Here is a 57,671-nt window from a genome sequence, read left to right as displayed (position 1 = left end):
GCGTTTACTCGAGACGTTAGAGGAGGTCGGCGAACTGGATAACACGTTGATCATATTCACAAGCGACAACGGCCTTCTCTACGGTGAGCATGGGTTTGCGTGGAAGCGCCACGCATGGGAGGAGTCTGCGAAGGTTCCATTCTATGTACGTTATCCGAAGCTCGCGAAAAAGGGTACGGAGAGCGATGCCCTTGTTTGTCTAGCGGATATCTTTTTCACTTGTTCGGAAGTCGCTGATGTCGAGTTTCCTGAGATCAAGGGGCAGCAGGGGCGTTCGATCGTTCCTCTACTCACTGGGGAGAAGGAGCAGGTGCGCGACGAAATGTTGTTTATTCAATACGAAATGCCTGATCGGGCTGCTCCGTGGTTTCCAGAACTCATGCTGCATGCGTCCTTGGTTCGTGCTGATGGCTGGAAGTTGACGCTCTACAATGAAGCTCCCGAGCAACGCCCTGAGTTGGCGTCTGCGCAAATGTTCAATCTGAGTCGCGACGGATTCGAAATGAACAACAAGGCGAACGACCCTGAGAGTTCTAAAATATTCAATACACTACGCCGAGACCTTAAATCGAGTCTCGAGCAAATCGATGCTGATGCGTCCTGGATAGAATAGTCGGTCATGTATAGTAAGATTCTTTTATTGTTGTTCATTTTTTGTGTTGGTCGTGCTGGGGCGGAACCGGTTGCGATGGTCGCTAATTTGCAAGGTTGGATTGATGCTCGAATTGCTGAAGGTCAAACCCAGCTGAAGGTGCCAACTGGAGTGTATCGATTGGCCCCGCAGGAAATCGCTCACTTGGAATTCTATGGGTTGAGAGGAATCGAGATCGATTTTCAAGACTCTGAAATTGTGTGCACTGATCGTACTCGTGCTATTCATTTGGAGGATTGTAAGGACATACGCATTACAAATCTAACCATTGACTACAATCCGCAACTGTATGCTCAGGGGCGACTCACGGAGTATACTTCCGAGTATTTCGAGATCGATGTATTCGATGGCTACCCTATCGACGATCTTTCAACGAGTAGTGTTGAGGTATATGACCCAGAAACGCACGAGCTGAAACCTGGCTTTCGAACCTTTCATGATTTGGAGAGTATCGAACGTCTTGAAGATCGATCCATACGTATCCATCGGAAAAGACATATGGAAGGAGTTGATGACTTCGTGGAAGTTGGTGATATCCTATTGGTCAAAACCAAGCGGGAACGAATCGATGGGAAAACCTTCGCCGCACATGGAGTATACGCTTACGAGTGTCAGAACCTATATTTCGAGGAGGTTACGATCTACGCGTCTAACTGTTTTAGTTTCTTGGGGGAGGCTTCTAGTAACTTGCACTATTTCAGATGTCGGGTCGACCGTCGATCTGATGATCCTAATGTCGGATACACTCGTATGCGTTCGAGCAATTGGGATGCGTTCCACAGTATTAACGCAGAGGTCGGACCTACTATCGAGGAGTGTCATGCCGCTTACATGGGTGATGACGCCGTAAACATTCGGGGAGACTATCACATCGTGGCTGAAGCGGATGGTAAAGAGCTTACCGTAGTCGGAAAGCGGGATGTTAATATTCAAGCTGGGGACCCAGTAGAGGTGCTTACGAGATCGGGGAAGCTGATTGCGAAGGCGATGGCTCGTGAAGTACGACCGTTCTCTGGTTACCCAAAAGAGAAGATAGACGAGGCAAAGGGGGCGTTTACTCTCATCAATCCACAAATCTGCCAAGATGTATGGATTGTGACGCTTGATCGTCCTATCGAGATTGAGGACGTTTCCGTTATCTGCGCCGTGAATCGGATCGGAAGCGGGTTCAAGGTTATCAATAACTTCTTTGGCCACAATCGTTCTCGAGGAGTGCTGACAAAAGGGAGTAACGGAATCATTTCTGGAAATGTAATCGAAGACACTGGATTGGAGTCGCTTAAGCTTTCTCCAAACATAGGAAACTGGTTGGAAGCTGCTTATTACGAGAACCTAGTCGTTGAGAACAACATTGTTCGTAACGGGAAGTTCGCTGCACATTTCGGCAAAAGGACTCCTGCTCAAATACTGGTTGACGGTTGTCGGAGCGGTTTGGTGTTCCGAGACAACACTATCGAGTACAGTCGCCCCACAGCTATGATCGTGAGTGGTCTAGACGGGGGAACTGTTACTAATAATACGTTCAAACGTATTGGTGACACAGAGACAAAAGAGGATCCGATCGACTTTGAGAATTGTTCGAACATCGAGCGATAGTCGGCGAACAGAAATTACTGAAATTATGAAAACTCAAGATGCTATTGTAGGCCTAGGTGAAGAGACTGTGACGATTAGAGAAAATGGGCTAAATCTCGTATTCGAAAAGGGGCCGGACGAGGCTGCCCGATTGCTGCATTTTTCAGCTTTGCCATTTGATGCGGAAACCGTTGTCGAAGAGGAGCGTTTGAGACGTCGATATACCTTGGTTGAAGTTCACTGCTCTGGTGAAAACCAGCATGACCACCATGGCGGTAAGCACACTGGTTCGAATTGTGGAGGAAACATCCCTCGATTTATCGATTACCACGATAATCGAAACGAGTCCGGTCGGAAAATCGAAATCGTGCAGGAGTCTGACCGTTTACGCATCGTAAGCCATATCCAATTTTTCGATGGGATTCCTGTCGCTAGATGCTGGACCGAGCTTTCGAATATTTGGGGCGAAGATGTAGGGCTGGAGTATGTGACTTCCTTTGCTTTGACTGGTCTGACAAAAGATCAAGGTCTTGATGTGAAAGAGGACGCGTATTTGCATACTGCTCACAACGCGTGGAAATCTGAATCTCAGTGGCGTCGTCAGTCTCTTGCCGAATTAGGGATTACTCCGATGAGTGAGAAGGAGTTCAGTTCCAAACGTATCGATTATAGCAATACGGGAACTTGGTCGTGTAAGGAGTTTCTCCCTATGGGGATGTTCGAATCGATCCGAACTGGGGAACTTTTGTTTTGGCAGATCGAGAGTCATGCGTCTTGGAGTTGGGAAGTGGGTGATATTGCCGGTCAATTATATCTCCATTTAAGCGGTCCGACGGAACGAGAGAACCAATGGTGGAAGAATCTGGCTCCTGGGGAGTCCTTTGTTTCTGTCCCTGTTGCGATAGGAGCGTGTATTGAAGGAGTGGATTCTGCATTCAGCTCACTTAATGACTACCGCAGGGCGATGCGTCGAAGTCACGTTGATAACGAGAAGCTTCCGGTTGTCTTCAATGACTACATGAATTGTCTTTTTGGAGATCCTACTACAGAGAAACTGTTGCCGTTGATTGATAAGGCCGAAGCTGCCGGAGCTGAGTACTTTGTTATCGACGCAGGTTGGTACGATTCGGGGCCATGGTTCGCCGGAGTCGGAGAATGGCTCCCTTCTTTGGAGCGTTTCCCTGGAGGGATTGAAGAGCCACTCAACTATATTCGAAAGAAAGGCATGATTCCTGGGTTATGGTTAGAGCTGGAGCGCATGGGGATAAATTGTCGCCTCGCTTCGACTTGGCCAGAGGAGTGTTTTTTCCAGCGGCACGGTAAGCGAGTCGTTGATCATGATTCCTACCAACTCGATTTCCGTCATCCAATCGTAGTGGAGCATGCGAATGCTGTCGTTAAGCGGGTGGTAGAAGAGTATGGCTGCGGCTTCATCAAGATGGACTACAACATCGAGATTGGTCCTGGTACTGAAGTGGATGCCGGTAGCTTTGGAGATGGTTTGTTAGGGCACCAGAGAGCGTACAGGGACTGGTTAGCTGCCATCTTTGAACGCTATCCTGATCTTGTCATAGAAAACTGTAGTTCCGGAGGTTTGCGCCTTACCTATGGTTTGATGGATCTGCATACGACCTCTTCGACTACGGACAATCAGAACTACCTGATGAATGCTCGGATATCCATCAACAGTGCAGCAGCAGTTTGTCCTGAGCAGGCTGGAGTGTGGGCTTACCCTTTGATGGAAGCGACTGAAGAGTCAGTCATCATGAACATGGTATCATCGATGAGTTGGCGGATTTATCTCAGCGGTCAGATGCAGGCGATGGACGGTGTGCGGCTCGACCTGATTAAAGAGGCGGTTGAGTGTTACAAGAGTTTCCGTGAGAGGATCCCAACTGGAACCCCAGTGTGGCCATTAGGCCTTACGAAGCACGATTGTGGCTGGGGAGCTTTCGGTTTGAAGTGGGGGGAGGAGATGTTGCTGTCCGTATGGCGTTTTGAAGGTAAGGACGATACCGTTAGCCTTCCGCTTGGTCAGTTCAAGGGCCTTGAGGCCAGGGTAGAGTGCATCTATCCATCTGCTCGTCCTGTGAACAATGTTTGGGATTTGGAGACAGGTACTTTGGAAGTTACAATGCCGGTCAAGAAAATGGCGCGTATTTTCAAGATACAATGCGTATGAGTCTGAATGATACGTTGCGAATTTACAGTGGGCGAATGCTCGCTGTTTTCGCCGGACTTTTGCTTATTGCAACAGGAATAGCCCGTGATAAACCAAATGTCGTCCTTATCATATGCGACGACCTAAATGACTATGTTAGTGGTTTTGGCGGTCACCCTCAGGTTCAGACACCAAATTTGGAGCGCTTTGCTAAAACTGGAGTTTCATTCAGTCGAGCCTACAGCAATTATCCCGTTTGCGCTCCATCACGTTCGAGTTTTCTAACAGGTATTCATGCTCGTACATCGGGTAACTTGCATTTCGACAAGTGGTATGAGAATCCAGTGCTCTCTAACTCGAAGACCTTGATGGAGCATTTCCGGGATAACGGTTACCATGTTGTTGGCTCGGGGAAAGTGATGCACCACTTCAAGCGAGATGTTTGGGACGAGTTTGAGAACGAGACAGACTATGGTCCGTTTGTCTACGACGGGAATGAGAGAGTCGCTCATCCTTCTGTTCCAAGTCCTTTCGCTGATATTCCAAACCGGATTGATGGTTCTTTCGCCCCTCTTGAGGACATTCCGTATGCGAATGATGATGATCCTACCAGTGGTTGGGTATATGGAGATGAAAGCGAAGGGCTCAAACCGTTCAATTATGCAAGCGACGGTAGTGGAAGCCAGACGCCTGACGAGATGAACGCTGACTGGGCTGCGAACAGGCTGGAGAAGTTTGCTCAGGAGGAGGGAGGCAAGCCGTTCTTTTTAGCTGTAGGCTTTATCAGACCGCACACGCCATTACACGTCGCTAAGAGGTATTTTGATCGCTTCCCGAAGGATACCCTGCAGTTGCCGGTAATGAAGCCGGGAGATAAGGATGACATCTCGCTAAATGAAGTGTTTGGTCGGGAGCAACTTGGTCGGAGGTATTATCGGGTCTTGACTGAATCGTATTCAACTCCTGAGGACGGTATTAGAGCGTTTACTCAGGCTTATCTTGCGAGTGTGGCTGCCGTGGACGAAAACGTGGGTCAAGTTATAGACGCTGTAGATCAGAGCAGGCTGAAGGACAATACTGTCGTTATTGTGATGAGTGATCATGGCTGGCAAATGGGAGAGAAGGATTACCTTTTCAAGAGTTCGCCTTATGAGGAATCCACCAGAATACCTTTCTTGGTACGCGCCCCTGGTGTTACCCCTGCGGGTGAAGTGGCAGATCAAGTGGTTTCTTTGATAGACCTCTATCCAACGTTGGTTGAATTGTGTGGTCTTGAAGGAGATACCAGAAAGAACGATAAAGGAGCCCCGCTTGAAGGTTCCAGTTTTGTCTCCCTTCTGAAGGACCCGATAGGTGGAAAGTGGAGCGGCCCCGAAGAGGCTGTTTCAATGATATGGGCGTGGCTGAAAGATGCGGAGGGGAGGAAGGATCCGGATCAGCAGCATTGGACGATTCGCAGTAAGCGTTGGCGCTATATTCGATACAGTAATGGTTCGGAAGAGCTCTACGATCATGATAGGGACCCATATGAGTGGGATAACCTATCATCTGACCCCGAGCATGCTCCGGCATTGAGTAGGCTGAGAGCGTCCCTTGAGAAACTTCAGGCGCGAAAGCGCATTGATTGAAGTGTATATCAATTTCAATCCGTAGAATCTAAGAAGACCTGTGTGCAGACTTTTGCAGTTTCATGTTTAAGGGAACGAAGGGAGTTCTCGTGACTGATATTGATAATCGAGTTCTTATCCCTCTGAGGGAGGACACGGATATAACTTACTACGGCTTGCCGAATCAGGATGAGGTGTCCAAGCCAATTGGGAGTATACGGACTGAGTGGTTTAATGCGTGTATAGATAACCTAAAAACCGCCTGCGACTTTGACTATGCCGGAAAAATGATCGAAACTTTGACGCTCGGTCTTGTTGCTCATAATGCAGGTAAGGAGTTGGTTTATGATGCGAGGAGTGGAATGGTAACCAATGACCCGGGGCTAATCGTTTTCTGGTTAAGGATTACCGTGAAGGTTGGATTTTGAATGGATAGTAAGGTGAGCGATAGCGTTTTTAGAAAACTGATATGTATCAGAAATGTAGTTACGATTGTTGGTGTGGCACTAGCTACGGCTTCTGGAGTGTGCCGTCCCAATGTGATCGTAATAATGGCGGATGATTTGGGATGGTCCGATATCGGTATTCAAAATGAAGAAGCGACTAAGGATGTCTTAACGCCGCATATTGATAACCTCTTCAATGAGGGGCTTCGTTTCAGCAACGGCTATGTAGCTAGCTCTACCTGCGGCCCATCTCGGGCGTCTTATTTGACGGGACGTACGTCGAGTCGATTCGCAATGGAAGACAATAACGAGTATTGTGTTCCGGCCAGCGAGGTCATGCTGCAAGAGGTTCTGGGCAGTGTCGGATACACTACCGGTTTGATGGGAAAATGGCACTTGGGAGATCGTCCAGAGCAACAGCCCCAGGCTAGAGGATTTGACGAGTTCGTTGGCTTTCTTGGCGGTGCGCAAGACTACTATAAAGGATCGCTCATTGATAACGGTGAGAAGATTGAACTCGAAGAATACATTACAGATCTAATAGCGAATGAAGCGGTAGATTTCATCGAGCGGAATCATGAGGATCCATTCTTTCTTTACGTCGCCTTCAATGCTCCGCACTCCCCGATGCAGGCGACACAACCGTTGATTGAGCGGGTTGTGGCGCACCAGCCTCGTTTCACCGAAGCTTACGAGAAGATAAAAGCCACAGAAGGTGAAAACGCCTTACCAAACTACTCGCTGGAGCCCTATCGAGGAAAGGACGTTGATGTCGATGTCATGCGACTCGTCTATAGTGCCATGGTAGCGGGCTTAGATGATGGAGTTGGGAAGATTGTGAATGCAGTTGAAGAGGCTGGAGTAAGGGAAAACACGCTCATCGTCTTTCTCGCAGATAATGGAGGGGCGTTGGCGTTGGGTCGCGGACGTGTTAATGATTTCGGAGCTGTCAACTTGCCACTCAGGCAGGGCAAAGGCACCGTTTTCGATGGTGGGTTGCGAGTCGTATTTGGAGCTTCGTGGCCAGGAGTTATCCCACAAGGTGGCGATTATGACGGAATCGTGAACTCGACCGACATTTTTACCACTGCTGTTACCCTTGCTGGAGCTGACTTACCGGGCGACCGGATCATCGATGGTGTTGACCTGATGCCATATCTTACAGGCAGAAAGGATGGGAATCCGCATGACCATTTCTTTTTCCGTCGCTTCGATAGGAATAGCTGGTCGATTCGCTCAGGGGACTTTAAGTGGATTAGAGATAACTTTTCAGGGATGCCTCCTGAGGGAGAATTGTATCGATTATCTGATGACGAAGGGGAGCTTATTGATGTGAGTAATCAATATCCCGAGAAGAAGAAGGAACTCGTTGAATTGTATCGTAAGCTTACTAAGGATTTGCCAGATCCGATCGCCAAGAGAAAGGAATGAGATGGGCGTGCCATCTAGTGTTTGCGAACCTCTGAATTCGAAGTGAAGATGCTTAGAAACGTTTTCATTCCTGCTCTCCTCGTTCTTACAACCTTGGTTGCGAGTCTTCAGGGAGGGGATGATGGCTCTTCGCCGAATATCGTACTGTTCCTTGTCGACGATATGGGTGTAATGGATACGTCCTTACCGTTTTTGGTCGACGAGGAAGGTAGACCTGTAAGGCATGCTTTAAATGATTGGTATCGAACTCCGAATATGGAGCGACTTGCTGAACAGGGAATTCGTTTTAGCGACTTCTCTGCCCATACGGTGTGTTCGCCTACACGAGCATCCATAATGAATGGTCAGAATTCGGCTCGGCATAAGACAACGAACTATATCAGGCCAGTCAGTAATAATGGGGGAGAGTATGGACCTCCAGATTGGGGCTGGACTGGCTTAGCTGAGGGAGACGTCACTCTGCCGCGTGTTCTAGGTGCTGTTGGCTACCGTTCGATCCATATAGGTAAGGGGCACTTTGGTCCTCTTGGCGTGCCAGGGGAGGATCCCGTTAGTCTGGGGTTTGATGTGAATGTTGCGGGACATTCTTCAGGAATTCCAGCGAGTTACTACGGTAAGAAGAACTTTGGGAAGGGAATTAATCACGTACCAGATTTGGAGAAATACCATGGTACTGACATTTTCCTTACGGAAGCTCTCACTCTAGAGGCGAAAGATGAAATCGATCGGTCGATTGAGTTGGGGAAGCCGTTCTTTTTGTATCTGTCGCACTACGCGGTTCATGCTCCATTTGATTCTGACCCTCGGTTTGCAGGAAACTATTCGGAATCGGACAAAAGCAAACCAGCACAGGCATTTGCTACACTCATCGAGGGGATGGACAAGTCCCTGGGGGGCATAGTGGACCACCTCCGCTACAGGGGAATTGCGGAGAACACACTGATTATCTTTCTTGGCGACAATGGAACCCATTCTCCAATTGGGAAAGACGGGGAGATTGCATCGAGCTCCCCATTCAGGGGGAGGAAGGGAAACCAGTGGGAAGGAGGAGTACGTGTCCCATTTATCGCTGCTTGGGGAGAGCATGATGCTGATAATCCTTGGCAGGAGCGGTTGCCGATCGCTCGCGGGGAAGTGCAAACTCAAATGGCTGCCTGTTTCGACATCTTTCCAACGCTCGTGGACTTGGTTTCGGCACCGGTGCCTGATGGGCATTTTGTGGACGGACAAAGCTTGAAAACACTGTTTAGCGGGGAGCGAGATACGAGGCGTCGAGATGTTTTCTTATCCCACTTTCCTCATCATCGAACAGATCACTATTTCACAGCCTACAGGGAAGGAAGCTGGAAGGTGGTTTATCACTACTTTCCCGAGTTGAACGATCTTGATAGTCACTACGAACTGTACGATCTAGATTCGGACGTAGGAGAATCTAATAATCTGTCGAATGTGTATCCAAGTAGGTTGGAAGAGATGATGGAGGGGTTGATAGAAAGTTTAGAGTCTCTAGGTGCCCTCTTCCCAGAGAAAGAGGGCGAGGAATATCGCCCAACGCTTCCCAGCGAATCTGCCTATTGAATTTTGCTGTCGTTGACAAGAGATCAGGATCGAGCGACAGGGTCGCAGCTCGCTTGCTGCTGTGGCATTCCAGGCGACCGCACGTTCGCCTCGAGCTTCCACGTGGCCTAAATAGACTTGGTGAGTTACGTAACTTTTTAACGACACCGTAAGCGGTTGCTCTAACCCGATGTATTTCATCTAATCCAGGCTCAAGCTACTAGAAGCATCTATTTGGCTCTTCTTAATTATAGGATGAATATCCATAATGAAAGGACGAGCGAACAAACTATATACCTTAACAACCTTACCCACCCCACATTTCTATGAAGAATATACCTTACGGAGTTCTAGGTATGAGGCTTGCTGTATCAGCGGCCGTACCTGTTTTTGCAGTTAACGTTTCCTCTCAAGATGCGGATGAAGACGTATTCGAGCTTTCTCCATTTGTTATAGAGGCGAATTCAGAAGTTGGTTACACGGCGACGCAGACCCTGTCAGGATCGAGAATGCGTAGTAAATTAAGCGATGTCGGAGCGTCGATAGACGTTTTGACAGATGAGCTTCTAGAGGATCTCGGCGCGTCGGACATGTATGATTCTTTGGATATGGTGGCGAGTGTGAGCACATGGCAAAACAGCGGCGGTCAAAGCGAGTTCGAAAATGAGTTTTGGTTTCAGACGCCTTATGTTTCTCGCGGTTTCGCGAGTAATCAAACGATGCTAGACTTTTTCGAGAGAATTCAAGTTCCGATAGATAGCTACAATACTACGAACTTCACAGTGGCGAGAGGCCCGAATTCAATATTATATGGGATTGGGTCTCCTGGTGGCGTTATTAATGCGACACTTAAAAAGCCAGTGTTCGGCGATCAACCGACTACCCTTCAGCTGCGTACCGATAGCAACGGTTCGTTTCGTACGTCATTGGACTTCAATAACGTTCTGGTTGAGGATAAGTTAGCAATGCGTGTTGCCTTGCTTAGCGACGATCGCGATGAGTTTCTCGATCCGGCAGGTCACGAGCGGGAGGCGATTTACGGAACTCTGACTTGGAAGCCGTTTGAGGGGACAAGCGTTAACACTACTATTGAGAATGGATCCGAAGATACGGTTTTTCGTTGGACGACAGCCAGTTACGATGCCGTGACGCCGTGGCTCAACGCCGGCAGTCCGACGTTAGCGGAGGCTAAAGATCCGATCAATCAGTCGCTTGGCAGTGGATTGGATCGACAGGCTAGCTACTACGTTAATGTTGCTGGAGGAACTCCTGTCCCAGCCATGAACTGGGTTGGCATGGGGAGAAGCGAGCAATTTGAAATTGCCGGGCATCCAAAGCAAAACGATATTCGCAAAACGTCTTTCACCGATGAAACTGCGATCTATGATATAGATGGAGTTCAATTAATGGGAGAAGCCCGTTCTCGGGAACTGGATTGGGAGAACTTCACCGTTTCTTTGGATCAAAAGATTCTCGATAATCTTCAGTTGCAGGTGGCCTATAACCATGCCGAGACTGAATATTACGCTCTTAATTCCTTCCCTGGCTTAGCGGTTCATATTGATCCCAACGAGCAGTTGCCAAATGGAGAGAGCAATCCGAATTTCCTTTCGCCTTACATCGAAATGTCGCGTCATGATTTCAACGCTAGCCTGACAAAGGCAGACACTTTCCGCAGCGTCGTATCCTATGATTTAGACTTGAACGAAAATAAGCTATTCGGCTTTGGACTTGGTAGATATAACCTCATGGGCATGTATGAGGACAGAAGCCAGAGGAATTTGTTTGGCCTGTTCGTTCGCGCCAATACCATCGGAAAAGCAGGAGGCGGAAACCTTAGCAACCCTGGCAACAGAATCAGAACTCGAGTTTACCTCGACACCGATATTACGCCAGATGGCGCGAACGCGTCTCCTTATTACACTGACACATGGAATCTGATCGACGATCCAGGTATAAGCAGTGGTTGGGTACGTAGAGGCACATCGCGAAATATCGTTGATACTCGTGATACCAAAGTCGCCGCGGTTCAGGGGTTCTTGTGGAAGTCCGAGAAGGGGTACGAACGTCTTATCCTTACAGCTGGACAACGTGAAGATGACACGACTTCGCAAGGCGTAGTCTATCCAAAAACCTCTCAAGGAATATTCGTCGGGGAGAATTTTCGTGGAAACCCCTTCGAAGCAGATAAATCTGTAGTTTGGGATGGAACGGTAAATTATGGTACGCTAGGCGCTGTTAACGCGACTGATAATACCACCAATACTTATTCGGCGGTCTTCAAGCCGACAATGAACATTGGCTTAACTTACAGTTATTCTGATGTGCTGATATCCGCGTCGTCACTGAACCCAGATATCTTCGACACGATATCTCCTCCAACCTTAGGCGAGACGGAAGACTTCGGCGTAAGAGCCAGTTTTCTAAAGGATAAGATCTCTACATCTCTGGTGCGGTACACAACGTCATCTAACAATGCGACCGAAAATAATCTACGAGGTCTCATCTCGCCTGAAGTTGACGCAATGTGGCAGGCAATTGATCCTAGTAGAGGCGAACTCCCTGCACGATACAATACGTTCAGAGATGACGAGTCTACTGGCTATGAATTTACGGCTACAGCAAACCTTACGGGCAATTGGCGTGCCCGCCTAGCTATTAACAAGGTTCAGACAACGATTTCATCCAGGTTGCCGCGCACGGATCTATATATCGCTGAAAATCTTTCGACATGGGAAGCAAATAGAAGCTTAGCTCTTGATCCAAGCGTTGCTTCTGAGGATTACCAGACGGTTGGTGACGCGTTGGATATATTGACTCAAAATATCGCTGACCTGCATGCTCTAGAAGGGACTGCTCCTTTGGCTCAGCGTGAATGGAAAGTTGTATTCAATACCGGATACAATGTAAAAGAAGGTCCTCTTAAGAACTTTGGTTTCGGTGGAGGTTTCATTTGGGAGGATAATGACGTAATCGGCTACGCGGTTGATGAGAACTCCATCGTTGACTCGAGCAGGCCGTTTGAGGGTGAGGAACTCTTCAATGTAAACGCCTTCGCCTCCTATAAAACTAAGGTATTCGATCGCGATTTGAAGTTGCAGCTCAATGTCAGAAATCTCCTCGACAAGGATGGGACCTTCCCGCGGCAAGCGATCGATGACTTGACTGGAAATCCGTACTATACCCGCCAGCAGATACGCGCACCGCGTACCTTTACTCTGACAGCAACGCTCGAGCTCTAAAGGCCGATTTACGAGAGTGGCCCGTCTATTTTCGACGGGCCATTTTTTTGCCGAGACACTCAACCTTAAGTCTGAGCGAGCGGCAGCCAAGGTGATAGAGAAATATCATTTGGCCTAATCTGAGGTCTGATGCTTTTGCCTGCCTGGCGGAGACTTTCCTATTTGCTCGAATAACCAAAAGTAAAATGAAGTTATATATAAAATCGATATTCTTATGTTTTTGTTCAGCAGTTTTCATGGCTTCGCTAAGCGCCCAGACGCTTCAGGAACAGATTGACACGGCTCTAATTGGGGCTACTCCAACTGCTGCCAATCCGCTTACGATAACACTCACTCCGGGAACGTATCAAGTGACTGACTCGCCTGCGATCTCTCTTTTCAATGTCGAGCACGTGGTACTGGACGGTACGGGAGTCTCGATCGTAATCGAGAAAGATCAGGATTGGACGAGCGCAATCCGTTTTGAGGAGTGTACGAACATCGAGTTGGAGGGGCCGGTCATCAACTACGATCCGCTTCCTTTTTTTGAAGGCACGATCACTTCGATCGCGACTGATCGGCTTAGCATGGTCGTAGATATGGTACCGAGTTCCGAACCCGTGCCCACAGGCGTTTTTGGTGACACCTATGATGGCGTTTTTTACCCTAAGAGAATCAGCCGTGGCATCGTTTCAAACTCCAGTGACGGCAACCTGAAACTGGGAAGCGGCACTCGCTACGTCACTGAAATTGCCGCCCTAGGAGGCAGCGATTACGAACTTACGTTCAAGAATGCGGCCAACGACACCATGGCGGTTGGGGATTTGTTCACTATGCCGGCGATGATTTCTGCAGGAGACTCGCATGCAATTGCTCTGGAGAAATGCAAGGACCTGTACCTACACGACATGACCATCCATTCCTCTCCAGGCTTGGCGATTCACGACCAGCGGTCTCCGGGAGGAAATTCATATGAGCGAATACAAATTGTGCCAGCTGGAACGAACGGCCGCTCTGTTAATGCGGGCGGCATCGTGGCCCGCCAATCGGAGGTTGGTCCCAGCATCAAGGACTGCACAATATCCCACCTTGGCGACGATGGCGTGGCTGTGCACGGAACGATTATCAAGGTGATCACCGGGGCACAGGCTAGTAACAAAGTGACCATCGAAACCCGTTTGCCGTTTCGCACGACCTATACGGCTGGTTCTTCCGTGAGAGTCTACAAGGTGGACGGCTCTACACCGCCTAAGGTAGGCTACTCGAACCCATTGACCTATACTCTTGCCGCAGATGCTCTAGAGACGGTTACAGGGCAGTTCAAGAACCCCTCTCAGGGCATTCTTACCGCTACTCCCTGGCAGTACGAGCTGACGTTTACGAGCAACGTAACCATACCCGCGGAAAGCTGGATTCAGGATCTCACGCATGCAGCCCCCTCGTTCTTTATCGAGAATTGTACGATTTCGAATACGCGTGCCAGGGGCATACTTGCTCGTGGCGATAATGGCACGATATTTAATAACACCATACATCATACGGCTATGGCGGGGATTATGTTGATCGCGGAGGCTGGCTCCGGTGTGGTTTTTTCTGGCGAGGGCTCGGTATCCGAAAACGTATTGATAAGCGATAATGACCTCTCTCAAGTACAATGGGGCCAGCCTCTAAACGGAGAGGATGCTGTTGGGGCTATCACGACGATTATCGCAGACCACGATTGGGGTTTTCGTGGGTACGATGGCATTACGATCACAGGGAATACGATTTCCGATTCAGTTGGTCCTTATATCCAGCTGCAAAGCAGTCGTAATGTGACGGTGCGTGACAACGACTTTTTCGACCATGGACAGCTCACCTCGACCAGAGGTTCAGACTATTCGATAAACAACATGGCCCTGATTTGGACGCGTAACGTGAGCTATGTCACCTTGGGCACTACCAATAATATCTATAACGCTGCGTCCGGATCCATCAACAGGGACGGTGACGGCCAGGCGGTCCAGATTACAACTGAATCGGGAGCCTTCGTCAGGCATTGAATTGTGTTGCTCTGCTCTGGTGGGTTGGGCGCTCTATTTGAGAGTACAGAGATTGGCATTGGAGGCGGTATGGGGTTTCCCGCTCGAAAATTGAAGGATCGATTTCCCCCAAGCTTATTGACTTCATGATGATAGTGCTGCTCCTTTTGTAGGAGCAGTACTTTGTTCTAAAGTGACCATAGGAGGCCAAGGAGTTCGCGAATGATGGGCCGACAGGTAGTCTATCTAAAGGTGCTATTCTGCGATCTGTTGAGAAAAAACACTGTTTTGCTCATCATCGAATTGAAGAGATCAAGTTTTGCGTAAAAGAAGCTAGTGATGCTCTAGGTTTTGGCGAAATCCCAGCGACTACAGCTGTTCCAGATAGATGCGTAAACCCAAGCAGGAATATCACCGGCGATTGCAGGGACGGTCGCTTCGGAGGAGTTGGAATGCTCGAATGCTTCCGCTGAGATGGCATGATGACCGCTGGGAATGGTCTGAGGCAGGACCTCTTAAGGCGAAGACCAAGAGTAAGAAGGCCGATCAGTAGGACTATCCGTCTCGAATCTCCGATCTTTTTCGGGAGGCCAAACGTTAGAAAACACGAATAGTTAGCGTTTTGTAGTTGCCGGGATTGGGGCCTGCGGAGTTCCGTTTAGAGAAACTGCGCCCGAGCCTGAACTTCATGATGTTCGAACCCATGTCTTGGATTACCTCAGCTGTTTCGACCAGCCGGGTCTTGTCAGTGAACTGGTAGTTCGAGCCAATTGAATGCGTACCAATCAGGTAATTGAAGCGATCTGGGTTCGCTTGAGCCGCTTGTGCTGTCAGTATTAGTGAAGATGCTAAAAGTATCAGTTTTTTCATGACGTAGTCTGGTGTTCGCTTGAGGGGAGACGTTAGCGGGCTCGGACGTTTCGTTGTGAGAACATCCAGTCGTAGAACTCCGCGGAGGAGAAGACGAGGCGAGAAGCTTCGTGTCCGGCATCGGGATAGATCTTAAGTTTGGCCTTTTGGCCACCGGCGGCGCGGATAGCTTTGACCATGCGTTCGGATCGCTCGGCAGGAACGACTTTATCTAGAGCTCCGGCGAAGGCGTAGACGGGGACCTTGGCTAAGTTGGATGCCCATTGGTCGAGATCGGGCGTTACCTCTTGGGGGCCACCATGCCCGATGCCGCCAACGATGGGAACGATAGCAGCGAAGTGTTCGGGATTGTGGGTGCTCAACATCCAGCTGCCGTAACCGCCCATGCTAACGCCGGTGAGATCGATCCTGTTGGAATCGATGGGGAGGCGAGCCTACGAAGTGTCTTCGGACTCGGATCGTAAAGTTCAGGTGAATCTTTAGCGGATCATCGTCGTTCTATCAGTCGCTCTCTGAGTTGGTTGGTTATTTTGATCTTGTTGCTCTCAACCTGACGTTTGTGCTCAGTTGGGAGCTGTGCGAGTTGAAGGAGCTGGGCGACTCGAGAGCGTGAGATCCCTTCGCTCCTAGTCGGCTACGAGTGCAGCTTATGCGAGTACCAAACCAAGCCTTTCTCAAAGAAGTCGCCAACGAATTTTTGTAATTTAGTGGCGTTGGATAGGCCGCAAACTAAAACCAAGATGATCAAAACTCTTGGCATGCGGATTTGAGAGTCACGCCGAATGTATCCTTTGTTAGTTTTACTGAATGTACAATAAGTATGGATACGATAGGATGTTTGTCGCTTTGGCGAGCGATCGGAAAGTCGAACTATTAAATCGGCTTATTGGAATGTGGCGTTGATCTGTTAATTGGATCGAAGCGCGTTTATGTATTCATGGTTATCTATCGCTGACCGTTTCCTTAGGGCTATGATCACTGTATGGAATCTGAATACGAACAAATTCGAGGAAGTTGAACAAAGCTCCTTTGACTCAAGACAGTATAATCTGGTCAAGACGGAGGATGGGAAGTCGGTTCACATAAAAACGAATTTAATCAATACTTCGAGTGATGGACCTATCGCATGTGGTACCATCGCAAGGCATGAGTTCTTTCCTAAACCTGTATCGGAAGCGATCAGCGTTATGGTGGAAAGGTGTGGTGACGTTTTTGAGGAAACCGAGGATGATTGGACAGAGCAGTTTGTCTGTGATCAAAACGTCGAGAAGGAAATCACTGGTTGGCTTTGTATATGCTACATTATTGAAAAATTCTCGAAGGGCAGGTCGTACGCCGTAAGGAAAGATACTTTCAATATTGTCCTAAGTACAATATATCAAGCTGAGTATACGCCCGAGCGCTTATCGCGTGCGAGGACCAAGTCGATTATTTCGGATTGTCATGATCCAATGAGACATCTGGATGCTGCCTGCTCCGAGTTTTGTGTCTCCAGAGAGGCTCTCCTTGCGGACTACTCTGAAAATAAAGTGCAAATTCATTTGGAGGTTTTCTTCCGCGAGGGTATCGGGTGCCTCGTTGGCAGAATCAAGCGAGCTAGCACTTCCCGTCTGGCTCAGTTTGGAAAGGAAGTTGATTCTGTCGAGGAGGCTGAGCTTAAACTGCTGGAGCACTGCTTGCTTCCTGCGTATGCGACAAACGAAGGGGGCGATCTAGAAATATACTCAAAGTGCGCTTGCCTGACGGATTGGATCAATGGGGGTATCGATGACGGTTCTCATTGGGAGTTAAAAACGAGTATTCGTTCTTTGTTGAACATGCACTTCAGCAACTACTCCGCTCACCTTGTAGTACCGCTCAGTTGAAGGAACCCCCGCATCAGTGTTTATTGAATCGAATCCAGATAATGAAAAAGAGATAGAATGCCTAGTTGTGGAATATGGATGTAGATGATGTAGTAGAATACATTAGCGATTTGGTGTTGCCGATTGTCTTGAAGGACAGCCGATTAGAAGAGGTTCACAGGCTTCGTAGGCTCCGTGAGTTGTTGTGCATAGCGTCGTTGGCCTGTGAATACGTTGAGCAAATGGAGGATTCTGAGATCGCAACACTTAGCGAGATAGCTGGAGAGAGCGTTTCTTGGCCGGTTCTTTTCTATAAGACTCATGATCCCGTGAAGGGACAGAGTGCGGGAGGGCTGGGGCAGTTGTCTGCAATTCAGGATCGAGTAAGGCGACTTCAGCTATCGTCTCGGCTTCCCGTTCAAAATAAAGTCAAGCACCACAGCCTCAATCTTTTGCTTCTTCGTTTTCTGGAAATGGCGAATTCGATTCGCTCAGGTGCTCGTCCAGAAGTCGATCTCAGCCTGCCGGAGTGGGAGCGAGGGTGGCCAGAATTTGAGGAATGCGTCTACGAGTTGGAGGATCTTTCGGTTGATTCTCTCGATGAATGGACTTGGGTAGTGTTGAAGTGGATACTTCTTAGCCAAGGTGGGGATTGGGGAGGTGTCGTCAAATTCTACGGGATAGAAGATCGACTTCGATTTGATGTGTTCGAGATTAGGTCGGCTTCCTTTCAAGCTGCGCTTCGTAGTCGAAGAAAATCGGAGGATAGGTCCAAGGAGAAGGCTCGGAAGGAAATTCGGAAAGGGGAGGAACCTTCTGCGGTGAATGAGCGCCATAAGGATAGGTTGGAGGCGATATATGCCCGTTGTGTGCCCTCACGGTTTGAGGAGACGTATGCAAAGCGTACGGTGAAGCGGGCGCTTCGCTCTGTTCTATCCCATTGACCGAGCCGGTCTTTTTTTGATTTTGCATTTTCGGCGCTCAAAAGGGCGCCCTTTTAGGCGCGGTGATTAGCTAAAGGATTAGGGGTGGCCTGCCGGTTCTTTTTGCATGGTCATAATCCAGCATTGCAGAAATCCAAACGATAACTCGGCCCAAGAGCCCGTCCATACGATCCGCAGATTGCAGCCTGGATCTGATGGTCAATTCCGAGTTGGCTATCAACCATCGACAGTGGCGATTGACTCAATCGATTGTTCCGAGAAGGGCGACCTCCTCGTCTAGTGCACCGGAGAAATAGTTATGGGATCGAAAGGATTCAAATTTCGCCTTGGGGGAGCGCTATTGGAGCGTATCCAGGATTTTGCAGCAGATAAAAACATTGGGGATACCGACGCTATTAGAGAAATTCTGAAGATAGCTTTCGTATTTTACAGCTCCCAAGATCTCGTCACTTGGACAGGAGTTCCTCCATCTTCTAATGAGCTTTTGCTGTTGGAGAAGTCCCTTGAGAACATTAAGGGCAGCCAGTCGCAGATCCTCAATCTTGTGGACCGTGTTCAACCTCAATCGTTTGAGGATATGGTCCGCTGGCGGGAAATGATGGCAACTGTATCCAAGTTACGTAAAACAATCGAAGAGGAACTTGGATTGTTGAGGGGCTACATTCGGTTGGACAGTGATGTCTGGACTAGGGAAGCGCTTTTGAAGTTGATTGCTCACGTTGACTCGCAGGATTTGGATCGGAAAATCCTTCGCCAATTGTTGGAGCTATTGACTGATGGGAGCCCGCTGAAGGGGAGCGGCGAATGATCATCAAACAGTGCCAATACCAGGTACGACCGAAAGGTCCTGCAGATAAGTCACCTGCCCTGCTAACTGTTGGGCAGGTCAAGGCTCTACTAGATTACCTGAAAAACCCTAGCCATCGAAACCATGCGCATGTCGAGATTGGCCCGCTTAAGATGCAGCATTGTTTGTACAAGGAATTCCCACGGTTGGTGGATGCTCAATCTAGGATTTATCAGAACGTAAAGGTGGATGGAAACCGACCCGGAAGCTGGGATGGGGAAATCGCGGAGCATGTAGTGGTGTGTCCCCATCCTGAGGCCCGGTTGGATGAGGAGGAAAGAAGCAAGGTGGTTCGTGAGGTATTTCAAACCCTGGCAGAGGGAGCTCCCGCTGTTGCAGTTTGGCACCTAGGGACTGGAGCGAACATCCGTGACGAGCTGCATGTTGTCATGTCCTATTTTCGTCCGAGGCGAAGCGAACTTATGCTCGGAAAGAAAACGCTTCGCGATGTGCTGGGAAGGCGAAGGTTTAAGAATCGGGATGGTATCGAGTTTCCGGTCGGTCTTAGGGTGACTAACGTCAAAAATACGGTTAACACAAACTATCGTACAGCGATGCTAAACCTAAGCCAACGGCTCGTGAGCGAACTCAATTTTGAAAGGGCGAATCGAGGCATCGAAAATCCTCTCCCTACCATCAAGGAAATTCGAGAGAGAGCGAAGCGGTTTCGGAGTGATCTTGTTCGGAGAATATGGAAGGAGCTCGGAACGTTTGCTAGCTACCTGGATCCCGAAAGCCTAAAGAAGCGCCTAGAGCGTAAGAATTGGTCGGTGAAAATTGACGGTAAGGTACAAAGTTTCACGATGGACAGATCCTTTGAGCCTAGCTCGAAAATCGATGGCGTTAGGGCGAAGGGAAAAGCTGCTCAACAGTCCGTTCCAGCTTTCGAAGGACCCCCTGGAATTTGGGTGGAGATTTCTCCTCCCCTAAAACCCGAAAAGAAAGAGAAGAAAGCGCCTAAGCCGATCATCTTTCGCTACGAGCATCTTCTTGTCTCGCTTTGGTACGAAAAGGAGCGAGCAGACGAGAAGGCTGCGGCGATAGCAAAGCGACTCGAGGCGGACCGCCAAAAGCGGGAGAAGGAGCTTCTACAGCGTGAAAGACTTGAATCGATTCGCCAGGCTCTTAAAGACGTTTCCGCTGCCCGTTCGAAGCCGAGGGATTTGTCTCGCGAATGATGCGATTCCCTGCCTCTTTTTCCTCTCTTCGCTGAGCCACTTGCTGCGTGCGAGAACCGGTTTCTCTCCGCCACGCTAGTGGGAGATTCGCGCTCCCGAGTTCTACTCGGGCCCCCGAAGGGGCCAGTTACCCTAACTGGTGACACTTACAGTAACACTTACGGTTACGCTTCCGGTGACAATCCCACAATAATTGGGTGTGTCGTTGAGCCGGAAAGGTCACATGCGTTAGGGCTGGCTGGGAGGCTCCCAGACCCCGTTTCGCGTTGTGATTTTTGTATCGATTGGATGCCTACAGGGCACCGCTGATAGAGGTCGTGCAAGGCTCGATTCTCTCGAGCTATTGAAGGGGTACGACCTCGTTTTCACCTGCTTGAGGAGGTCCGAATCATGGCCTGTCGGCACGGTGGAGATTCGGATTGGAATCGCCCTTTAAGCTGTATGGATAATCTGGATTGCGGACTGTCTTGGATGGAGTGATTCTCGACCCTATTATCTCTATCGCTCAACCCCTCCGAACCGGATCGGCCGGCTCGATAATTTTAGGTGCGCCTAAAGGTTCTAGAGTGTGCGCCAGTGGTCCGATTTTCCGAGATCGAAAGGGCGGTTTTTGAAGCTGTATTTCCTTTCTCGAGACAAGCGGGATCTTAAACAAATCAGCTTTGTGTTCAGCGTCCTAGACCGTCGGGGGGATCGCGTTTTTATTGGTGGTGCACTCTCGAAGGAGGACTGTGTTTTCGAATACTCATAAGCCACGCGGAAACGGAAAAGCCATAGTGAATTTCCTATGGTCGAACTAGGGCTTGCTGGGCATAATATCTGTGGAAAGGAGGGCTTTGAATTCAGGCTCCTAGGAGCCATTCGACGCTCTCGATATTCAATTGCGAATACTGCTCTTTTTCCACGCAGAGGGAGCTCCGAAAGTACTGTAAGCTGAGCCCTGTCGGAGGGGTATTCATCTAGGGGGCTAGGCTGCGGTTTTTCGCTTCGTCCTGACAGGATTCCCGCTTGGCATTTCGCTGATCTCGAGCAGGAATTATTGTGCGGTAGGGTGCCGCGCGTAGGGCGACTATCCCGTTGTTTTTTCCCATTGAGTGGTCAGTCGAATCGGGGTTCGCCGTGGTTGCTGCGGACGGTCGGATCGCGAGCCAATCGTGCCTCTGAATTCGTGGGATTTTTAATGTCCGACGACCCCTTGCAAGGCAGTGTATTCCTCGGCTCGCAAGGTGATTTTCCCACTTGCTTTTTCTACTTGAGGTGAGCAATCCGGACTGAGGAAGCGACATACTTTTTCTGGTGACGGGAACCTGTATCGCAGAGCGTTATTTTGGTGGGGTGCGTGTGTCCTTTTCAATGATGCTCCTGGGTATGGTAGAGAGAGTTTTCCAATGCGGTTTCCAATGTAATCCATCCTGGATTCTTCATCACTATCCCCGAAGAAACTCCCTTGCATTTCATGGAGTTCCGATCGCCTCTAGAGATGTATCGAAAGGTGGATCCCTAGGGTCGGTTATTCGCATTATATCCGGCTTTCGATTTGGTGGTTTCGGGTGTGAAACAGACCGGGTAATGCGAGTTCCTGAGTTCACGTCCTCTACAAATTAGGTGGCGGCTTTTCTCTTCGTTTTCTAGAGCTGTGTTGGTTCTCTAGGAGACGCCTCACGGAGTCGAATTTGCCATGGGACAGACCCTTTCGGATGGGGCTCGGCAGTCTATGTGCGACGCCCCTTATCTAGTGGGCTCTGGACTGTTGAAATAGGCTTTGCTGCAACTCAAAAAATTGTGGGCGTATTCCTTTCCAGGTTTAGGGAAAAAGAGGAGAGAAAGTCCATCTATCGCTGGTCCTATCGTCACGTGGGATGGCTCTTTTCGGAGGAGGTTCTCCGTTGCTATTTCGCTCGTGGAAATTGTGTGGGTCAGTTTGGAGATTGGCACTTCCGAGGATGGAAAAGAACGCAGACCATTGGTCTCCGTAGAACTAAAGCGCAGTCTTGGAAATGGAGACGTGAACGCTAATCAGGATTCCATTGTCTCGAGCCTCTTTTTGCAGCGAACGTTGGTTTAGGTACGCATCTCGTTCCGCTTCGTGGAATGAGGACGTACGATTAGTTGAGTCTTACTGATTTGGATGGCGTTTTTCCCTGTCCGTTCCGGCCTGATCGGACGTTGTCCGACCCGTCCTGTACCTGAGAACCTAGTTGTGTGAATTGTGGGTGGGGTTTCGACTATGAAACTCGTTCGCGAGGATTGCTCCTTCACTCTCGGTTTTTGTCCTGGGTCGGGATGGCGCTTTGCTGGCTTATCACTAGATCTGCGAGTTCCGAGTACGGCACGATGCAATAGGTTGAATGGTACCGTTGGCCATTTCGGAAAAGCGTCTCTTTGTTAAATCTCTCTCCCCAATAGGCCCACTCGGCTATGTTCTGCTCGTACCGTGCTTTGAATGGACTGAATGGGATGAGCACTGTTCTTTGTGTCGTTTCGAACACCCAAAGGAGATAATCCACTCTACTGTTTTGGTATCCGGGAATGCACTTCTCGTACACGCTGCTTACCTCAATAGCCAGATCGTCCGTGCCTCGCTCGCGAGGATCTGTCTGTCTCAATTTCACGTCTATTCCAACCTCTCGGTGGGGTAGTGTCGCCAAAAGGTCGGACCCTTCGATATCTCGCTCATCCTCGGCTTCCTTGAGACGGATCAGATTTGGGAAATAGCGTCGTAGCATGTCCTCGAGGGGCAGCTTGCGAATCGCGTCCCTCGATTTTTCCAGTTCATCTATGAAACAGCTTTGCATGCCTTGAGTATGGCAAGTTTTGAGAGGTGGTCAATAGAATATGTATCCAAAAAATGGAGAAAAAATTTTGGCCTTCGGCTCCTGGGGAAAGGTCGATTGGGATCAACCTTTTGGTAAGTAGGCAAAGCCTCCATCGATGCGGATTCGAACATCCGAGATGTCGATACGTTTTATTAGACGGTGAATGTTTCCCGTCGTCTGCGCTCCGCAATCTGATCTCAGGTTGCGGAGCTTTTTTGTGGAAACGATAAAGAAAGAAATAAAAATGGGATATATTCCTACACCAGCGATCGAATCGCTGAAACAAATGGTGCCGATCGCGACTGTGATCGGCCAACACGTGGAACTGCGCGAAGACGGCAAAGACGTTTTCGTGGGAGAAAGCCCGTTCCCTGCAAAGAATAAGGGGAAGATTCGCGTGCACAATGAACGCGCGAAATTCCGTTGCGAATCGACTGGGATTCGCGGCGATGCGATTGACTACCTGCGTCGAGCTCGTCGCATGGGATTCGTCCAGGCTGTGGAGGAGCTCGCCCGTATCGGGAAGCAAGATCTTCAGTATCTGATAGACAAATACAGCGAGCAGGAATCCCTGCCGTTCGATGACGAAAATGAATAGTGGAATCCCGCACGATCGCCTTAACGGATTTCCGGAAGGGGAATTCGTTCCTGGTGTGGTGGATCTGCTCAAAGGGGTTGATCCGTCCAGGATGGATGACGAACGGACCCACCGTTTTGTGGCTCAAACTCTTGTTGAAGCTGGAGACCGACTGGCCTTTGCTCTTTACGGCGAAGCTCTGGCCCTGCGCCTGAAAGGCAACGCCCTGTATGCCTGGTGCTGGTGGGCCTATGGCCTGATGACCATAGGCCACCTCGACAAGGCAAAGGAGGTTTTGCAGCGAGGGCTGGTATTGGACGATTCGGACGCAGGGTTTTGGTTCGAGGTCTGCAGATATCGAATACGTACGCATGATATCGCGCAAGCGACCCTAGCTCTATGTCGCTCCATACGCTCTGATCCCAAGATGCTGCAGGCAGCGAAGCTGGATCGCGAGTTCAGCTGCGTTTGGCGGCACGTGGAAACATCGTCCAGCCTGTAGTAGTTCCGGTGTTCACCGACACGGCAAGGCCGCCTCTGCAAGAGGCGGCCTTGTTGTTTTTAGCTGATGAAGGCCAGCCAGCCGTTGGCTGCCTGGCTCCATCCTCGAGAGGGTGGGTCTTTGAACGGGTGCGCTGATTGGAATGCGTCTCAGGACGAGATGCTAGGTGTATCCGAAATATATATAAGAAAAAGAAATGAACGAAAATTATGAACTAATTGTTCTAGATGCGACTCTGTTCTATCCGTCGTCGGGTAGGCCCGATCGCTACGACGACTTGAATTTGTTGCGTGTATTGACGGATCTGAAATCGAAGCATGCTCGCTCGAAACATGTCGTCGTGTTCGATGGCGGCGAGCAAAGCCGAGGCTGGAGAGATCGACAGTCCTCGATCGCCGCATCTATCGGTTGGTTGCCCTATTATGTGGAAGGCAAGATTCCGTCCATATGTATTCACACATTGGTGACTCTAGCGAAGAGCGATGGAATTGAAACTCTAGTATTTTCCTCGAACATCGAGGATCTGGCCATGCTGTCCGATTGCGTGGACTTTGTAACGGTGGATGAGGATGGTGACCTGGAGCGCTGCTGGACGGTCGATCGTTTTGCAGATGCGTTCGGGTTCAATCCTTCGGAACTCGCTTTGGTCAAGGCGCTAGGCGGCTGGAGCGATTTCCTGTCACTAGTCCCAGAGCGCGGGATGCGCCTTGTCCTGGACGGTTTTCAACAGGGCCGTCGACTGGCGTATAATGGAGTGGATCTCACCACCGAAGTGGAGTCGCGATTGAAGATCCTTGAGTTGCCGGATCCGCCAGCGGACGTCCTGCGTGGTTTACGGATTGCACTTGGAATCGATAGCGCGAACGAAAGGAGCCGAGTTGATGGATGACGTGAATTCGAGTTCTGAAGTCTACCTGGGGTGTTCTAGAGGATACCTGAGGCTTGGTCGAACCTGGGATGCCATTGTAGAGGTCCGAGAGCATTTCAAGCGCTGCGGATATCTGGATCCCGCTATCGAGATGATGAGGGAGTGCCTCATTGTCAGGCGAGACTGGCACGCGCTTGTCGATTTCGGGCATGAGGCCCTGAAGAACCGCGGTAAGAAATGCTCACTCGGGTGGGCATGCCTGATATTGGGGCTGCTGCGCACCGAAAAGCGTCTGCTGTCGTTGAGAGCGGCGCGAAGCGCCCAGGTCCAATGCAGTGATGACCCGCTAGTCCGCCTGGAATCGTTAAGATCTCTGGTGGCGTCAGAACGCCTGCAGGAAGCGCGTATCTACTTTTTGGAGTCGATCGCAGAAACCCCGGATTTGCAAAGCGAACTAGCCCGCGATCCGGATTTCGAGGAGTTTCTCAGAGCCTATGCCGCTGGCGAACTGGGGAACTCAGAGCCCAAGGAACGGTTCCTGAGAGGGGACGGCAGCAACGAGATTCGTTAACGCAATTGCGAATCACATAGAAGACGCCGGGATTCCGGCGTCCTCTATTTGCCTAGCCACTCAGTTCTGGAAGACTAGTCTGATCCAGGCACCCGTTTGAGGCTGTCTGTCCTGATGTTCCCGCATTCGTCCGATTGCCAGTATGTATTTGTGTTCACGTCGAGGCATGTTAGCCAGCCACCATCTGTAATGGATGTGTCGATACAGGTCGCGAAACCTAAGTAAGCCGGGATTCCGTCGCGTTGTGGGCTGTGTCCACAGATCCAACGTTTTCCGCTCCTGTGCGGTTGCGGCTCAGTGAAAAACTCCCAAGCGAGTACTTCCTCGCTCTGCTCGTGTAATTCCAGGTCGGGATTCAGGCCGGCGTGCACGAAGATTTCGTTTTCACTCTCCCAATATGGAAGAAGCCTGTCGAAAAAGTCCCAGTGCCATTCGGGTATGGAATCAAGGCTTTTGGCCTTATAGGAGTCCATCGTTTCGCCGCCTCCGAAGCTCAGCCAGTATGGTACGGCTGATCGATCAGTTGCTGCGCGCTCTAACATGATTTCATGGTTTCCTCGCAGGCAGACTAACTTGGTCCTCTTGGATAGAGATATTAGCTTTTCAACTACACCATAGCTATCGGGCCCCCTGTCGATCATGTCGCCCAGAACGACGACAGTGTCCTGTTTGCGGAATTTGAGCTCGTCAATGAGTGCTTCGAGTGCAGTTAGGTGACCATGGATGTCGCCAATCGCCCAGAGTCTGCCGTTTTTATTCATATTCTAATTTAAGTTGGCGAATTCTCTCGATAGTTGTTCCTACCAAAGTTGTGTTAAGCCCGAGGGCGCGTCCTTGCGGATTTTGATTCTTAGAAGTTGGGAGCGTTTGGTTAAGGTAAGGCAGTTGTTAGATTTCGAAGTAGCATTTGGAAACCTCATTTGTGGCAATGTACGGCTTGTTTTTACGGTGAGTGACGCAACCTATGTATTTTTGTTCTAGTGTCGTTAGCTTGTCGGATTGGCGCATCCATTTTCGTGTCCTCTCGACTCCGAAATGGTTGCTTGCATAAGTTGCGAATGTGCGACGAGAGGTTGCTCCATGGTATTCTGTGATCTCTTCGATGTTTCGTCTCACATTACGAAGAACATAGCGGGCTACTCCATCGTATACCCTTCCGGTTTGGGGTGCTCCATCGAGCCAATGCCAGAGGATATCTGGGAGGGCTTCCATGTTACCTGCTGTTTTTCCAATAGTCTCTGGAATGTAGATGGTTTGTGATCGGAAATCGATGTAGTCCCAAGTCAGCCGATTCAGCTCTTCAGTCCGAATGCCCGCGAAAAATTTTAATGCCATGGGGTACCTCCGAGCATCGTCTTTGCAATGATTCATGAGGGCTCGAACTTCCTCTACTGTATAGTAGTTTTTGTGTCGCGTCGGGCGCGGATGCTCCAGATCGATAAACTTTGTAAAAGAAGGAGGGCAAAGGGGGACGGCTCGTGAGTACCCCCAGTTCATGTACGCGGAAAGCGCGCCGAGTATCCCTTTGCCCCAAGTTGGGCCGTTATTCGCTGACTTGATCGCAAGCTTTACTCGGTTTCGATCAAGGTTTCTTAGCGAAGCACGCCCCAGTTTGTTGACTAGGAATCCGAGTTTTTCCTCGTAGAAGCCGATAGTGGCGGGTGCGAGTTTCTTCCCTTTGCAATATTTGATGAATTCATCGATGTGGTCGGAAAAACCTCCAACTCCCGGTGCCGAAGTCTCTTCTTCTGCAGTCCCATACCGAGCGTCCAAATCATCTTGAGCCTTTTTCTTGGCGGCTTCCGCCCCGTCCTTTCCAGTCCTCGTCGCGTGACTGCTAACGTAAACATTGCGTCCTGACTCACGGTAATAGACTCGGAATTTCAGTTTTTTGCTTTGGTCCTTTTTGATTCGGACCGTGGGAGCGATATTTCGGGAACCCATGGGGACTAAATTGGGGACCGAAAGTTCGCAAATCAACGCAAAACTGTGCGATGGTATGTTTGTGGAAGGAAATATGGTTGATTGAATTGTTGTTGATAATGAGGGATTTAAGGTGGGGTGAGGTGATGGGGCTATTTGTGACCCACGGATTGTGATTCCGGGGGTCGCCGGTTCGAGTCCGGTTTATCACCCCATCCTGAGAGAAAAGCCGAGCTTTCGTAGTCTCGGCTTTTTTTGTGTCCGCACCCAAGAATCGAGGACTTGAATCGGCGAAGCCGGTTTGTGAAGCGAAGCGGAACGGACACGACGCAGGAGTGTGGGCGCGAGCCCCGAGACGGGCCGCAGGCCCGCGAGTCAATCCGGTTTATCACCCCATCCTGAAAGAAAAGCCGAGCTTTCGTAGTCTCGGCTTTTTTTGTGTCCGGAGTTTGGTTTTTAAACGATGATCACCTGCGGTGAGCGATGATGGCTTCGCCAACATGATGTTTGATGTTGTTCTCGAAATTGTTGGGAGAAGTTTCGGTTTTATCCTGTTCGCCGGAGGCGATCATGTAGGCCATAGGCCGTATCATCGTCCAAAATATTGTGCAAATCTCGCTGCGCTTGACCTCTGGGAGGCTCTTCTACATGGGATTGGCCAATGAACCGCATCGAGTCCGCATTTTCCAAGGCCAAGTCTGAAGGTCGCTCCGCTTTCGTATCTTACGTGTGCGCGGGGGATCCTGATATCGATACCTCTTTGGAGGTGTGTCGCACTTTGATCAAAAGCGGTGTGGACGTGATGGAGCTTGGCGTTCCCTTCTCGGATCCGCTGGCGGATGGTCTTACTAATCAGTTGGCGGCGCAGCGAGCGCTCGAGTCGGGCACTACTCAGGCGGATGTTTTCGAGCTGGTTCGAAAGATCCGTGCGGAAAACGACGAGGTGCCGATCGTCTTCTACACCTACTACAATCTGATGTTCAGCAACGGATTGGACCAGTACATCGCGGACGCCAAGGCGGCGGGAGTCGATGGGCTGCTGGTTTTGGATTTGCCGCCGGAGGAAGCGGAAGACCATTTGGCTTCCTGCGAGCAGCACGGCATGGGAACGGTTTTTCTGATCGCTCCGACGACGCCGGCGGAGCGGGTGGGCTATATCGCGAAGCATGCTACGGGCTTTATCTACTACGTTTCTCGCACGGGAGTGACTGGGGTACGCGAGGACTTGGCGGACGACTTGAACGAGATGGTGGGGATGATCCGCGACGTGACGGATAAGCCGCTGGTCGTTGGTTTTGGCGTTTCCAAGCAGGAGCAGGTCCGGACGATCTGCGAGTTGGCGGATGGCGTCGTGGTGGGTAGCGCGATCGTGAATACGATTAAGGACAACTTGGGCGATACGGCTGCGATTACGGGTGCGATGGGGACTTTGGTCAGTGATTTGGTTCTGGGGACCAAGGTTCGCTAGCTGTTTGCGTCTGAGGCGTGTTGTCCTAGGATAGTAGAAATGTTTGTTGAGATCTTCTCGATTTGCGATGCGGCGACCGACAGCGCTGGAAAGCTCAATATTTTAGGGACATTCGAAGGGATTGCCGCTCCGAAAGCTCCGGTTTCGCGTGAGCGGTGCTCGGTCGCGGTGCGTATGCGTTTTGTGGAGGAGGAAGCGGGTGAGCATACGATCCAGGTCCAGTTGGTGGACAAGGAAGGGACGCGGATCGGCCCCGGGATAGGAGCTAAGCTTAACGTGAAGTTCACTCCAGGACGCCCGTCGATCGCTCAGAATCTGGTGCTTAATATCAACAACCTGCAGTTCCCTGCGTTTGGCGTTTATGAGCTACAGCTTTGGGTGGATGGCGTGAAGAAGAGCTATTTGCCAATTATTGTGGCTAAGACGCAAAGCGCTTCCCGAATGCGGGGAGCGATGGAGAATTAGAGCAGGCTATGGTTTTGGCAACGACGGAAGCGTTGCCCTCCTGTTCTACCTTTTGGCGTCGAGCTGTTTTGCTAAGACTTTGGGGTCTTCGGTGGGCATTTGGCAGACGAAGTTCTCGCAGACGAAAGCGGTGGCGAGGTCGTCGTAGGACTTGGCGGTTTGGATGAACTCGAGGTGTTCGCCGAGGTAGGCTTGGCCTTGGCCTTGGTCCGCATAGAGCAGGATGCGGCTGGGAAGCAGGCGGTGGTTCATCTCGCGTAGCATTTCGTCCACGGCTTTCGAGTCGGGAGTTCCGGCGATGACGATCTGTAGTGGCTTTTTGCTCACAAGCAGGGCGGCTTCCCGGAGGGTTGGGAGATAAGTGCCTGCTGATTCGAGTTCGGCGGAGAAGGCGGCGATGGTTGCTGCTGCTCGGTCGGCGAGCGTGCTGTCGTCAAAAAACTGGGACAAACGGGCCAAGTTTTTAGCGCTAACGGAATTTGGGGAAGGAATGGCGGAATCGGCCGAGAATTTTGTCCGCTTGAAGACGATGTCCTCACTTGCTTCGAAGAGGAAGAAGCCTCCGGCGTCCGAGTCGGCGAATCGTTGGTCCTGGGTGTCTTGAAGGCGTTTTGCTTGCTGGATCCATGTGTGGTCGGCGGTGGCTTCGTAGAGGTCGAGCAGTCCGTCGATGATGAAGGCGTAGTCTTCGGCGAATCCGGAAACTGGAGACACGTCTTTTCGGTAGAGTCGGGCGAGGGTGCCAGTCTGCGCGTCGTACAGGTTTTCGAGAATGAAGGTGGCGGCTTGCTGGGCTGCGGCTGTGTAGTCGTCGCGTTCGAAGACAAGTCCGGCGCGGGCGAGGGCTGAGATGGCGAGTCCGTTCCAGGAGGTGATTATCTTGTCGTCGAGGTGAGGGCGTTTGCGTTTGGAGCGTGCTTCGCGGAGCGTGTTTAGTCCTTCTTCGAGCGTTTTCGGATCGATGGTTTCTTTGACTGAGTTGATGCGAAGCGTGTTGTAGCCTTGGAAGATGTCTCGCGGGAAATTGCCGTAGGGGGCGTTTCCGGCGGGGCGGACATTGAAGTAGGCGGCGAGGGCGGCTCGAGTTTCTTCGGCAGGGAAGAGGGTTTCGAAGTCGGCGACGCTCCAGAGGAAGTAGGCGCCTTCTCGTTTGGTGCCGGGGGCATCGGGGTCGTCACTTTCAGCGTCTTCAGCGCTGTAGAATCCGCCAGCCGGATCTCGCATTTCGCGGAGCAGGTAATCGAGCGTTTCGATGGTCGCTTGCTTGTAGCGATCTTCGCCGGTGAGCTGCCATGCGTCGATGAGGGCTTCGACGATGAGGGCTTGATCGTAGAGCATCTTCTCGAAGTGAGGGAGTTGCCAACCTGCATCGACGGTATAGCGGTGGAAGCCGCCGCCTACATGGTCGCGGATGCCGCCAGTGATGATGGCGTCGAGCGTTTCGAGTCCCATGCGTTTGGCGAGGGCACGGTCTTCGTCGGCGATCTCTGGGGTTGCTGCGGCGCGGAGCAGGAGGGAGAGGGAGTTGGCTCCGGGGAATTTTTGGCCTTCGCCGAAGCCTTTGTTCTCCTCGTCGAAGGCGAAGAGCGAGGCGCTGATGGAGCTGGTGATCAAATCGAGAGAAACGTCGCCTTCGGCTGCGGAGGATTCGGGGCTGTGTTGGTTGAGCGTTTCCACCATGGAGGTGCTGCGGGCCAGCATGCTAGCGGGATCCTGCTTCCAGAGCTTGTTGATGTTTTGGATGATGGGAAGGAAGCCGCGGCCGCGTCTTGGATCGTCGCGGGGCGGGAAGTAGGTGCCGCCGAAGAAGGGTTTTTTATCGGGGGTGAGCCAGACGTTGAGGGGCCATCCGCCTTGTCCGGTGAGGGTTTGCACGAAGGTCATGTAGACGTTGTCGATGTCTGGGCGTTCTTCGCGGTCGATTTTGATGCAGACGTAGTTTTCGTTTAGATACGCGGCGATCTCTTCGTCGGAGAAGGATTCGCGGTTCATGACGTGGCACCAGTGGCAGGTGGAGTAGCCGACGGAAATGAATACGAGCTTTTGCTCTGCTTCCGCTTTTTCGAAGGCTTCGGGCCCCCAGGGGTACCAATCTACTGGGTTGTCCGCGTGTTGTTGCAGGTAGGGGGACTGGGAGTCGGCGAGGCGATTGGCGGCGTGAGCGGAGCCTACAGTGAGACTGAGGCAAAGGAAAATGGCTGTCAGGCGAGGCATAAAACAAAAATGCTGGCCTGATGAGGACAGGCCAGCAAGGGGGAAGTTTCGTTAGTGGAGGGCTACGTTCTTTAAAGTGTCGCTGGTAGGGCGTGACGGTTCGGCCCGCTGCAGAAGATTGATCCTGCAACACGGTCTGCCCGGCGGTCAGACCCTACCATTGGAGAGATAGGCGACACTTTGTGGCAACGACGGTGCTTGACCCTCCTATTTCGCGACGAGCTCGCTGGGTTGCTCGATGACGAGTTTGGCTTTCTTGGTGTCGATGAGCTTTTGGCTCTTCTTGCCGTTGGGCCAGGTGATTTCGATTTGCTCGGGTTTGTTCTTTTTGGTGTAGCCGAGGAAGATGGTAGCTTCGCTTTGGCTGAGGTACCCGGAGTTTGTGCCGATTTCGTACGCTCGCTTCGAGTTGTCCGAATAGGTGACAAGTACTTGAGCTCCAAATGCCTGTGGGTTGCTCGGTATCTTCGAAAGGAGCGATACGGCTACGGAGCCGTTTCCTTTTTCGCCTTCGTTGAGGTAGGCGTGCACGGAGTTGTTTGGACGAGAGGCGAGCAGGTCGGGCCAGCCGTCCGCATTGAGGTCGGCAACTGCCATGCCGCGAGCTTCGTCTTCGATGAAGATGCCGCTTTCGTTCGGTTCGGTGCCTTGGAAGTTGCCGGTGCCGTCTCCAATCAGGAGGACGCTGAGGGCTCCGTCGTAGCGGCCGGTTTCGACTTGGGGGCCGTTGAAGTTCTGGGCGAGCGCGAGGTCGATATTTCCGTCGCCATTGAAGTCTGCGGCGGCGATTCCGTATACGGGGGCCATTTGGGCGATGCGGGGAAGGCGTTTGAAGGTGAAGCGGCCGTTGTCGTTGAAGAAGATTCCGGTGCCGAGCTCGGTGGCCTCTTTGAGGAGGGAGGTTTCGAGTTTTTCGGGCGCGTAGACCGAGTCGAGGCTGGCGGCTCCGAAATCGTGGAAGGTGGGGAAGCGTTCGGCGATGGAAGGCATCGCGCGGGAGCTGCAGCTGCGTCCACGGACCGGAAGGAGGTTTTCACCTTCGTACTTGGCTTCGACGATGTTGCACTTTCCGGTTCCTTCGAAGTCGTTGAAGTAGATCTTGAATGGGTGGTCGGCGTTGGCCTTGTACTTAGTGTTCAAACCGAGATTGCCAGCTATGTAATCGAGGTCGCCGTCGTTATCGACGTCAGCTGCGGCGAGGGAGTTCCACCATCCTTTGATATCGGCGAATCCACGGTCGATTTTCAGCTCTCCCAACTTCCCTCCCATGTTCCTGTAGTAGCGTGGGGCTTCGAGCTCCGAGAGGATGAGTAAGCCTTTGGTTTTATGGCCTTCAGGACTTGTCCAAAGAGCGGCGGTCACCATTCCAGAGTCTGCGAGACCGGGAGCATCCTCATCAGTCACATCAACGAAGGTGCCGTTGTCGTTGCGGAGCAGAGCGCTGCGCGGGGCTCTCGGGTACTCGCCGGGAACTACACGGCCCCCGACAAAAAGGTCGAGGTCTCCGTCGCGATCATAGTCTCCGGCTGCTACAACAGAGCTGCTAGTGGCTGCTGGAGTATAAGTAGAAGCATCAGCCTCGGTGAATTGGCCGTCGCCAGAGTTTAGATACAGAGAGTTGTTTAAAGCGGAATCTCCTTCGAGAACTTCGACACTGCCTGAAGAGATGTAGAGGTCGAGATCTCCATCGGTATCCACGTCGGCAAAGAGGGGAGCCATTTCTTCCGTTTGTGTTTTAGCGCTCCAAGGTTGTTGGCGGGAGTCGAGAGTGTAGCTGCCTTTCCCATTGTTGAGGTAGAGAGCCCCGACTCCACCCGTTGCTCCTGAGAAGTAGATATCGGAGTCGCCGTCTCCATCCGCATCTCCAACGGCGATGCCGCCTCCGAGTGTATTCATGCGGTGAGGGAGAAGAGATTGGCGAGTCATGTCGTTGAATGTCTCTTCCTTACGTGTGAAATTCAGGCCAAGTTCATCCGAGCTTTCGGTAAAAAGACCAGATACTGGGTTGATGATCTCTTTTGCGGCGAGTGGGGCTGCTCCGGTCTTGGGTTCTTGGATACGGAGCTTCTGGTTGGCAGATACGTTTTTGATCTTTTGAATGGTGCCGCTAGGCCAATGGACTGTGACGCTTGGGATTTTTTTGTCTTGGCCGAGTCCGAAGTGGGCGACGGGCTGAGAGGAGGAGAGAACCCCTCGCGCGACGGTGAGCTTGCGTACTTGGGTGCCTTGGCTGGATTCGATGAGGACGCGTGCTCCGATGCCGTGACTATTGCTGAGAGAGCCTTCGAGCTGAACTGTGAGGTAGTTGCTATCGCTGTTGTTTTGGTAGACGGAGAGGGGTGCGTCGTAGTTCGAGTAGATGAGGTCGAGGTCGCCGTCGTTGTCGAAGTCTGCGGCTACGGAACCGAAGGAGACTCCTTCGTGCTCGAGTCCCCATTGCTTTGTGACTTTGGTGAAGTGGAGCGTATCCGCTCCGTCGTTACGGAAGGCGAGGTTCTTTTCTCGTAGGACGGGACTGTTTTTGACGAGGGCTACGATCTGGCGCTTGGACTTGAGCTTCTTGATTTTGTTGACCATGTCGGAGTCGGTGAAGGAGCGGACCATGCCATTGGTGACGTGAAGGTCTAGCCAACCGTCGTTGTCGAAATCCTCGAAGCGGGTGGACCAGGTCCAGTCGGTGCTTGAGAGGCCAGTCATCTTTGCGACTTCCATGAAGCGGTGTGTGCCGGAGTTCAAGAAGACCGCATTCTTCATGTACTGGGGCGTGACTTGTGCGTCGAAGAAATCAACCCATCCGCCCATGTCTCCCATGGTGACTTTCGATTTGAAGTGGGTGGTATTGGCCATGTCGGCGGTCAGCAAGTCGAGGCGGCCGTCGTTGTTGATGTCGCCGAAGTCGGAGCCCATGGAGTACCAAGCGGTATGGGGGAGCGCGATGTCGGTGATGTCGGTAAAGGTGCCGTCTCCATTGTTTTTATACAGATGGTCTGGGGCTTCGAAGTCGTTGGCGATGTAGAGGTCGGGCCAGTTGTCTCCGTCGGCGTCCCACCAGGTGGCGGAGTGTCCTTTTCCGCGGTCGGCGGCGATTCCGGCGGCTTGGGTGACTTCGGTAAATTTTCCGTTCCCTTCGTTGCGGTAGAGGTAGTCTGGCTCGCCGTCGGGATTGGCGGTGGCGTCGAGGACGTTGGTGAGGAGGAAGAGGTCGAGGTCGCCGTCGCGGTCGTAGTCCTCGAAGGTGCCGACTACGCTGCCGCTAACAATGTCGATGCCGTAGCTCTTGGCTGATTCGGTGAAGGTGCCGTTTCCGTCGTTGAGGAAGAGCAGGTTCGGGGCGTCGAACTGGCAGACGTAGAGGTCGAGGTCGCCGTCGTTGTCGATGTCGGCGAAGGAGCTACCGGTTCCCCAAGCGTCGCTACCTGCGACTCCTGCTTGGTCGGTGATGTCTTCGAACTGGAAAGGGGCGGTCTGGCGGAAGAGTTTATTGGAGCCTGTTTTGGTGACGACGTAGAGGTCGACGAGTCCGTCTCCATCGATATCGCCCGCTGCGAGGCCGGTGCCTACGGCGCCTCCTTGAAACTCGGTGTACTTCTGACCCCACATGGCGGGATCTGAGTAGGTGTTGGTAACGTCCAGGCCTATGGCGCTTGGATCCAGCTTGGCGAAAAGGGTTTCACCAGCGGGAGCCGCCTCTGGGGAGGCGGAATGGGCGTGCGCCGCGAGCATGGCGGCAGGAAGTGTGATTCCCAGGCGGGCAAGGTGGGGAGTAATCATTTTGTTCGGGATGGGTACCTTCGAGATAGGAAATCCGCCTTGGTTTTAAAGATTAAACGCTGGTTCCGGCGATTCGTTCTATAGAATAGTACAGTTCAAATAGTTGAGCTTAAGTTGCGCTTATGCGGGCTGTTTCTCGGGCTGATGCGAGCGTCGGAACCGAGCTCCGTGGCACGGCTCGGATTGGCTAGGGCTTGATCTTACTCAAATCTACGTTTGGCGCCGCATATTGCTTGAGTGATCGGCTGAAATCCTAAGAGTTGAAATTTGGCCAGCCCCATGGCATCCCATTGATCCTCCGCCTTTTATGCGTGGCAATTCGGCACTTTTTAACCAGGCGAGCGGCAGTTCGCGTCAGCCCTCCTTTTACCGCACGAAGCGGAGGGACTACGTATTGCCGGTTTTGGCGGCGACTTTGGTTTTGTTGGGAAGCTTCCGGATGGTTGGTTTTTCGGATCTGAGCGTGGCGGACAACGTTTCGAAGTTTCAGATCAGTTTCGGGTTTATCGCCCTAGGGTATCTGCTTTCGTGGCACTTCGCGAAGCGGATGACGTGGCTGATGCTTTTGGTGGCGGCGGTGGCTCGGATCGCGATGCTGCCGATCGAGCCGGGTGAGATCTTGGAGAGGCGGCTTTGGGACAGCCAGATTTTGGCGGCGGAGCACAATCCTTACGAGCTTGCCCCGGAGGCTGAGCGTCTGACGGCGTTTCGCGGGGAGAACTGGGAGGAGATGGAGGACAAGTCGACTCCGTCGAGTTATTTGCCGGGGTTGCTTTGGGTTTACAGCGCGTTTGAGGAGTTCGGGAATCCGAGGGACTATTTCAAGTCGGTGTTGATCGTGGTGGACTTGCTGTTGTGCTTGTTGTTCGCGCTTCGTTTCGGGGCGGAGCGCGCGGTGCTCTACGCTTGGAATCCGCTGGTGATCTATGCGGTGGGCGGGCTTGGCGTGGACCATAGCCTGTTTTTGCTGCCGTTTGCGGGCGGTTTTTTGATGTGGGATTTTTGGATCGACCAGAAGGGGGGCGTTTCGGTGATCAAGGCGGCTGGGGGGATTGGCAGCGCTCTTGGGCAGATGGTTTGCGTGTCGGCTTTGTTGATGGGGATGGGAGCGGCTCTTAACGTGCTGCTTGTGCCGGGGGTGCTTTGGCTGATTTGGCACGTTTTGAAGCGGAGCGGGATTCGGGCGGGGCTTGTGGCTCTGGTCTTTGGCGCCGCTCCTCTGGTGCTGACTTTGATGTGGGCTTCGATCTCGCTGAATGTGGATATTTCCAGGATCGTGGCGCCGGAGTATCACTTGGCGGAACGAGCGGTTTCGCTGATTCCGTCGATCACCGGTTTCTTCTACACGGGGAGCTTAAGCCCGATGGTGTTCTTGGGGGTATTGGGGCTGGCGACGGTGTGGATGCTTCACGTGTGCGAGAGTATGGAGCGCTTTTTGTCCTTCTATCTCGTTTGGACGATCGCTTTGGCTACATCGGTGTTTCCGTGGAGCTTTATCTTGCTGGCGATCGTTGGAGTGGGGAGTGGTAATTATGTCTTCCGTGTGGCGAGTTTGTCGGCATTCGCCTACTTCGGCGCGTATCGCGTTTTTGCCGATACTCAAGTTTGGTCGATGCCATGGACTTTGCAGGCTCTGTTGTGGATTCCGTTCTTGTTGGCAGCAGCGCATTACACGGTGGGAAGCCGAACCAAGCAGGGCTTTTACGTACACCATTTTTGAGGGATCTTTACTTTTCGTTTCTGGTCTGTTTCCGGGAGTTTTTCGACGCTCTCCTGTGGTGGAACGGGTGGGGCGCATTGGAATTGTTTTGAGTAAATTTAGATTGGTAGAGCAATGAGTATTGGACGTATTTGGGGTGTTGTATTATTGGGATTTTTGGCCTTGGGAGCGAAGGCAGAAACGGAGGTTCGAGCGTTTAGGGACATAGTTTTTGCGGAGGTGGATGGGCAGGAGTTGAAGCTGGATATTTTTGTCCCTCAGGGAGTGGAGAGTCCTCCTCTGGTGATGAATATTCATGGGGGTGGATGGAGTGGAGGGAACTATAAGGATAGTTCCTTTCAGTGGTTGACCGCTCACGGTTTTGCGGTGGCGAGCATCAGTTATCGCCTGACGGATGTGGCTTCACATCCGGCGCAGATCCATGATTGCAAGGGGGCTTTGAGATGGCTGCGAGCGAATGCAGGAAAATATGGATACGATACGAGCTACGTAGTAGTGGGAGGTCGCTCCGCAGGTGGGCATCTCGCGGCTCTTCTGGGGACGACTCATGGTGTTGACGCTCTTGAGGGGACTGTGGGTGGCAATTTGGACCAGAGTTCGAAGGTTGATGGGATTATCGACTTCTATGGGGCTACCGATTTCATCCAGCGTTCGAAGACTCAGCCTGAAAAGACGGACAAGCCGAGTGGTATCGTCTATAGACTACTGGGTGGGCCGGTTAAGGGAAACAAGAGAATCGCCAAGCAGGCTGGAGCGGCGTATCATGTTTCCAAGGACGATCCTCCGATGCTTGTGATACATGGCGACGAGGATCCGCAAGTTTTGATCGGCCAGTCGGAGCGCATCGTAGATGTTTATGAGCGGAAAGGCCTAGAGGTAGAGTTTCTTGTCGTTGAAGGAGGAGGACACGGAGGAGAAGGATTCCAGAGTCCGGAAGTGCGGAACGCTATTCGGGAGTTTCTTGGTGTCGAATAGAACAGGCGGGCTGGGAGGTAACCGTCCCGTGATGCCCGCTGGGTGTTGAAATGAAAAAACGCGAGCTGCAGGAGCTCGCGTTTTGGAAAGGTGAGATGGCCGTTGAGGGCAACGGCCGCTAACTTGAAGTTAGTCGTGGGAGACGGTTCGCAATTGGATGCTGTCGATGACGGAGTCTGCTGCGAGGATGTCGGATACAACCACTACCTTGTCGCCCGGAACGAGGTAGCCCATCTTCTTGAGGTGCTTCATCGCCTTGCTGACGGTGGCGTCGGGCTCGGTGCAGAAAATCATCTCGAAGGGGATAACACCGTGATTTAGGCGGAGTTGCTTGATGGTGTCGTGCGAGTTCGAGAAGGCGAAGATCGGTGAGTTCTCCGGGCGCAGAGCGGATACGCCCTTAGCCATGTTGCCGCTGCGGGTGAAGCAGATGATGGCGACCGCGTTGAGCTCGTTTGCCATGACGACCGCTGAGTGCTGGATCTTTCGCTTGTCGCTATCGAGCGAGAGATTGTTGGCGTAGCCAGTCTTCTGACCGTTGATGTCGACCTCTGTAGAAATCTTGGTGATCGCTTCGACACATTCGGTTGGGTACTTACCGACGGTGGTTTCTCCTGAGAGCATGACACAGTCCGCTTCTTCGAGAACAGCGTTGGCGACGTCCGATACCTCAGCTCGAGTTGGCATCGGGCTGTTGATCATGGACTCGAGCATGTGAGTCGCGATGATGACCGGTTTGCCAAGTGAGAGACAGGCTTTAACCGCCTTGCGCTGAATGGTTGGCAGTGTCTGGAACGGACACTCGATGCCGAGGTCGCCGCGGGCAACCATCAGACCGTCACAGTCTTGGACGATGCTGTAGAGATTAGTGATCGCCGACTGATCCTCAATCTTTGCGATGATGAGGGATCGGTGGGCGCCGTTTTCGTCGAGGAAGTCACGGAGCAACTGCAGGTCGGAGCTTTCGCGAACGAAGGATAGGGCGTAGAAGTCGACGCCTTCTTCGATACCAACACGCGTGTCGTTGCGGTCTTTCTCGGTGAGTGCCGGAAGGTTTACCTTAACACCTGGCAGGTTGATGTGGCGACGGCTGGTGAGCTCGCCGGCGATGATCACCTTACAGCGAATGCGGGCATCCTGCTTCTCGAGAACTTCGAGACGGATGAGGCCGTTGTCCACGAGAACGACGGAACCGACGTCTACGTCGTTGATGAGCTCGGCGTAGTTTACGTCTACGGAACGAATCTCCTCGTTGTTGCTTGGTTTGCCGTCGGCGCCACCGGGCTTGATGGTGAAGTCGAAAATCTCGCCTGGCTTGAGCTCGATCGGGGCCTCGACATCGCCAGTGCGAATTTCTGGGCCCTTGACGTCCATCATGATAGGGATGTGGCGATTGATACGCTCGCCGATTTTGCGGATGCGACGGACGACTGTGCGCACGTAGTCATGGTTGGCGTGCGCCATGTTGATGCGGCAGATGTCGACGAAGTGTTCGCCGATCAGCTTTTCGAGCATCTCTTCACTGTCGGTAGCGGGGCCTACCGTGAAGATGATCTTTGTGCGTCGGGGGATGCGGTGTGAGTCCTGGAACATAGTGATGTGAGTTCTGGATTTGTCTGTTGTCTTTTATTCCGGCGTCGAGACGGCAAGGCAAGGGAGGCGCTGTTTCGTTTGCGCGCCACCTGGTTTCATAATTTTGAATGATCGATTTGCCTTAGACTGCGGCGAGGGCAGAGCCTTCACCCGATAGGATTGTCTCGATAGGGAAAGATGCGTTTTGGCGCAGTTCTGCGAAAGTGGAATCGACTGCTTCGGCACTGTTGCAGTCGCTGCTAAGATGAGCGAGGTAGACGCGGTTCCAACGAGGTTTTTCGATGGAGGCGAGGAGGTCTTTTGCCGCCGCGTTGGAAAGATGTCCGTGGCGTCCGCTGATACGTTGCTTGAGTGCCCATGGACGACGGGTGTCCTCCTCCAGCATTTGCGTGTCGTAGTTGGATTCAACCACTAGCGTATCCACGTCTTGAATGCGTTGGGCGATATTCGCGGGCGCGAAGCCTAGATCGGTAACCCAAGCCATACGTTTGATTGGCGAGAATAGATCTTCTCCGCTGCCAGTTGTGAACTTGAAGCCCACCGGATCGTGGGCGTCGTGCGGGATGGAGAAACTCTCGACCTGTAGGTCGCGAAATTCGAACTGAGTTCCTGTTTGGAAGAGCATCCAATCAGGGCGATTCTTCATTTTTGGCTGGATGGCTTTTGCGGTGAGGGGATTTGCGAATACCTTTGGCCCGAACTTCTTCGAAAAGGTCGAAATGCCTGCGGTGTGGTCGCTATGCTCGTGAGTGACGAAGATGGCGTCGATCTCTTCAGGTTTAACATCCCGCTCCTCGAGCATGCCGCAGAGCCGCTTGCAGCTGAAGCCCGCGTCGATGAGAACCTTGCAATTTTCAGTCAGCAAGAGACCGGCGTTGCCGGAGCTGGAGCTGCCTAATATGGAAAATTGCATGGTCATTTGTAATAATTGATCGGGATTAGGTATTAGGAGTCTGAATTATGGAACATTAAAATGTTTGCGATTGCTTCTACTAATAACCGTTAAGTGAAAAATTAGCCGAGCTTAACTACCTCAAAACGTGTGCTATCATGTTTTGAGACCCGGAAGGCAAGCTGTCGTTTGAAAAGTGGTATGTGTTCGTCCTCCCGATGGCTGACGAACAACAAGGTCGTGCGTTCGAGGGAGGCCAATCGTTCCAGGCAAGCGAGTACGAGGTGGCGGTTGAGATCATCGAGTCCTTGGGTCGGTTCATCGAAGATCACTAGTGGCGGTTGCTTGATGAGGGCACGGCCTATCAGGGCTAGGCGTTGCTGTCCGTAGGAGAGGGATCGGAAGGGACGGTTGGCGAACTCGCTGAGCCCAAAGAACTCGAGCCATTGATGAGCGATGCTTAACTCCTCTGCTGTAGCGGGTTCGTAAAGTCCGATACTGTCATGGAAACCGGATACGAGAACGGTCTCTAGACTGCAGCTAACTCGGTAGTCGCGATGCAATGAAGGGGAGAGGTAGCCTATGTGCCTCTTAATGTCCCAGATGCTTTCGCCTGTGCCACGCTGGTAGCCGAAGATTTCGATTTGGTTGGTGTAGCACTGCGGGTGGTCTCCAGTGAGGAGAGAAAGCAAGGTTGATTTCCCGCTACCGTTCGGACCGGTGATGAGCGTGTGCTCACCTGCTTGCAGTGTCCAGTTGAGGCCCTCGAACTGGGTTGTATCCCCGTACGCTATTTTATTCTCGGTAAGACGTAGGAGAGGTGTGAATACAGGTGGTTGACCGCTAGGACAGTCGGGAAGGGCAGGGATGTTCTCGCCGAGGGTGAAGAGCTGTTGAGTGCTCGCATCAGCAAGAGATACCCTGGTGGGACGGTCGTCGATGATCTTCCCGTTTTCGATGATGATCAAACGATCAGACCATTCAGGTACGTCCTGCAGACGGTTTGCCAGAAAAAGTAATTGCTTCCCGGATACAGCTAGTTGGTGGAAAAAATCACCGAGGGTAAGTTGGCTCTCTCGATCAAGTCCCTCGTAAGGTTCGTCCAGAATAAGGAGGTCTGGCTCAAGGAGGATTTCCTTCAGGAGTGTGATTCTCCTGAGCTCGCCGGTGGAAAACTGGCGGCAGCCGCGATCGAGCATGTCCGATATCCCGAACCTCTGGGCTGCATCCTCGATTTTGCCATTTGAGTGGCCGGAACCAAGCAGGAGCTCCCGGCCAGTCGTTCCGTAGTCGAGACTGTCCTGAAAGTCCGTATCGTCGTTCGCCAGCTCTTGTTCGTAGTCTTGCTGGAGGCTTTCAAATGAGAGGAGGGATACATTAGAAGGAACGTCCTCTATCGCGCCTTCATCAGGAGAGGTTTCCCCAGTGATGAGCGTACCGATCAGGCTTTTTCCCGAAGCGTTGCGACCAAGGAAACAGGTCGTTTGGCCCGAGGAGAGGTTCAACTCCTCGATTTCTATTTGGCCATACTTCAGTCCCCGAAATCGCATCGGTGCATGACTAGGGGGCATAAGTGGCAGAGCAAGGACTAAGGAGGCTTCTGCTATTCAAATTGTCTGCATAATGGACAAGTTCTATTCATGCTTCGCTGAAAGTGATTGAATGCCAATAGGATGTAAAGGGACGTAGATGCGGTTGCCTAGATGCATAAAGATTTTGGAGCGCTTGGAAGACATTTTGCCGAACCTTTGCAGCCGTAAGCTGAAGGCTCGCGTTCATCTTGTTTTCTTGCTTTTTTTTCGTCGGATCCTCTACTGGCGGATCCTTTTTTAGTAGGTGGCGAGGCGAGTTTTCGCTCGGATCGTCGACTGCGACCGTAATTTCCGATGTCGATTAAGAATAAACCAAAGATGTACCTGCACAAAACCGATCCCGCGGAAGCGGCGCCGGTCAAGCGGTCGTACGATGCCGACTTCAAGCCTTCCGAAGATTATCGGGAGTCGATGCCGGACATCATGGATGCGGTCGAATCGGAGCAAGGCGCTGCGGTTCCGATCCAGCAGGTTGGCGTATCGAACTTCAAGCTGCCGCTCACTGTGCGAGCTGCTGATGGCAAGCTACTTACGCTTGAAGCGAGCATCACAGGATCAGTTTCTTTGGAAGCGAACCTGAAGGGGATCAACATGTCCCGCATCATGCGTTCCTTCTACGAACTGAAGGACGAGGTGTTCACAATCGACACGGTCCGGACGGTACTCGACCTGTTTCGCGACAAGGTCGTGGCTTTCGATGCGCGAATCATCATCCGCTTCAATTATCCGATCATCCAGCCAAGTTTGCGTAGCGGTCTGGAAGGTTACCAGTACTACAAGTGTGCCTTCGAGGGGCGTCTATCCAAAGACGGCACTTTTGAGCGTCTGATTCACTTCGATTTTGTTTACTCATCGGCTTGCCCTTGTTCGGCGGAGCTTGCGGAGCATGCACGCGACTTGCGTGAAGCGTACTCGATCCCACACTCCCAGCGCAGCAAGGCCCGCGTGTTCGTAAAGCTGGCGGAAGGGGCATCGCTCGATATCGAGGACTTGCAGAAGCACTTGGCCGAAGCTCTTAAGACCGAGACGCAAGTCATGGTGAAGCGCGAGGACGAGCAGGCGTTTGCCGAGCTCAACGGTGCGTATATCAAGTTCGTGGAAGACGCGGCACGTTTGGTTTACGAGCAGCTCGCATCCGACGATCGTATCGCGGACTTCCAAGTGGCTTGTTCTCACCTCGAATCGCTGCACTCGCACGATGCGGTATCGGTGATCTGCAAGGGAGTTCCCGGTGGATTCCAAGCCGACTTCAGCGATTTCGACTCATTGATTTGCTGATCGGGGGGGAAGGCTAATTTCGCGCAACTTTTCATTGATCTTCGCGGAGCGGCTGTACAGATTGGCCGCTCTTTCAAATTCGGGCTATGGCGCAGCCTGGTAGCGCGCTTGTCTGGGGGACAAGAGGTCGTGGGTTCGAATCCCGCTAGCCCGACCATTTTTTGAAAGGAAAAGCCCTCTTCGGTCGATTTGACCGATGAGGGCTTTTTTGTGGGTACTTCTCCGTTTCTCGGTGAGATGAGCTTTACAGATGCCATTCTTCCGAAACGTCGGGCTGGGGCTTGGCGTCAAGTCTCACATTGGTTAAATGGGAGCCCTATTTTGGTAGACCTAAAGCGATGAGTTGAATCGTGGGATATTCGTTTCAGGTAGAACGGATTGTCCTTCAGACGCTTTCAACCGTGAACCTTGAAAAGACATCCGATTTGGGGCAAGTCGACCCTGCTACACCAAATTATCTAGTGGTGTAGATGAAAGGTGAATACGCAGTTTTCAGAAGAACGCGATTTGGAGTGCGGTTATTGGTTTCGAGTGTGCTTTTGACTGATTGCGTCGTAGGTCATGCTCTCTTCCCGCGTGATGACAGGTTGGCCGATTACCATTTTATCTCCGACATTTCCGCTGAGTTTGATTTTGAACGCGTAGGCGTACTTGTGCGGTTTCTTGGAAGGAGACTTGATGGTTAGGGCGTCGCCAGTCTGCTCGTAATTCAGTGCCTCGTCGAATCCAAGAAGCTCGATGCTTTCGATGGTCGCGTCTGGGATTGTGTCCTTGCCAAGGGAGCGAATCGAGAAGGTGTCCTCGGACCAATCAAGGAAGATGGCGTATAAATCGTCTCCTTTTTGAGTGAAGCGGATTTCGCCCTCCTTGTCGGATTTGCGGTAGTCCCAGTAGATGGTTCCTTTCTCCGCCTTGTACATGAAAGTATTGAGCGGACCCTCTGTAGCGATTTTCCACATACGGGTGCCGTAGATGGCATCGCCGTTGACGCGGAGCCACTTTCCGATTTCGGCGCAGATACGTTTTTCTTCTTCGGGTATCGAGCCGTCCCCTTTGGGGGTTAAGGACATGAAGTAGTATCCGCCACGTGCTGTCATGTCGATGAGGGCGTCTATATGGTAGTCGGGTCCGAACTTGTAGTTCTTGTTCTCGACCCAACTCCATGGGTAGCTGATTGCTTTGTCTACGAGGAAAGGGCCGGTGGCGTAGGGCGGTTGATCGCGTCCACCTTCGTAGCATTTGATGCCTACGCCTTGCGGGAAGTTGAACATGCGGGTGCCGGGGAGCTTATTGAAAACTGTAACTTCGCGGCCTTCACGATCTGCCTTGTCGTAGTAGTAGTTCATGAAGTCGAGGTGACTTTCTTCCGTACAGTGTTCGGCAGGTTTTAAACCGTCGAACCAGAGGGAGTCAGGACTGTACTTGTCGATGACCTCTTTGACTTTTTTTAGCCATAAATCGTTGAAGAGTTCTGCGTCGGCACTGCCCCAGCTTGGGAAAAACCAGGTGTCGAACTTGGGGTTGAATATGTCGAGCTTGCTCTTTTCCTCAGCGGTGAAGTCGTCGGGGTTGAGTGTCGCGCTAGCGTATTCAAAACTTCGTGCATGGTGGAAGGTTGCGATTGTCTTGAAATCGGAATTTTTGGCGGCTTCTACAAACTCGCCGTAGATGTCGCGACCGGGACCCATGTCCTTTGTGTTCCAAGGAACCACGTCGCTGTCCCAGAGCAAATAGCCGTCGTGGTGGACAATGCAGAGACCGCCGAATTTCGCCCCAGCGTCTTTCATAATATCGACGTATTCCTGCCCGTCGAAACCTTCGCAGGTGAATTCCTTGGTCAAATCGCTGTATCCAAATTCCGTGGGGTCGCCAAAGCGCTCTTTGTGATAGGAGCTTACGCCTTCCTTGTATCCTTTAGATACCTTCGCAGTGGACTTGTCCTTATACATGTAGCGGACGTAGGTGTTACTGACCTGCGGATTTGCCGCTACGGAGTAGAGGCCCCAGTGGGTGTAAATACCGAACTTGCCGTCCTCTAACCATTGAGGGACCGGGCGGTCGCGAAGTTTCTCCCAACCCTCGCGGTATTCCTTGGCTGGGATACGGAAATGGGGACGACGATGCTCGCTCTTTTCCATCTCGATCACCCGATTCTGGGCGTCAATGCCGAGAGGGGCACGGTTTTCGTCGGGATAGAGGATCGGTTCTGCGAGAGCAGCAAGAGGCAAGCTTGCGAGTGCAAGACTTAGAGGCGCGGCGAGAGAAAGTTTCATAGGGAATTTGATACGTTATCCTCGGTTAGGGGATGGGGTGTTGCGGAACTTTGTCGCCTTGGAAGTATTTGTTTCAGGGTTTTCGAAAGAACCATCAGGTTAGGAGTAAGCGCCTGTTAACGCTAAACGGTTCCTAGTCTTGCGGCGATGAGGAATGGGGGAAGAGGCTTGTTCGACTCTTTTAGATGAAACGACCCAATTTCATACGACTTCTTTGGACCTTTTGCTGGGTGCTTTGCTGGCTGGGAAGCGAGCGTTGTCACGCTCGGGACTTAGGTGAGCTTGAGGCGGCTTTTGATCGTGCTGGAGAAAATGGAGACAGTCTCCGCACTGCGTTCGAGGCTTCTGGCGGTGAACATCGAGAAGCATTGAGGTTTCTGCTAGAGAACATGCCTGATGCTGACTTAGTGAACCTTTCTGGGGATTATCTGCTGGAGAACATAGAGCTCGCTTTAAGTGCTAGGGAGAGCTCCCCCTGGGGGCAGAGGGTACCTTGGTTATTGTTTTTGAACTACGTTCTCCCTTATGCGAATCTGGATGAGACGCGTGAGGATTGGCGAGGGGAGATGAGGGTGAGGTGTCTGCCGATCATTGACGGGATCGAATCGCCTGCAGCTGCTGCTCATGAGTTGAATCGCGAGCTCTTCAAGAAAGTCGGGGTGAAGTACTCGACGAAGCGTCTACGGCCTAACCAGAGCCCTTCGGAGACGATTGAGCAGGGGATGGCGTCGTGTACCGGCTTGTCGATTCTGCTGGTCGATGCTTGCCGTTCGGTTGGCATTCCTGCTCGGGTGGTGGGGACGCCGCTTTGGACGAATAAGAGGGGCAACCATACCTGGGTTGAGATCTGGGATGGTCAGTGGCATTTTGCGGGTGCGTGCGAAGCGAGCAAGAAGGGCTTGAATCACGGTTGGTTCGTGCGGGATGCATCGCTAGCGCAGGGGGAGGTACCCGAGCATAGCATCTATGCGGCGAGTTTTAAGAAAACCGAGACGAAGTTCCCTATGGTGTGGGACAGGGGGAATCAGATGGTTTCGGCAGAGAATGTGAGCGCTTTCTATAATCGCTTTGCGGAAGAGAAAAAGGGAGTTCGCTTGCTGGTCGATGTCTACACGCGGGAAGGCAAGCGGCGGATGGTTCATGATGTATCCGCGTACCGATTACCGGAGGGGAACAAGATTGCTGCAGGGACGAGCAAGGGGAAAGGTGACGATACCAACAATATCCTGGAGTTCATGCTGCCAAAAGCAGGAGCGTATCTTTTGGTAAGTGGTGGATACGAGAAGCGGGTTGAGCTCGCTGCAGGACAAAACCATATCAAATGGAATTTGGAAGAAAGCGTACCCGATTCCGATGGACGGATCCGAAGGGAATTGGAAGGGTACTGGAACTTGTCGAAATCCGAGAAGGTGTCCTATGCTTTTTCGTCGGAAGCGAATGCTCTCATGCGTGAGCGGCCGAAGCGTATGCGTGCTCTGGTATGGGAGAGTTATCAGAAGAGCTCCGCTCATGATGAGCTGAAAGAGGATCTTGAAGCGCGACGCGTGCGCTTCGGAGAACACGAAAGTCCCTATTTCGGGAAGACCGTGGGGCGCAGGCCGACTGGTGGATGGCCATTGTTTATTGCGATGCATGGAGGTGGAGGAGCGCCTGCAGAAGTGAACGATAGCCAATGGGAGATCATGAAGCGTTACTACAAGGACCAACCTACGTTAGAGGGGTACAAGTATTTGGCACTGCGCGCTCCCAACAACAAGTGGAACGGGTTTTATGATGATTACGTGTATCCGCTGGTTCAGAACTTAGTTAAGCAATTTCTTCTCTTTGAGGATGTTAATCCGGATCGCGTGTTTTTAATAGGGTATTCGCACGGGGGATACGGCGCGTTTAGTATTGGTCCTAAGATTCCGGATCGGTTTGCGGCGATCCATGCGTCTGCAGCAGCCCCGACGGATGGGCAGACGAGTGCTTTGAATCTTCGCAATACTGCGTTCTCCTTTATGATCGGGGAGAAGGACTTAGCCTATGATCGGCTGTCCCGTTGTCAGGCGTTTGACCGCGAAGTCAGAAGGCTTAAAGGCGGGCGGGAAGACATTTTTCCCGTGACTTACCTGTTCAAGGCTGGGTACCCGCATTCAGGTTTGCCGGACAGGGATCAGATTTTAGAAATGTATCCGAGTCGCCGTGACGTGGTGCCAAGAGAACTTTCTTGGGAAATGACGGACACGGTCGTTGATCGCTTCTTTTGGTTAGGGGTAGAGAATCCTGAGAAGCGCCAGCGCGTGTTCGCTTCCTGCAAGGGCAATTTTCTGCGGGTCGAGACTGTCGGGCGTAAGGAAGTAACGGTGTTTCTTGACGAACGTTTGGTGGACTTTGGCAAGCCGTTGACGGTCAAGATTGATGGGAAGTACAAGAATCAGGAAGTGGTGATCGAGCCGAGCTTAAACGTGTTGTGTGATTCCTTGGAAAAGCGTGGCGACATCCGGCTAGCATTTAGTTGTGCCCTTGTGGTCCGAGGAAATCGTGTCCTAAGCCAGGATTCTTAGAACGGGAGCAACGAAACGGATGGATCGATTACTGCTACTTGTTTGCGTTCTGATGGGCTTTCCTTCGCTTTGGGCGGAAGCTCCTTACCTTGAAATTCCTCCTAAGCATTATGTGGTTCGTATTGCGGGAGAGGCACTTGCGATTGATGGCAAGGCGGATGAGACGGCGTGGGGGCATGCCCAGTGGACCACGGATTTCATGGATATCGAGGGAGCCGACAAGCAGAGACCACGCTTCCGAACGCGGGTGAAAATGTTATGGGATACGGAGTATCTCTATGTGTTCGCGGAAATGGAAGAACCGCATGTTTGGGGAGACATCGTCGAGCGCGATGCAGTGATCTTCTACAACAACGATTTTGAGGTTTTCATAAAACCGAAGCCGGAAGACAGTTTGTACTGCGAGTTCGAGGTGAACGCCTTGGGGACTCTTTGGGACCTGCTACTGCCTAGGCCGTATCGTAATGGCGGGCCAGCGGTGGATGCGTGGGATTTGAATGATACCAAGATCGGTATTCATATTGATGGGACGCTTAATGACTCTTCAGATGAAGATGAAGGTTGGTCGGTCGAGATGGCAATTCCTTTGAAGCCTTTGATGAAGTTGTCGGCAAAGCCTAAGAAGATAGATGAGGGCGATACATGGAGGATCAATTTCTCGCGCGTCGAGTGGGAACATCGGATGGTGGACGGTTTGTACGAGCGCAAGAAGGATTCTTCAACGGGCGAGTTTTTGCATGAGGATAATTGGGTCTGGACCCCGCAGTACGCGATTGCAATGCATCGCCCCGAACATTGGGGGTATTTGCAATTCACTTACAAGACTCCCGATGAAGAAGTAGAGTCTCTGCTGGATCCATGGTGGCAGGAGAAACAAGTACTGTTCTCCTTGCATCGCCGTTTGCTCGAGTACCGGAAGGAGCATGGGGCCTATCCAAATCGACTCAAGAAGCTGAGAGAGCTGAAACCGTTTGAGTCTTACTCCATCGAGTACGAGGCTTGCGAAACTGCGTATCGACTGAGTATCGATGATGAAGATACGGGGCGTTTGAGCCTCGGAGATGATGGGCGTATCTCGATTGACGAGCCAGTAGCGTTGAGGGGAAAACAATAGACCTTCTGGTTTGGTCTTTACCTCGCCCGAGAGAACGATTGTTAATCGCAAACGCGAACGTGGCCCGTCCTTGATTTGAATTCCTAATGGCAAATTCTGTTCCTTCACCTTCTGAGTCAGGCGAGCCTGAATCGGATTCTGCTTCTGATCCCCAAGGGACGGCGGGGGCTGTTTACCAACTGACTATAAAGCGGGGCTTTCTTGTTCTTTGCATAATGTTTGTTAGCCAGACGCTTGCTGGGATAGGCCTATCCTACGGGGCGAAGCTTATCTGGGGGCGAGACGGCGTCGACCTCCCGACGATTGGGGTGTTATCTGTTCTATTGGGGGGAACTATAGTATTGCTCTGGGCCTGGGCTGATATCCGCCGTTTTGGACCGAGCTTTCTGCCCCAGATTGGGTGGCGACAGGGCGTCCTCAAAACCAGCCAGGTCGTGGTGCTGGTCTTGCTGCTTCTTGGCGTTACGCATTTTCTCGCGTGGACGTATCGATCCGTCCTTCTCCCTCAATGGGGGCATGGCGGTGTCGTAGGGGGTGGCTCGCAGATGTTCGCCCACATTAAAGAGACCGGGTCCGCGCTTAAAATGACGGGCTTCTTGATTTTGGCCCTGCTGGTTGGGCCGGTGATGGAGGAGGTCGTTTTTAGAGGCTATCTTCAGTCTTCTCTTGCCCGTCGCTTACCTGTTTGGTCGGCCATTGTGATCACATCGGTTTTGTTTATGCTTGGGCACGGACCTGCCATCTTATGGCCGATGTATTTTTTGTATAGCCTCGCCTGGGGTTGGGTTTTCGTCTATACGCGGTCGATTAAAGCCTCAATTGCGATTCATATTCTTAGCAACCTGTTTTATACGGTCGTAGCTTTGATGGAGTGGGATATTCTTGCATGACCTAGGTCTCTAGGAATGGTATCGCTTCTCCCTCTACTCTTTGGAAATCCGGTACATGATACGCCTTAGAACCTTAATCTTAGCAGCGCTTTTAGCGGCACCATTTACGAGTTTGCTTTCCGAGGAAGTCGACGATCAGTGGTACAAAGGCAATACGCACACGCATACTCTTTGGTCGGATGGGAACGATTTTCCTGAATCTGCAGCGGCATGGTATAAGGATAATGGGTACGACTTTCTGGTGCTGTCGGACCACAATATCCTTTCTCGGGGAGTGAAGTGGAAGCGCATAGATAAACACATAAGAGAGCACGGTATCCTGGAGCGGCACGTGGAACGTTGGGGGAAAGGGCAGCTTGAGCTGAAAGAAGAGGATGGCGTCACGAAGGCTCGCTTGAAGACCCTGGATGAGGTGAGGGCTTTGGTGGAAGGTGATGGCGATTTTTTGATGATCGAGGGCTTGGAGATCACGAGCGTAGCGGGTGGGGCGACGCATCCACGGTTGGGGCTCCCGGTGCATAGCAATGCGATGAACGTCGATACGGTCTTGCTCCCTACGCGTCAGGCTACGGTGGAGCAGCAGTTCAAGAACCACGAGAAGCTCGTGACTGAGTATGCGCAAGGAGTTGAGCATCCAGTCTTTTGGCACATCAATCATCCAAATTTCAAATACTCGAATACAGCAGAACAAGTGGCAAAGGTTCTGCCTGCTCACGGGTTGGAGATTTTTAATGTCAGCGGTGGCTGCAACAACGACGGAGATGGAACGCGGCCAGGCGTGGAGCGAATCTGGGATATTGTTAATACGATTCGCATCAAGGAGTTAGGCGTAGGGCCGCTCTTTGGCTGTGCGACTGATGACACCCATAACTATCACACTCCAGAGGAGCATTATCATTCTCATGAAGTGTTACACGACGCTCCAGGACTGGCATGGGTGATGGTCAGGGCCGAAGAACTGAGTGCTGACGCGATTACGCGAGCGATGGTTGATGGCGATTTTTATTCCTCGACGGGGGTGAGCTTAGAAACGCTCGTTTTTGATGAAGAGGAGGGAACGCTCAGTGTCGGAGTGAAGCGTGAAGAGGGAGTCAATTATAGGATCCGGTTTATCGGGAGTCCCCGTGATGTTTCTTTGCGCTCAAAGAAGGTGAAGACGGTTGTTGATGAAAGGGGAATCAAACACCCGGTAACCCGGGAGTATCGGGACTCGCGGTTGGGAATGCTTTTTGAGGAAGTCATTGGAAGCGAGGCCGTCTACACGCTTTCAGGCGATGAGCTCTATGTTCGAGCGGTCGTGATTAGCGATGAGGAAAATGTGCACCGTACCTCGGAGGGGGCTATTGTGCGGAAAGCTTGGACACAGCCCTTTATTTGTTCTTCGAAACGCAATTGAGACTCGGTTTTTGTTCAAGTCGCTTACCTTGTTCCCTGTGTTAACGCTTAAATTTCAGGAGCTGGTTATAGGAGTTCGAATCGGGGATAGTTAAGGTCGCTACTCGTGCTGTCATCTTGGGAGGTGGTTTGTCTACCGTCCCCGGCGGCTCGAAAATTTAGACCCTACAAACAAAACTACCCATAGAACTATGAATCGATTTCGATCAATTTCTAGACAGGCCCTAATGAGGTTTTGTCTAGCCGGGCTTCCGCTCACTTTTGCCCCAGCTCTTGCCTTCGCTCAGGCGGACTCAGCTGAGGATGAGATATTCGAGCTGAGCCCCTTTACAGTGGATGGCTCTAAGGACGTTGGTTACGCGGCGCAGAACACGTTAGCCGGTACTCGTCTGAACTCTGAGCTCAAGGATTTGGCCTCTCCAATGGAGACCTTTACCAAGGAGTTCCTGGAGGACATCGGGGCGGATACGTTGGATGACGCCATGCTCTACGCGGTGAATGCTCAGGAAGAGTTGGGCGACGACACTTCGGGATTCTCGCAAGATTACAAGCAGCAGTCGCAAGTGCGTACTAAGTTTCGGATACGCGGTTTGCCACAGACTCGCGCTCGCGATTTCTTTGAATGGAATCTGCCGCAAGACCTGTATAGTGTCGAGCGCCTAGAGCAGTCTCGTGGACCTAACTCGATTCTGTTCGGTCTCGGTTCGGCTGGTGGTGTTGCGAACACAACAAGCAAGCAGGCGAACGTGAATCGCGATCGTACGAATATTAGATTCAAGGTTGGTAGCTGGAATCTTAAGCGCGCTCAGTTAGACCTAAACAAGGTTCTGGTGGATGAAAAACTTGCGGTGCGTTTCAATTTGATGACGCAAGATCAGGATCACTGGCAGCAGTTCCGTAGCCATGACAAAAAGGGGCTTCAAGCGGCCCTCACTTATAACGTGAGCAAGAACACGAAGCTGCGAAGTGACTTCGAGTTGGGCGAGATGAATGACCTGACCGGACGCAGCTTCGCTCCTCGTTCCAGTGGTTATTACTGGGATATCGCAGGGCGTCCGACTCTGGGAGTTGCTGACGTGATGAAGCCTGTTAATGGCGCTGGGCGTTACCAGGTGGACAATGGCAAGCGTAATGCGGCTTGGAACGATCCTGCGGTTGATTATAGGTCGGATGACTCAACCCATGACCGTACGGTCAATTTCCGAAATCCTAATAATCTGAATACTAATCGCTACACTTTCGTGGATGGCGACAGTACCTTCTATGATAATGTCAGCTCATGGACAACGCGTCCAATCGGCGGCGCTTACATGTTGGATGAATCGCAAGCTGATCCTTCGATATCGATCAACGGTCCAGGCGCATTCCGTGAACTCGACTACGAGTCGCTCAGTTTCTTCTTAGAGCACAGGTTCAATGATGACTTTTTCGTCGAGCTCGCGTATAACGAGCGTAGTCATGATTGGCTTTCTCACAACACGGGTGGCGGTCCATTGCTCGAAGGTGACCCGAATGCTGAAATTTTCACTAAGGGTACTATTCTGGAGAACCCGAATGCGGGTCGCTTCTATTACGAAGACCAATGGCAACGTGAACTGAGAGTGAACGATAACGAGTCGTTTCGTATTACTTCGTCTTACGAGTTGGATACGGAACGTTTCGGACAGCACCGTTTCGCGGCTATGTGGAGCACGGCGGACCGTTTTGCGCAGAAGACGATTTCTGATCAAGTTGTTCTCGCGGGTGGGGCGACTCCGGAAGCGGGCCGTTATCGCCTGTGGACCCGCCACTACTTCGATGACCTGAGCAACCCTGCGGAGGTGCATGTGCCAGATTGGCGTGATGTGCCATCTTCGGTAACGGACCCAGCCACCGGAGAAAGCTTTGATATCGGTTGGGCTCCACGTATCATGAATCCAAATACGGTCGCAATCGATTCGACCTTGTTCGCGATGCAGAACTTCTTCTTCAATCGGAAGCTCGTCACAACATACGGATATCGTAAGGATGATGAGGAGGTGATCGCGACCCGTGATTTCACTCGTGATCCTGTCACCAACTTCAAGGTGCTGGATTGGTCGGATCCCTGGGCACGTGAAGCAGATTCCTCTACTCACACTTTTGGAGCGGTTTATCACGTGAACGACTGGCTTTCTTTGACTTACAATCGTTCCAGTAACGGCGGGTTGTCTCAGGCCGGCTGGCAGGCTCCTAATCTCGACGAACCCCTAGATGTTACCGCAAATACGGGCTTCAATTTTGGCGCTCCTGAAGCGGGTACGGGGTCGAGCGAGGACTTTGGCGTCAAGATGAACTTGTTCGAGAACAAGGTGTACTTGACTGCTAACTACTTCAAGACGCAGGGGACTGGACGCTTGTTCTGGCAAAGCAACTACGCCGGAAATTTGAACTCTATCCTTAATACCTTAGGCAATCCTGCTGGAATCGATCTTGTCAATTTCGAGACTGGTGAAGAGATCGAGACGATCGACCCTCTTTTCGATCGTAGCACCATTTCGATGCTGAACTTCACAGCACGTACTGAGGACTATGAAGCGGAAGGGTATGAAGTTGGACTTACTGCCAATCCAACGACGAACTTGAAGCTACGTTTAGGGTACTCTTATGGAACGCGCACCACTTTTGACGCCTTTGCTCCTTATCGTGAATACAATCAGCGTTTTCGTGAGTGGGTGCATGGTTTTGTTCCAGCCGAGTTGATGGGGCAAATTCCTCTTGCTGAATGGAATTCCTTGAGTGGTAATTGGGCTGAGAACGAAGACCAGATTGTTCTCGGCGAAGATGGTATCTATCGTTTGTCGATCGACAATGTGCTTGATATCGGAGTGGACGAATGGATCGACACGCAGATTGAGAATCGTCAGCAAAAGTTCGGCCAGCGTCACCACAAGTTCAATGTGTTCGCTAAGTACGACTTCAGGGAAGGCTTTTTGAAGGGCTTCGGAGTGGGTGCAGGATTCCGTTGGCAAAGTGGAGCGGAAGCAGGCTGGTTGCGTCGCTTCGAGATCACGAACGAGGAGCTGGGAACTGGGGCGATGGTTATCGATCGCGATACGGTTCTTAAGACTGATGCGATTACGAGCAATGACTTGACGCTAAGTTACCAGCGCAAGGTTGATTTCATCAAGGACGGTACGCAGATGCGTCTTCAGCTCGTAGTGCGTAATGTCTTCGATGATACGGACTACAGTCGTGCCCGTTACAATGTGAACCACCTCGGTGAAGAAATTCCGCTACACTACTACCGCCCGACGCCGCGTCAGGTGACAGCGGAAGCGAGTTTTACCTTTTAGGTAAGTGGGTATAGTATAATCAATCTGTCTGATTGGAGCCCGGCGAGTGAGGTCTCGCCGGGCTTTTTGTTGGGTTCATCGCCACTTCGCGGGAAAAGGTGTTTGTGTCTTTTCGCTGTTTGGGGCTGGAGCTAGTCGCCATGCCGCGCTGTAGGAGATAAGATTAATACCGACGCGGCGTGTCGCAAGCGGCAGCCCTACAGCTGAGCTTCCCGCTGCACTTGGGGACGAACTTCTTTGAGTAGGTGCTTGGGCGAGGCGTCCGTAGAAGATGAGCAGCGGTTGTTGGACTTCGCTTTGTTGGCGTGTCTAGGAGGCGCTTAGGACTGCTGCGATGGGGCGTTTGATCATCGTGGGCACTTATGATGATTGATATGTCGGTTGAGGCGTGTGCCTTTCCGCGGAGGGGCCGGAGTTATTCGAACATATGCTCCTGGTGCACTGGACGATCGGGACACTGTTGCGGCAATGACGGAGCATTGCCCTCCGTAGAAAAGTATCCGAATTAGTATTACGCGCTAGCGCTTGTTAACTCTTCGTTGTGTCGCTCCGCTTGGTCGTGCTCGATGGGCATGAAGCTCGAGTGCTTTTGTGGCCATCGGGGACGATGGCCGCTACTTTTCAGACTTCGTTGCCTTACTCGTAATGGACGGAGCCCATACGGTGGTTTTCGAGCTGTACGCGGGCCCACTTGGGCCAGTCTTTTCCGTCGTACCAGCGTGGGGCGGAGAGACCGCTCTCCCAGGCCTCGAGTTTACGGCTTAAGTGGGCGACGATTTCTGGATACTGTTCGGCGAGGTTGGTTGTTTCGCTGGGATCCTTGTCTAAGTCGATGAGAATGGGCGGTGCCAGAAGGCGTCGGTCCTGTGTTAACGGATCGTCCATCAAGCGGATGAGTTTCCAGTGACCGTTGCGAATGGCCGCGGTACGCCAGAGACGCCAATAAAGATAGTGGTGGGGAGGGTCGGACTTTTCTCCATTTACGTGTGGGATTAGATCAACTCCGTCGAGAGGTTTACCAATCGCGGGTGCCTGTGCGGCTCCTAGAGCGGTGGGAAGCAGGTCCAAAGTGCTGACGGAATGGGAGTAGCGGGTTTGCGGTGGAATTTTCCCGGGCCAACGCATGACAAATGGGACTCGAATGCCGCCTTCCCAGTAGCTGCCTTTGTATCCACGTAGCGGATTGTTTTCGGAAGCGTTGCTTGTGGCTCCGCCGTTGTCGTTGGTGAAAACGACCAGGGTATTTTGAGTGAGTCCGTTTTTTGCGAGGAATTGGTCGAGACGGCCGATGTTGTCATCCATCGACTTCGTCATGGCTGCGTAAATGCGGCGGTCCTTTTGATCGAACTGGGCCTGCTGCTCGATGTCTTCCACTTTGGCGTGCATGGGAGTGTGCACGGCATTGTAGGAAAGGTATATGAAGAAGGGCTGCTTATGGTTTCGTTCGATGAAGTCGATGGCGGCGTCGGTGAGATCGTCGGTGAGGTAGGTGACTTCGCTTGCCTCGTCGAGTTGCTCGTGATTTCGGCGCATCGCGGTTTCGACGTTCGTTTTGTCGAGGCTCCAGAAGCTGCGTGAGCCGCCGAGGAATCCGTAGAATTCGTCAAATCCGCGCTTGAGGGGGTGGTGGTGGGCTTGGTGTCCGAGGTGCCACTTGCCGATCATCATGGTGCGGTAGCCGGCGTTTTGCATTTGGTCGCCTATGGTCTTTTCCTCGATGTCGAGGCCGAGGTGTTCCTTGCCGAAGCCGGGAGTGGGGACGGTGGGGACGTTGCACTCTGCCCCAAAGCGCTGCTGGTAGCGTCCGGTCATGAGCCCCATGCGCGACGGACAGCACACGGAAGCGCTGACATAGGCGTTTTCGAAGACGGCGCCTTGCTGGGCGATTCGATCTAAGTTGGGAGTGTTGATTTTATCCGCACCGTGGAAGCCGAAATCCGCGTATCCTGCGTCGTCCGAGATTATGAAGATGATATTCGGCTTTTCAGTGTCCTCCAGGTTCTTGGCATAGCTGGATAGGAAACATCCGAATAGGGTGATGATGAGAATGGGCAGTTTGGCCTGATGAGAGCACATGATAGAGAGTTTTCAGTGTTCCCATGCTTCTTTCCTCGTGAGATTTGAGCAAGGTAGAGCTTGCTAAAGGGTTAACCGCTCTGAGCGGAGTTTGCGGTGCGAAATCGTTGTTTTTCAGGCGTTTTCCCATCTGTGCAACATTTGGACACACTGTCTGACCAGATCCTACCGCCCATTTGCGGGGCAAGATTTGGTAAATTGAGCAGCGTCAGATACCCGAACTTGCCCGACCCATATTCCCATGGAAAAAACTACCCCGAATGCCCGTGTGACCCAACGAGATGTAGCCCGAAAAGCGGATGTGTCGATTGCCGCTGTTTCCCTTGCATTGAGAAATAGCGAGCGGATCTCGAAGCCTTTGAAGGAGAAAATTCTCCGCATCGCCGGTGAGATGGGCTACGTGCGGGACGGTCGTTTGGCTGAGCTAATGGCTCACTTGCGAAAGAGAACTGGACAGGAAGGGAATGGTGCGAATTTGGGAGTG

The 57,671-nt window shown here is 51.9% G+C and carries 40 protein-coding genes and 2 tRNA genes (2 of these 42 cut by a window edge); 30 read left to right on the top strand and 12 right to left on the bottom strand.

Going from position 1 to position 57,671, the window contains the following annotated elements; translation table 11 throughout:
• From JIN87_RS04435 to JIN87_RS04395, 9 genes are all read left to right on the top strand, one after another.
• Positions 1-613 carry the end of a sulfatase-like hydrolase/transferase gene (locus JIN87_RS04435; RefSeq protein ID WP_200354319.1) on the top strand. 824 nt of this gene lie to the left of the window's left edge, so the window shows 613 of its 1,437 coding nt (coding positions 825-1,437); its start codon lies beyond the left edge, outside the window; the stop codon is at positions 611-613.
• Between the two features lie 6 nt (positions 614-619).
• Positions 620-2,248, top strand: coding sequence for a right-handed parallel beta-helix repeat-containing protein (locus tag JIN87_RS04430; protein WP_200354318.1), 1,629 nt, complete (start codon positions 620-622; stop codon positions 2,246-2,248).
• 25 nt (positions 2,249-2,273) lie between these two features.
• On the top strand, positions 2,274-4,409 hold the full coding sequence (locus JIN87_RS04425; RefSeq protein ID WP_200354317.1) for a glycoside hydrolase family 36 protein: 2,136 nt from the start codon (positions 2,274-2,276) through the stop codon (positions 4,407-4,409).
• A 35-nt stretch (positions 4,410-4,444) separates the two neighbouring features.
• Complete coding sequence (locus JIN87_RS04420) at positions 4,445-6,016, top strand: sulfatase (RefSeq protein ID WP_200354316.1); 1,572 nt, start codon at positions 4,445-4,447, stop codon at positions 6,014-6,016.
• A gap of 62 nt (positions 6,017-6,078) precedes the next feature.
• A complete protein-coding gene (locus JIN87_RS04415) occupies positions 6,079-6,423 on the top strand; it encodes a hypothetical protein (protein WP_200354315.1) in 345 nt (114 codons plus the stop codon).
• A 12-nt stretch (positions 6,424-6,435) separates the two neighbouring features.
• Positions 6,436-7,872, top strand: a complete 1,437-nt coding sequence (locus tag JIN87_RS04410) for a sulfatase-like hydrolase/transferase (RefSeq protein ID WP_200354314.1) — start codon at positions 6,436-6,438, stop codon at positions 7,870-7,872.
• Positions 7,873-7,920: 48 nt separating this feature from the next.
• Entirely contained in the window at positions 7,921-9,450 is a 1,530-nt protein-coding gene (locus tag JIN87_RS04405; RefSeq protein ID WP_234033235.1) for a sulfatase, read from the top strand.
• Between the two features lie 305 nt (positions 9,451-9,755).
• Positions 9,756-12,671 carry a TonB-dependent receptor plug domain-containing protein gene (locus tag JIN87_RS04400; protein WP_200354312.1) on the top strand — a complete coding sequence of 972 codons (2,916 nt, stop codon included), beginning with the start codon at positions 9,756-9,758 and terminating at the stop codon, positions 12,669-12,671.
• Between the two features lie 236 nt (positions 12,672-12,907).
• Positions 12,908-14,692 (top strand): right-handed parallel beta-helix repeat-containing protein, encoded by a 1,785-nt coding sequence (locus JIN87_RS04395; RefSeq protein ID WP_200354311.1) that lies wholly within the window; start codon positions 12,908-12,910, stop codon positions 14,690-14,692.
• A gap of 576 nt (positions 14,693-15,268) precedes the next feature.
• Here JIN87_RS04395 and JIN87_RS04390 read toward each other — a convergent pair.
• Positions 15,269-15,541 (bottom strand): hypothetical protein, encoded by a 273-nt coding sequence (locus JIN87_RS04390; RefSeq protein WP_200354310.1) that lies wholly within the window; start codon positions 15,539-15,541, stop codon positions 15,269-15,271.
• Between the two features lie 32 nt (positions 15,542-15,573).
• Entirely contained in the window at positions 15,574-15,963 is a 390-nt protein-coding gene (locus JIN87_RS04385; protein ID WP_325176366.1) for a carboxylesterase family protein, read from the bottom strand.
• A gap of 1,029 nt (positions 15,964-16,992) precedes the next feature.
• Between JIN87_RS04385 and JIN87_RS04380 the strand changes: the two genes are divergently transcribed.
• The 4 genes from JIN87_RS04380 (at position 16,993) to JIN87_RS04365 (ending at position 20,354) form a co-directional block, all read left to right on the top strand.
• On the top strand, positions 16,993-17,406 hold the full coding sequence (locus JIN87_RS04380) for a hypothetical protein (protein ID WP_200354308.1): 414 nt from the start codon (positions 16,993-16,995) through the stop codon (positions 17,404-17,406).
• A 74-nt stretch (positions 17,407-17,480) separates the two neighbouring features.
• Positions 17,481-18,329: a hypothetical protein gene (locus JIN87_RS04375; RefSeq protein WP_200354307.1), complete on the top strand. Its 849-nt coding sequence runs from the start codon at positions 17,481-17,483 to the stop codon at positions 18,327-18,329.
• A 298-nt stretch (positions 18,330-18,627) separates the two neighbouring features.
• Complete coding sequence (locus tag JIN87_RS04370; RefSeq protein ID WP_200354306.1) at positions 18,628-19,137, top strand: hypothetical protein; 510 nt, start codon at positions 18,628-18,630, stop codon at positions 19,135-19,137.
• Positions 19,134-20,354, top strand: coding sequence for a hypothetical protein (locus tag JIN87_RS04365; protein ID WP_200354305.1), 1,221 nt, complete (start codon positions 19,134-19,136; stop codon positions 20,352-20,354). The genes JIN87_RS04370 and JIN87_RS04365 overlap by 4 nt, the downstream gene beginning before the upstream one ends.
• Positions 20,355-22,609: 2,255 nt before the next feature.
• Here the strand turns inward: JIN87_RS04365 and JIN87_RS04360 are convergent.
• Positions 22,610-23,149, bottom strand: coding sequence for a hypothetical protein (locus tag JIN87_RS04360; RefSeq protein WP_200354304.1), 540 nt, complete (start codon positions 23,147-23,149; stop codon positions 22,610-22,612).
• Between the two features lie 265 nt (positions 23,150-23,414).
• Between JIN87_RS04360 and JIN87_RS04355 the strand changes: the two genes are divergently transcribed.
• The 4 genes from JIN87_RS04355 to JIN87_RS04340 all read left to right on the top strand — a co-directional run bounded on the left by JIN87_RS04355 (position 23,415) and on the right by JIN87_RS04340 (position 25,688).
• Positions 23,415-23,768 (top strand): CHC2 zinc finger domain-containing protein, encoded by a 354-nt coding sequence (locus JIN87_RS04355; protein WP_200354303.1) that lies wholly within the window; start codon positions 23,415-23,417, stop codon positions 23,766-23,768.
• Positions 23,761-24,249, top strand: a complete 489-nt coding sequence (locus JIN87_RS04350) for a tetratricopeptide repeat protein (RefSeq protein ID WP_200354302.1) — start codon at positions 23,761-23,763, stop codon at positions 24,247-24,249. The genes JIN87_RS04355 and JIN87_RS04350 overlap by 8 nt, the downstream gene beginning before the upstream one ends.
• 196 nt (positions 24,250-24,445) lie before the next feature.
• Positions 24,446-25,138 (top strand): hypothetical protein, encoded by a 693-nt coding sequence (locus JIN87_RS04345; protein ID WP_200354301.1) that lies wholly within the window; start codon positions 24,446-24,448, stop codon positions 25,136-25,138.
• The gene (locus JIN87_RS04340; RefSeq protein ID WP_200354300.1) at positions 25,131-25,688 is read left to right on the top strand and encodes a hypothetical protein; all 558 of its coding nucleotides are present in this window, start codon (positions 25,131-25,133) and stop codon (positions 25,686-25,688) included. Before JIN87_RS04345 ends, JIN87_RS04340 begins: the two co-directional genes overlap by 8 nt.
• A 74-nt stretch (positions 25,689-25,762) precedes the next feature.
• Here the strand turns inward: JIN87_RS04340 and JIN87_RS04335 are convergent, their stop codons facing one another.
• Entirely contained in the window at positions 25,763-26,449 is a 687-nt protein-coding gene (locus JIN87_RS04335) for a metallophosphoesterase family protein (protein WP_200354299.1), read from the bottom strand.
• Positions 26,450-26,576: 127 nt separating this feature from the next.
• A complete protein-coding gene (locus JIN87_RS04330; RefSeq protein WP_200354298.1) occupies positions 26,577-27,632 on the bottom strand; it encodes a site-specific integrase in 1,056 nt (351 codons plus the stop codon).
• Positions 27,633-27,746: 114 nt separating this feature from the next.
• Between JIN87_RS04330 and JIN87_RS04325 the strand changes: the two genes are divergently transcribed.
• From JIN87_RS04325 to JIN87_RS04315, 3 genes are all read left to right on the top strand, one after another.
• Positions 27,747-27,826: transfer RNA gene (locus tag JIN87_RS04325), tRNA-His, on the top strand.
• Between the two features lie 446 nt (positions 27,827-28,272).
• Complete coding sequence (trpA, locus tag JIN87_RS04320; RefSeq protein ID WP_200354297.1) at positions 28,273-29,079, top strand: tryptophan synthase subunit alpha; 807 nt, start codon at positions 28,273-28,275, stop codon at positions 29,077-29,079.
• Between the two features lie 39 nt (positions 29,080-29,118).
• Positions 29,119-29,544, top strand: a complete 426-nt coding sequence (locus JIN87_RS04315; protein WP_200354296.1) for a DUF6941 family protein — start codon at positions 29,119-29,121, stop codon at positions 29,542-29,544.
• Between the two features lie 45 nt (positions 29,545-29,589).
• On the opposite strand, the gene JIN87_RS04310 is transcribed toward JIN87_RS04315, so the two are convergent.
• Positions 29,590-31,758, bottom strand: coding sequence for a thioredoxin domain-containing protein (locus tag JIN87_RS04310; RefSeq protein WP_200354295.1), 2,169 nt, complete (start codon positions 31,756-31,758; stop codon positions 29,590-29,592).
• Positions 31,759-31,965: 207 nt separating this feature from the next.
• On the bottom strand, positions 31,966-35,529 hold the full coding sequence (locus JIN87_RS04305) for a CRTAC1 family protein (RefSeq protein ID WP_200354294.1): 3,564 nt from the start codon (positions 35,527-35,529) through the stop codon (positions 31,966-31,968).
• Between the two features lie 307 nt (positions 35,530-35,836).
• On the opposite strand from JIN87_RS04305, the gene JIN87_RS04300 reads away from it, so the two are divergent.
• Positions 35,837-37,249, top strand: coding sequence for a hypothetical protein (locus JIN87_RS04300; RefSeq protein ID WP_200354293.1), 1,413 nt, complete (start codon positions 35,837-35,839; stop codon positions 37,247-37,249).
• A gap of 114 nt (positions 37,250-37,363) precedes the next feature.
• Positions 37,364-38,224 carry an alpha/beta hydrolase gene (locus JIN87_RS04295; protein ID WP_200354292.1) on the top strand — a complete coding sequence of 287 codons (861 nt, stop codon included), beginning with the start codon at positions 37,364-37,366 and terminating at the stop codon, positions 38,222-38,224.
• A gap of 129 nt (positions 38,225-38,353) precedes the next feature.
• Here JIN87_RS04295 and pyk read toward each other — a convergent pair whose 3' ends face one another.
• From pyk to JIN87_RS04280, 3 genes are all read right to left on the bottom strand, one after another.
• Positions 38,354-39,817 (bottom strand): pyruvate kinase, encoded by a 1,464-nt coding sequence (gene pyk, locus JIN87_RS04290; protein ID WP_200354291.1) that lies wholly within the window; start codon positions 39,815-39,817, stop codon positions 38,354-38,356.
• 121 nt (positions 39,818-39,938) lie between these two features.
• Positions 39,939-40,730 (bottom strand): MBL fold metallo-hydrolase, encoded by a 792-nt coding sequence (locus JIN87_RS04285; protein WP_200354290.1) that lies wholly within the window; start codon positions 40,728-40,730, stop codon positions 39,939-39,941.
• A gap of 101 nt (positions 40,731-40,831) precedes the next feature.
• Positions 40,832-42,280: an ATP-binding cassette domain-containing protein gene (locus tag JIN87_RS04280; protein ID WP_200354289.1), complete on the bottom strand. Its 1,449-nt coding sequence runs from the start codon at positions 42,278-42,280 to the stop codon at positions 40,832-40,834.
• A 339-nt stretch (positions 42,281-42,619) separates the two neighbouring features.
• Between JIN87_RS04280 and folE2 the strand changes: the two genes are divergently transcribed.
• Positions 42,620-43,579 (top strand): GTP cyclohydrolase FolE2, encoded by a 960-nt coding sequence (folE2, locus tag JIN87_RS04275; RefSeq protein WP_200354288.1) that lies wholly within the window; start codon positions 42,620-42,622, stop codon positions 43,577-43,579.
• A gap of 80 nt (positions 43,580-43,659) precedes the next feature.
• Positions 43,660-43,736, top strand: a tRNA-Pro gene (locus JIN87_RS04270).
• 361 nt (positions 43,737-44,097) lie between these two features.
• Here the strand turns inward: JIN87_RS04270 and JIN87_RS04265 are convergent.
• Complete coding sequence (locus tag JIN87_RS04265; RefSeq protein WP_200354287.1) at positions 44,098-45,852, bottom strand: alpha-L-fucosidase; 1,755 nt, start codon at positions 45,850-45,852, stop codon at positions 44,098-44,100.
• A 185-nt stretch (positions 45,853-46,037) separates the two neighbouring features.
• Between JIN87_RS04265 and JIN87_RS04260 the strand changes: the two genes are divergently transcribed.
• From JIN87_RS04260 to JIN87_RS04240, 5 genes are all read left to right on the top strand, one after another.
• The gene (locus JIN87_RS04260) at positions 46,038-48,398 is read left to right on the top strand and encodes a transglutaminase domain-containing protein (RefSeq protein WP_200354286.1); all 2,361 of its coding nucleotides are present in this window, start codon (positions 46,038-46,040) and stop codon (positions 48,396-48,398) included.
• A 19-nt stretch (positions 48,399-48,417) separates the two neighbouring features.
• Entirely contained in the window at positions 48,418-49,512 is a 1,095-nt protein-coding gene (locus JIN87_RS04255; protein ID WP_200354285.1) for a carbohydrate-binding family 9-like protein, read from the top strand.
• Positions 49,513-49,598: 86 nt separating this feature from the next.
• Positions 49,599-50,402, top strand: a complete 804-nt coding sequence (locus JIN87_RS04250; protein WP_200354284.1) for a CPBP family intramembrane glutamic endopeptidase — start codon at positions 49,599-49,601, stop codon at positions 50,400-50,402.
• Positions 50,403-50,457: 55 nt separating this feature from the next.
• Positions 50,458-51,798: a CehA/McbA family metallohydrolase domain-containing protein gene (locus JIN87_RS04245; RefSeq protein ID WP_200354283.1), complete on the top strand. Its 1,341-nt coding sequence runs from the start codon at positions 50,458-50,460 to the stop codon at positions 51,796-51,798.
• 226 nt (positions 51,799-52,024) lie between these two features.
• Positions 52,025-55,111 carry a TonB-dependent siderophore receptor gene (locus JIN87_RS04240; RefSeq protein WP_200354282.1) on the top strand — a complete coding sequence of 1,029 codons (3,087 nt, stop codon included), beginning with the start codon at positions 52,025-52,027 and terminating at the stop codon, positions 55,109-55,111.
• 636 nt (positions 55,112-55,747) lie between these two features.
• On the opposite strand, the gene JIN87_RS04235 is transcribed toward JIN87_RS04240, so the two are convergent.
• Positions 55,748-57,187: a sulfatase gene (locus JIN87_RS04235; RefSeq protein WP_200354281.1), complete on the bottom strand. Its 1,440-nt coding sequence runs from the start codon at positions 57,185-57,187 to the stop codon at positions 55,748-55,750.
• 241 nt (positions 57,188-57,428) lie between these two features.
• Here JIN87_RS04235 and JIN87_RS04230 point away from each other — a divergent pair, with 241 nt between their 5' ends.
• Positions 57,429-57,671, top strand: the start of a protein-coding gene (locus tag JIN87_RS04230; RefSeq protein ID WP_200354280.1) for a LacI family DNA-binding transcriptional regulator. It continues 837 nt past the right edge of the window; 243 of the gene's 1,080 nt are visible here — the first part of the coding sequence; the start codon lies at positions 57,429-57,431; its stop codon lies beyond the right edge, outside the window.

The sequence above is a fragment of the Pelagicoccus mobilis genome, from assembly GCF_016595505.1.
In the GTDB taxonomy this organism is placed as follows: Bacteria; Verrucomicrobiota; Verrucomicrobiia; order Opitutales; family Opitutaceae; genus Pelagicoccus; species Pelagicoccus mobilis.
The sequence above is the reverse complement of the archived record's forward strand: the minus strand, read 5'-3'. Positions and strand labels throughout refer to the sequence as shown.

Coding starts and splice junctions, on each gene's coding strand:
- JIN87_RS04430 (WP_200354318.1), top strand. CDS start 620: ATGTATAGTAAGATTCTTTTATTGTTGTTCATTTTTTGTGTTGGTCGT.
- JIN87_RS04425 (WP_200354317.1), top strand. CDS start 2,274: ATGAAAACTCAAGATGCTATTGTAGGCCTAGGTGAAGAGACTGTGACG.
- JIN87_RS04420 (WP_200354316.1), top strand. CDS start 4,445: ATGCTCGCTGTTTTCGCCGGACTTTTGCTTATTGCAACAGGAATAGCC.
- JIN87_RS04415 (WP_200354315.1), top strand. CDS start 6,079: ATGTTTAAGGGAACGAAGGGAGTTCTCGTGACTGATATTGATAATCGA.
- JIN87_RS04405 (WP_234033235.1), top strand. CDS start 7,921: ATGCTTAGAAACGTTTTCATTCCTGCTCTCCTCGTTCTTACAACCTTG.
- JIN87_RS04400 (WP_200354312.1), top strand. CDS start 9,756: ATGAAGAATATACCTTACGGAGTTCTAGGTATGAGGCTTGCTGTATCA.
- JIN87_RS04395 (WP_200354311.1), top strand. CDS start 12,908: ATGGCTTCGCTAAGCGCCCAGACGCTTCAGGAACAGATTGACACGGCT.
- JIN87_RS04390 (WP_200354310.1), bottom strand. CDS start 15,541: ATGAAAAAACTGATACTTTTAGCATCTTCACTAATACTGACAGCACAA.
- JIN87_RS04380 (WP_200354308.1), top strand. CDS start 16,993: ATGAGACATCTGGATGCTGCCTGCTCCGAGTTTTGTGTCTCCAGAGAG.
- JIN87_RS04375 (WP_200354307.1), top strand. CDS start 17,481: ATGGATGTAGATGATGTAGTAGAATACATTAGCGATTTGGTGTTGCCG.
- JIN87_RS04370 (WP_200354306.1), top strand. CDS start 18,628: ATGGGATCGAAAGGATTCAAATTTCGCCTTGGGGGAGCGCTATTGGAG.
- JIN87_RS04365 (WP_200354305.1), top strand. CDS start 19,134: ATGATCATCAAACAGTGCCAATACCAGGTACGACCGAAAGGTCCTGCA.
- JIN87_RS04360 (WP_200354304.1), bottom strand. CDS start 23,149: ATGCAAAGCTGTTTCATAGATGAACTGGAAAAATCGAGGGACGCGATT.
- JIN87_RS04355 (WP_200354303.1), top strand. CDS start 23,415: ATGGGATATATTCCTACACCAGCGATCGAATCGCTGAAACAAATGGTG.
- JIN87_RS04350 (WP_200354302.1), top strand. CDS start 23,761: ATGAATAGTGGAATCCCGCACGATCGCCTTAACGGATTTCCGGAAGGG.
- JIN87_RS04345 (WP_200354301.1), top strand. CDS start 24,446: ATGAACGAAAATTATGAACTAATTGTTCTAGATGCGACTCTGTTCTAT.
- JIN87_RS04340 (WP_200354300.1), top strand. CDS start 25,131: ATGGATGACGTGAATTCGAGTTCTGAAGTCTACCTGGGGTGTTCTAGA.
- JIN87_RS04335 (WP_200354299.1), bottom strand. CDS start 26,449: ATGAATAAAAACGGCAGACTCTGGGCGATTGGCGACATCCATGGTCAC.
- JIN87_RS04330 (WP_200354298.1), bottom strand. CDS start 27,632: ATGGGTTCCCGAAATATCGCTCCCACGGTCCGAATCAAAAAGGACCAA.
- trpA (WP_200354297.1), top strand. CDS start 28,273: ATGAACCGCATCGAGTCCGCATTTTCCAAGGCCAAGTCTGAAGGTCGC.
- JIN87_RS04315 (WP_200354296.1), top strand. CDS start 29,119: ATGTTTGTTGAGATCTTCTCGATTTGCGATGCGGCGACCGACAGCGCT.
- JIN87_RS04310 (WP_200354295.1), bottom strand. CDS start 31,758: ATGCCTCGCCTGACAGCCATTTTCCTTTGCCTCAGTCTCACTGTAGGC.
- JIN87_RS04305 (WP_200354294.1), bottom strand. CDS start 35,529: ATGATTACTCCCCACCTTGCCCGCCTGGGAATCACACTTCCTGCCGCC.
- JIN87_RS04300 (WP_200354293.1), top strand. CDS start 35,837: ATGCGTGGCAATTCGGCACTTTTTAACCAGGCGAGCGGCAGTTCGCGT.
- JIN87_RS04295 (WP_200354292.1), top strand. CDS start 37,364: ATGAGTATTGGACGTATTTGGGGTGTTGTATTATTGGGATTTTTGGCC.
- pyk (WP_200354291.1), bottom strand. CDS start 39,817: ATGTTCCAGGACTCACACCGCATCCCCCGACGCACAAAGATCATCTTC.
- JIN87_RS04285 (WP_200354290.1), bottom strand. CDS start 40,730: ATGCAATTTTCCATATTAGGCAGCTCCAGCTCCGGCAACGCCGGTCTC.
- JIN87_RS04280 (WP_200354289.1), bottom strand. CDS start 42,280: ATGCCCCCTAGTCATGCACCGATGCGATTTCGGGGACTGAAGTATGGC.
- folE2 (WP_200354288.1), top strand. CDS start 42,620: ATGTACCTGCACAAAACCGATCCCGCGGAAGCGGCGCCGGTCAAGCGG.
- JIN87_RS04265 (WP_200354287.1), bottom strand. CDS start 45,852: ATGAAACTTTCTCTCGCCGCGCCTCTAAGTCTTGCACTCGCAAGCTTG.
- JIN87_RS04260 (WP_200354286.1), top strand. CDS start 46,038: ATGAAACGACCCAATTTCATACGACTTCTTTGGACCTTTTGCTGGGTG.
- JIN87_RS04255 (WP_200354285.1), top strand. CDS start 48,418: ATGGATCGATTACTGCTACTTGTTTGCGTTCTGATGGGCTTTCCTTCG.
- JIN87_RS04250 (WP_200354284.1), top strand. CDS start 49,599: ATGGCAAATTCTGTTCCTTCACCTTCTGAGTCAGGCGAGCCTGAATCG.
- JIN87_RS04245 (WP_200354283.1), top strand. CDS start 50,458: ATGATACGCCTTAGAACCTTAATCTTAGCAGCGCTTTTAGCGGCACCA.
- JIN87_RS04240 (WP_200354282.1), top strand. CDS start 52,025: ATGAGGTTTTGTCTAGCCGGGCTTCCGCTCACTTTTGCCCCAGCTCTT.
- JIN87_RS04235 (WP_200354281.1), bottom strand. CDS start 57,187: ATGTGCTCTCATCAGGCCAAACTGCCCATTCTCATCATCACCCTATTC.